This window comes from Nostoc sp. S13, assembly GCF_029379315.1.
GTDB lineage: Bacteria > Cyanobacteriota > Cyanobacteriia > Cyanobacteriales > Nostocaceae > Nostoc.
Map to the genome: position 1 here is coordinate 1 of NZ_JAQYWQ010000008.1, position 57,671 is coordinate 57,671.

46 protein-coding genes and 1 pseudogene (1 of these 47 running past the window's edge) are annotated in these 57,671 nt (G+C 43.5%); 15 read left to right on the top strand and 32 right to left on the bottom strand.

The window, feature by feature from the left end:
- Nucleotides 1-78: 78 nt before the first annotated feature.
- Both PUQ00_RS04365 and psaK read right to left on the bottom strand, forming a co-directional pair.
- A complete protein-coding gene (locus tag PUQ00_RS04365) occupies nucleotides 79-324 on the bottom strand; it encodes a hypothetical protein (protein ID WP_300413540.1) in 246 nt (81 codons plus the stop codon).
- 63 nt (nucleotides 325-387) lie between these two features.
- A complete protein-coding gene (gene psaK, locus PUQ00_RS04370) occupies nucleotides 388-642 on the bottom strand; it encodes a photosystem I reaction center subunit PsaK (RefSeq protein WP_300413542.1) in 255 nt (84 codons plus the stop codon).
- 122 nt (nucleotides 643-764) lie between these two features.
- Here psaK and PUQ00_RS04375 point away from each other — a divergent pair, with 122 nt between their 5' ends.
- Nucleotides 765-1,409, top strand: coding sequence for a phosphoribosylanthranilate isomerase (locus PUQ00_RS04375; RefSeq protein ID WP_300413544.1), 645 nt, complete (start codon nucleotides 765-767; stop codon nucleotides 1,407-1,409).
- Between the two features lie 74 nt (nucleotides 1,410-1,483).
- On the opposite strand, the gene folE is transcribed toward PUQ00_RS04375, so the two are convergent.
- The 5 genes from folE to PUQ00_RS04400 all read right to left on the bottom strand — a co-directional run bounded on the left by folE (nucleotide 1,484) and on the right by PUQ00_RS04400 (nucleotide 6,511).
- Nucleotides 1,484-2,191, bottom strand: a complete 708-nt coding sequence (gene folE, locus PUQ00_RS04380; protein WP_300413546.1) for a GTP cyclohydrolase I FolE — start codon at nucleotides 2,189-2,191, stop codon at nucleotides 1,484-1,486.
- A gap of 93 nt (nucleotides 2,192-2,284) precedes the next feature.
- The gene (locus tag PUQ00_RS04385; RefSeq protein WP_300413548.1) at nucleotides 2,285-3,010 is read right to left on the bottom strand and encodes an SDR family oxidoreductase; all 726 of its coding nucleotides are present in this window, start codon (nucleotides 3,008-3,010) and stop codon (nucleotides 2,285-2,287) included.
- 357 nt (nucleotides 3,011-3,367) lie between these two features.
- Complete coding sequence (locus PUQ00_RS04390) at nucleotides 3,368-4,348, bottom strand: acetyl-CoA carboxylase carboxyltransferase subunit alpha (RefSeq protein ID WP_185586002.1); 981 nt, start codon at nucleotides 4,346-4,348, stop codon at nucleotides 3,368-3,370.
- A 127-nt stretch (nucleotides 4,349-4,475) separates the two neighbouring features.
- Entirely contained in the window at nucleotides 4,476-5,495 is a 1,020-nt protein-coding gene (locus tag PUQ00_RS04395) for a long-chain acyl-[acyl-carrier-protein] reductase (RefSeq protein ID WP_300413552.1), read from the bottom strand.
- A gap of 317 nt (nucleotides 5,496-5,812) precedes the next feature.
- The gene (locus PUQ00_RS04400) at nucleotides 5,813-6,511 is read right to left on the bottom strand and encodes an aldehyde oxygenase (deformylating) (protein WP_300413554.1); all 699 of its coding nucleotides are present in this window, start codon (nucleotides 6,509-6,511) and stop codon (nucleotides 5,813-5,815) included.
- 175 nt (nucleotides 6,512-6,686) lie between these two features.
- On the opposite strand from PUQ00_RS04400, the gene PUQ00_RS04405 reads away from it, so the two are divergent.
- The 3 genes from PUQ00_RS04405 to PUQ00_RS04415 all read left to right on the top strand — a co-directional run bounded on the left by PUQ00_RS04405 (nucleotide 6,687) and on the right by PUQ00_RS04415 (nucleotide 11,446).
- Entirely contained in the window at nucleotides 6,687-7,514 is an 828-nt protein-coding gene (locus PUQ00_RS04405; RefSeq protein WP_300413555.1) for a carbohydrate ABC transporter permease, read from the top strand.
- Between the two features lie 221 nt (nucleotides 7,515-7,735).
- A complete protein-coding gene (locus tag PUQ00_RS04410; protein WP_300413556.1) occupies nucleotides 7,736-8,023 on the top strand; it encodes a hypothetical protein in 288 nt (95 codons plus the stop codon).
- Between the two features lie 981 nt (nucleotides 8,024-9,004).
- On the top strand, nucleotides 9,005-11,446 hold the full coding sequence (locus tag PUQ00_RS04415; RefSeq protein WP_300413557.1) for a filamentous hemagglutinin N-terminal domain-containing protein: 2,442 nt from the start codon (nucleotides 9,005-9,007) through the stop codon (nucleotides 11,444-11,446).
- Nucleotides 11,447-11,593: 147 nt separating this feature from the next.
- Here PUQ00_RS04415 and PUQ00_RS04420 read toward each other — a convergent pair whose 3' ends face one another.
- Nucleotides 11,594-12,625, bottom strand: coding sequence for a hypothetical protein (locus tag PUQ00_RS04420; protein ID WP_300413558.1), 1,032 nt, complete (start codon nucleotides 12,623-12,625; stop codon nucleotides 11,594-11,596).
- A 162-nt stretch (nucleotides 12,626-12,787) separates the two neighbouring features.
- Between PUQ00_RS04420 and moaA the strand changes: the two genes are divergently transcribed.
- On the top strand, nucleotides 12,788-13,774 hold the full coding sequence (moaA, locus tag PUQ00_RS04425; RefSeq protein WP_300413559.1) for a GTP 3',8-cyclase MoaA: 987 nt from the start codon (nucleotides 12,788-12,790) through the stop codon (nucleotides 13,772-13,774).
- 131 nt (nucleotides 13,775-13,905) lie between these two features.
- On the opposite strand, the gene rpsD is transcribed toward moaA, so the two are convergent.
- Nucleotides 13,906-14,514, bottom strand: coding sequence for a 30S ribosomal protein S4 (gene rpsD, locus PUQ00_RS04430; protein ID WP_300413560.1), 609 nt, complete (start codon nucleotides 14,512-14,514; stop codon nucleotides 13,906-13,908).
- 469 nt (nucleotides 14,515-14,983) lie between these two features.
- Here rpsD and PUQ00_RS04435 point away from each other — a divergent pair, with 469 nt between their 5' ends.
- The gene (locus PUQ00_RS04435; protein WP_300413561.1) at nucleotides 14,984-15,658 is read left to right on the top strand and encodes a hypothetical protein; all 675 of its coding nucleotides are present in this window, start codon (nucleotides 14,984-14,986) and stop codon (nucleotides 15,656-15,658) included.
- A gap of 358 nt (nucleotides 15,659-16,016) precedes the next feature.
- Here the strand turns inward: PUQ00_RS04435 and hetR are convergent, their stop codons facing one another.
- From hetR to PUQ00_RS04465, 6 genes are all read right to left on the bottom strand, one after another.
- A complete protein-coding gene (gene hetR, locus PUQ00_RS04440) occupies nucleotides 16,017-16,916 on the bottom strand; it encodes a heterocyst differentiation master regulator HetR (RefSeq protein ID WP_300413562.1) in 900 nt (299 codons plus the stop codon).
- A gap of 1,706 nt (nucleotides 16,917-18,622) precedes the next feature.
- Nucleotides 18,623-20,956 (bottom strand): DMT family transporter, encoded by a 2,334-nt coding sequence (locus PUQ00_RS04445; RefSeq protein ID WP_300413563.1) that lies wholly within the window; start codon nucleotides 20,954-20,956, stop codon nucleotides 18,623-18,625.
- Between the two features lie 741 nt (nucleotides 20,957-21,697).
- On the bottom strand, nucleotides 21,698-22,996 hold the full coding sequence (locus PUQ00_RS04450; RefSeq protein ID WP_300413564.1) for an inorganic phosphate transporter: 1,299 nt from the start codon (nucleotides 22,994-22,996) through the stop codon (nucleotides 21,698-21,700).
- A gap of 71 nt (nucleotides 22,997-23,067) precedes the next feature.
- Nucleotides 23,068-24,114: a zinc-dependent dehydrogenase gene (locus PUQ00_RS04455; protein ID WP_300413565.1), complete on the bottom strand. Its 1,047-nt coding sequence runs from the start codon at nucleotides 24,112-24,114 to the stop codon at nucleotides 23,068-23,070.
- A 58-nt stretch (nucleotides 24,115-24,172) separates the two neighbouring features.
- Complete coding sequence (locus PUQ00_RS04460) at nucleotides 24,173-25,012, bottom strand: PIN domain-containing protein (RefSeq protein WP_300413566.1); 840 nt, start codon at nucleotides 25,010-25,012, stop codon at nucleotides 24,173-24,175.
- 4 nt (nucleotides 25,013-25,016) lie between these two features.
- Complete coding sequence (locus PUQ00_RS04465; protein WP_334959715.1) at nucleotides 25,017-25,484, bottom strand: helix-turn-helix domain-containing protein; 468 nt, start codon at nucleotides 25,482-25,484, stop codon at nucleotides 25,017-25,019.
- A gap of 178 nt (nucleotides 25,485-25,662) precedes the next feature.
- On the opposite strand from PUQ00_RS04465, the pseudogene PUQ00_RS04470 reads away from it, so the two are divergent.
- Both PUQ00_RS04470 and PUQ00_RS04475 read left to right on the top strand, forming a co-directional pair.
- Nucleotides 25,663-25,770, top strand: a pseudogene (locus tag PUQ00_RS04470) (FAD-dependent oxidoreductase); the annotation flags it as partial.
- 197 nt (nucleotides 25,771-25,967) lie between these two features.
- Entirely contained in the window at nucleotides 25,968-26,471 is a 504-nt protein-coding gene (locus tag PUQ00_RS04475) for a GNAT family N-acetyltransferase (RefSeq protein ID WP_300413567.1), read from the top strand.
- A 190-nt stretch (nucleotides 26,472-26,661) separates the two neighbouring features.
- Here PUQ00_RS04475 and dacB read toward each other — a convergent pair whose 3' ends face one another.
- Nucleotides 26,662-28,125 carry a D-alanyl-D-alanine carboxypeptidase/D-alanyl-D-alanine-endopeptidase gene (gene dacB, locus PUQ00_RS04480; RefSeq protein WP_300413568.1) on the bottom strand — a complete coding sequence of 488 codons (1,464 nt, stop codon included), beginning with the start codon at nucleotides 28,123-28,125 and terminating at the stop codon, nucleotides 26,662-26,664.
- A 72-nt stretch (nucleotides 28,126-28,197) separates the two neighbouring features.
- Nucleotides 28,198-28,716, bottom strand: coding sequence for a tellurite resistance TerB family protein (locus tag PUQ00_RS04485; protein ID WP_300413569.1), 519 nt, complete (start codon nucleotides 28,714-28,716; stop codon nucleotides 28,198-28,200).
- A gap of 473 nt (nucleotides 28,717-29,189) precedes the next feature.
- Here PUQ00_RS04485 and PUQ00_RS04490 point away from each other — a divergent pair, with 473 nt between their 5' ends.
- On the top strand, nucleotides 29,190-30,368 hold the full coding sequence (locus tag PUQ00_RS04490) for an NAD(P)/FAD-dependent oxidoreductase (RefSeq protein WP_300413570.1): 1,179 nt from the start codon (nucleotides 29,190-29,192) through the stop codon (nucleotides 30,366-30,368).
- 408 nt (nucleotides 30,369-30,776) lie between these two features.
- Here the strand turns inward: PUQ00_RS04490 and PUQ00_RS04495 are convergent, their stop codons facing one another.
- From PUQ00_RS04495 to PUQ00_RS04510, 4 genes are all read right to left on the bottom strand, one after another.
- On the bottom strand, nucleotides 30,777-31,397 hold the full coding sequence (locus tag PUQ00_RS04495; RefSeq protein ID WP_300413571.1) for a hypothetical protein: 621 nt from the start codon (nucleotides 31,395-31,397) through the stop codon (nucleotides 30,777-30,779).
- Nucleotides 31,398-31,869: 472 nt separating this feature from the next.
- Entirely contained in the window at nucleotides 31,870-33,783 is a 1,914-nt protein-coding gene (gene ilvB / locus PUQ00_RS04500; RefSeq protein ID WP_300413572.1) for a biosynthetic-type acetolactate synthase large subunit, read from the bottom strand.
- A 132-nt stretch (nucleotides 33,784-33,915) separates the two neighbouring features.
- Nucleotides 33,916-35,178 (bottom strand): MFS transporter, encoded by a 1,263-nt coding sequence (locus PUQ00_RS04505; RefSeq protein WP_300413573.1) that lies wholly within the window; start codon nucleotides 35,176-35,178, stop codon nucleotides 33,916-33,918.
- Nucleotides 35,179-35,316: 138 nt separating this feature from the next.
- Nucleotides 35,317-35,889: a hypothetical protein gene (locus PUQ00_RS04510; protein WP_300413574.1), complete on the bottom strand. Its 573-nt coding sequence runs from the start codon at nucleotides 35,887-35,889 to the stop codon at nucleotides 35,317-35,319.
- A gap of 335 nt (nucleotides 35,890-36,224) precedes the next feature.
- Between PUQ00_RS04510 and PUQ00_RS04515 the strand changes: the two genes are divergently transcribed.
- Nucleotides 36,225-37,337, top strand: coding sequence for a ferrochelatase (locus PUQ00_RS04515; protein ID WP_300413575.1), 1,113 nt, complete (start codon nucleotides 36,225-36,227; stop codon nucleotides 37,335-37,337).
- Between the two features lie 209 nt (nucleotides 37,338-37,546).
- Here PUQ00_RS04515 and PUQ00_RS04520 read toward each other — a convergent pair whose 3' ends face one another.
- The 3 genes from PUQ00_RS04520 to PUQ00_RS04530 form a co-directional block, all read right to left on the bottom strand.
- Nucleotides 37,547-38,893 (bottom strand): glutamate-cysteine ligase family protein, encoded by a 1,347-nt coding sequence (locus tag PUQ00_RS04520; RefSeq protein WP_300413576.1) that lies wholly within the window; start codon nucleotides 38,891-38,893, stop codon nucleotides 37,547-37,549.
- 381 nt (nucleotides 38,894-39,274) lie between these two features.
- On the bottom strand, nucleotides 39,275-39,451 hold the full coding sequence (locus tag PUQ00_RS04525) for a hypothetical protein (protein ID WP_300413577.1): 177 nt from the start codon (nucleotides 39,449-39,451) through the stop codon (nucleotides 39,275-39,277).
- A 391-nt stretch (nucleotides 39,452-39,842) separates the two neighbouring features.
- Nucleotides 39,843-40,388, bottom strand: a complete 546-nt coding sequence (locus PUQ00_RS04530; RefSeq protein ID WP_300413578.1) for an NADPH-dependent FMN reductase — start codon at nucleotides 40,386-40,388, stop codon at nucleotides 39,843-39,845.
- Between the two features lie 509 nt (nucleotides 40,389-40,897).
- Between PUQ00_RS04530 and ftsH the strand changes: the two genes are divergently transcribed.
- Together ftsH and PUQ00_RS04545 are read left to right on the top strand one after the other, a co-directional pair.
- Entirely contained in the window at nucleotides 40,898-42,787 is a 1,890-nt protein-coding gene (gene ftsH, locus PUQ00_RS04535) for an ATP-dependent zinc metalloprotease FtsH (protein WP_300413579.1), read from the top strand.
- A gap of 687 nt (nucleotides 42,788-43,474) precedes the next feature.
- Nucleotides 43,475-44,188, top strand: coding sequence for a hypothetical protein (locus tag PUQ00_RS04545; RefSeq protein ID WP_300413581.1), 714 nt, complete (start codon nucleotides 43,475-43,477; stop codon nucleotides 44,186-44,188).
- Here PUQ00_RS04545 and PUQ00_RS04550 read toward each other — a convergent pair.
- On the bottom strand, nucleotides 44,178-44,369 hold the full coding sequence (locus PUQ00_RS04550; protein WP_300413582.1) for a hypothetical protein: 192 nt from the start codon (nucleotides 44,367-44,369) through the stop codon (nucleotides 44,178-44,180). The genes PUQ00_RS04545 and PUQ00_RS04550 overlap by 11 nt on opposite strands.
- A gap of 19 nt (nucleotides 44,370-44,388) precedes the next feature.
- On the opposite strand from PUQ00_RS04550, the gene topA reads away from it, so the two are divergent.
- Entirely contained in the window at nucleotides 44,389-46,578 is a 2,190-nt protein-coding gene (gene topA / locus PUQ00_RS04555; RefSeq protein ID WP_300413584.1) for a type I DNA topoisomerase, read from the top strand.
- A 116-nt stretch (nucleotides 46,579-46,694) separates the two neighbouring features.
- Here the strand turns inward: topA and PUQ00_RS04560 are convergent, their stop codons facing one another.
- The 6 genes from PUQ00_RS04560 to PUQ00_RS04585 form a co-directional block, all read right to left on the bottom strand.
- Nucleotides 46,695-47,069, bottom strand: a complete 375-nt coding sequence (locus PUQ00_RS04560) for a hypothetical protein (RefSeq protein WP_300413586.1) — start codon at nucleotides 47,067-47,069, stop codon at nucleotides 46,695-46,697.
- Between the two features lie 205 nt (nucleotides 47,070-47,274).
- On the bottom strand, nucleotides 47,275-47,640 hold the full coding sequence (locus tag PUQ00_RS04565) for a response regulator (RefSeq protein ID WP_300413588.1): 366 nt from the start codon (nucleotides 47,638-47,640) through the stop codon (nucleotides 47,275-47,277).
- A 6-nt stretch (nucleotides 47,641-47,646) separates the two neighbouring features.
- Nucleotides 47,647-47,958: a response regulator gene (locus PUQ00_RS04570; RefSeq protein ID WP_300413590.1), complete on the bottom strand. Its 312-nt coding sequence runs from the start codon at nucleotides 47,956-47,958 to the stop codon at nucleotides 47,647-47,649.
- A 60-nt stretch (nucleotides 47,959-48,018) separates the two neighbouring features.
- Nucleotides 48,019-50,130, bottom strand: a complete 2,112-nt coding sequence (locus PUQ00_RS04575) for an ATP-binding protein (RefSeq protein ID WP_300413593.1) — start codon at nucleotides 50,128-50,130, stop codon at nucleotides 48,019-48,021.
- A gap of 32 nt (nucleotides 50,131-50,162) precedes the next feature.
- Nucleotides 50,163-51,923 (bottom strand): ATP-binding protein, encoded by a 1,761-nt coding sequence (locus PUQ00_RS04580; protein WP_300413595.1) that lies wholly within the window; start codon nucleotides 51,921-51,923, stop codon nucleotides 50,163-50,165.
- A gap of 746 nt (nucleotides 51,924-52,669) precedes the next feature.
- Nucleotides 52,670-53,188, bottom strand: a complete 519-nt coding sequence (locus tag PUQ00_RS04585) for a phosphoribosyltransferase (protein WP_300413597.1) — start codon at nucleotides 53,186-53,188, stop codon at nucleotides 52,670-52,672.
- Between the two features lie 233 nt (nucleotides 53,189-53,421).
- Between PUQ00_RS04585 and PUQ00_RS04590 the strand changes: the two genes are divergently transcribed.
- Complete coding sequence (locus PUQ00_RS04590) at nucleotides 53,422-54,873, top strand: MFS transporter (RefSeq protein WP_300413599.1); 1,452 nt, start codon at nucleotides 53,422-53,424, stop codon at nucleotides 54,871-54,873.
- 108 nt (nucleotides 54,874-54,981) lie between these two features.
- On the opposite strand, the gene PUQ00_RS04595 is transcribed toward PUQ00_RS04590, so the two are convergent.
- Nucleotides 54,982-56,586 carry a peptide ligase PGM1-related protein gene (locus PUQ00_RS04595; protein ID WP_300413601.1) on the bottom strand — a complete coding sequence of 535 codons (1,605 nt, stop codon included), beginning with the start codon at nucleotides 56,584-56,586 and terminating at the stop codon, nucleotides 54,982-54,984.
- 631 nt (nucleotides 56,587-57,217) lie between these two features.
- Between PUQ00_RS04595 and PUQ00_RS04600 the strand changes: the two genes are divergently transcribed.
- On the top strand, nucleotides 57,218-57,671 hold the 5' portion of the coding sequence (locus PUQ00_RS04600) for an SDR family oxidoreductase (protein WP_300413603.1). The gene runs 419 nt beyond the window's last position; only the first 454 of its 873 coding nucleotides appear in the window; the start codon lies at nucleotides 57,218-57,220; its stop codon lies beyond the right edge, outside the window.

The window sequence follows — 57,671 nt, forward strand, 5'->3', positions numbered from 1 at the left end:
TTTGACTTTGCCACTCTTCAGATGTACGGAGCTTGTTCAAAACTCAAATAGGATTCCTATAGATATCGCCAGTAGTTTTTATACTGAGATACTACATATAGTCCTATACACATTTATATTGAGCATCAATTCGGTAGTGCCGAGTCTTATTTCTAAATAGACAATTAATGCCTCTAAACAAAACTCTGGAAAGGGGCATTGGGCATTGGGCACTTGTACTGAGCGTTCGCGTAGCGTCTCGTAGAGAAGCCGAAGTATTGGGCATTGGGCATTGGGCATTGGGCATGGGGCATAAGTTATTTCTTCCCTACTCCCCCTGCCCAAAATCGTTTTTAGGAGTTTTGGATTGATTGCGGCGTTACTTGTAACGCCTCTGTCATCGCAAAACTACAGACGACCGATGTTAGTCAATCCTAAAACGATGCCAACGCCGATAATATGACCAAAAGCCATCGCTGCAACGAATGTTGGAATACTAATCGGCAGGATCGGGAACTTGGGGCCAACTAGGGGTTTTTCAATCTTAGTACTTAGCAAAACCACTACTAAGCTGCTGACGCTGATGATGATCGCCACTGTGGGATTCCACACAGGTGTTGCGGGAACAGATGCAGCTGCTGCTAGAAAAATAGAGGAAATCAAGCTTTTGTCTCCTAAATGGAAAAGTTAATCTAGACCTACAAGATTATAAAATTACAAGGTCGCAAAAGTTTTTTAGATAGTTTAGACTTTTCAGATGATTATTTTAAATTTGCCAGATTTTCATGCGCGTTAAAATTTGCGGCATCACTCAACCACAGCAGTCTATAGCGATCGCCTCTCTGGGCGCAACTGCACTAGGATTTATTTGTGTGCCAACCTCACCTCGCTACGTGACTACATCCCAAATTCGGGCAGCAGTCGCAGAACTCCCGGCAAATATTGACACAATTGGTGTTTTTGCCAACGCGAGTATTCCCGAAATCAGTCAGATAGTTGTTGATTCTGGGTTGAATGGCATCCAGTTACACGGAGATGAATCACTAGATTTTTGCTCCCAATTACGTCAAACTTTACCCAAGGTCGAAATTATTAAAGCACTTAGAATTCGTAGTCTTGAGCATCTTGACACCGCGATTGATTACACAAAATACGTAGATACTTTACTACTTGATGCCTACCATCCGCAACAACTGGGTGGTACAGGCAAAACTTTAGATTGGACAATGCTAGAACAATTTAGCCCCGCTTGCCCTTGGTTTTTAGCAGGAGGATTAACAGCCGATAATATTGTGGAAGCCCTGAGTCAGATTAATCCTAGCGGCATTGATTTATCTAGTGGTGTGGAACGTTCACCTGGAGATAAGGATTTAGATAAAGTAGCACTCCTATTTCAGAGCCTAAAGAACATTGAGTTACTTAGAAGTTAGGAGTGATCAGTTGTGAATTAAATCCTAACTCCTAACTCAGCACAGGCTAAACCCTAGCTATCCGCTAGCAGCACTTAAAAAAATGCTGAATGGTGGCGAATCAAGTTAAAAAATTCTTCGCGGGTTTTATGATCCTCTTGGAACACACCAACCATTGCGCTAGTGACAGTCCAAGAACCTGGTTTCTGGACACCCCGCATCACCATGCACATATGGCTAGCTTCCATCACTACTGCAACCCCTTGAGGTTCCAGAATGGTCTGAATTGCTTCGGCAATTTGACGGGTTAACCTCTCCTGCACTTGCAAACGACGGGAATACATCTCAACAATGCGGGCCAGCTTACTCAGTCCCACAACTTTTTGGTTGGGGATATAAGCAACGTGTGCTCTACCCATAAATGGCAGCATATGGTGTTCGCACAGACTAAAGAAATTAATATCTCGGACTAGTACCATCTCGTTATGCCCTTCATCAAAGATGGCATCGTTAACCAGTTCTTCAAGGGATTGGTTGTAGCCACTGGTAAGAAACCGCATTGCCTCGGCCACTCGCTTGGGTGTTTTGAGGAGTCCTTCGCGTTCGGGGTCTTCGCCAACTCCCAATATTAGTGTCCGCACGGCATCCTTCATTTCCTCCATCTGTTCCTCTGTTGGCGGGAACACATCCACTTGTCGCCCGTTATGAGTATTGCGATCGGGTCTAGGAGTTATGGCTTCTGCCAAGTCGGGAATCAGAGGCGATTGAGAGCAATTGGAACCGTTTGAACTAGCGATAGTCATGATTCAGTCTTGGTTATGGTTTGAATTTAGTTATGAGTTATAAGTTAAAAATTCTAACTTCTAACTTTTAATTCCTAACTCCTAACTTCGCAATTAGAGTGCGCCAGCACTGGGCATTAGGGTCAATTCGTCAATAACTGCCTGTTGTGGTAACAGAACTGTGTAGAGAATTGACTGAGCCACAATTTCCGGAGTTAACATTTTGGAACGGTCTAAGTTGGCATGGACTGTTTCTGTGTCCCAAAGTTCGGTATTGACTGCGCCTGGACAGATAGCTGTGACACGAATACCGTGGGTGCGTTCTTCTTGTGCCAGGGTTTGAGAGAGGGCAATCAAACCAGCTTTGCTGACGCTGTATGCTCCCCAACCGGGAAACGGTTGCTTGGCGGCAATTGAGGCGACGTTAATAATTGTGCCTGTACCCCGATCGCGCATTGAAGGTAAAATCCCCACAATGCACTGAAATACGCCAGTCAGATTCAAGTCAATTACCTGCTGCCAGTTTTCTAGGGGAGTTTCGCTCAAAGTATCTGTATAGGCTATGCCAGCACTATTTACCAGAATGTCTATATCACCAAAGTCAAGGGCGATCGCTTGGATCTTTTCTTTTACTTCCCAGAGCCGCGCTAAATCTACAGCGTAAGCTTTCGCTTCCACCCCAGTATGCTCGACTGCTTCTCTTACCGCCTCCAACTTATCTAGAGAACGGCTGACTAAGGCGACATCTATTCCCACTTTCGCAAAGGCTAAAGCCGTTGCTTTCCCAATTCCGCTACTTGCCCCAGTAATCAGGGCGCGTCGTTTTTGCTCAACACTCATAGTGTCTCCCAATTTTTTGGCAGTTCCTAAAGCCTATTACCATCCAATTATTTACACTTCTCAGTTTGGATAGATTAAAGGAATCTAAAAATCTGATGATTTGCATTAAGCAACTGCTATAATTCAGTGCAATACTCGGCATATTGTGGGTTATTATCCAGTAAAGACAACAAATCATCGCCTGGAAAACCACGCCGCACACTCCAATTAGATTACTTAAAAATACAAAACCCACTCAATTAAATTGAGTAGATTTACTGAACATGCAAATGCCTATGGCTAGATTGTTAAAAATCTTTAAGCACATAGGCAATTATAGCATTGCTGCTTTGCTAATCAATAGATTATGCAGTGCCGTTAGTGGGCAACTTCTGTAAAAACACCAATTTTGCGGAATTTTTCATAACGCAGTTGGCGGCGTTCTGGAGCGGTTAAACGATTGAGCTCGTCCAAATTTTCTAGCAGAACTTGCTTGAGAGTGGTGGCGGCTTTTAATGGGTCGGAATGAGCGCCACCAGTGGGTTCAGGTAGTATTTGGTCGATAATTCCCAACTTTTTCAAGTCGTGGGAAATAATTTTCAGAGCCACGGCGGCTTGGGGAGCCTTGCCAGCATCTTTCCACAAAATAGCGGCACAGGCTTCTGGGGTGGCGACGGTATAAACGGAGTGTTCAAACATGAGTAGGCGATCGCCTACGCCAATACCGAGTGCGCCACCGGAACCACCTTCACCAATGACTGTGCAGATAATTGGCACATCTAAGCAGAACATTTCCCGCAAGTTGTAAGCGATCGCTTCTCCTTGACCTTGGTGTTCTGCTTCCACCCCAGACCAAGCTCCCGGCGTATCGATAAAAGTTAGTATCGGCATACTAAACTTGTTGGCATGTTCCATCAACCGCATCGCCTTACGGTAGCCGCCAGGGTAAGGCATTCCAAAGTTACGGGCAATATTGTCTTTAGTATCGCGACCTTTTTGATGACCCAACATCACCACAGGTTGCCCACTCAGACGACCGACACCACCAACTAAAGCCGGATCGTCACCACCACAGCGATCGCCATGCAATTCCATCCATTCATCACTAATAGCCTGAATGTAATCGAGAGTACTGGGACGACGTGGATGACGAGCGACTTGCAATCGCTGGGACGGGGATAGACTAGTGAAAATTTCCTCACGCAGTTGCATGGCGCGTGCTTCAAGTTGACGAATTTGACCAGAAACATCGACGCCATTTTCTTCTGCAAGTTGCCGAATTTGATCAATTCTGGTTGCAAGTTCTGCTAAGGGTTTTTCAAAATCTAACAGTAGCGGTTTACGCTCGGTAGTTGCCATCGTAGGGGTTATGAATTACGAGTTATAAGTTATCTATCCTTTGTCCTTTGTCTTTTGTCAGTTGTCCTTTGTCCTTTGCAAATAACAAATGACCAATGACCAATGACTAATGACCAATGACCAATGACTAAACCAGCAGTGGTCTAAATCCATGTTTTACTGATACCCGACCAATCTGCTCCATTTTGTCTACGGTAATCTGATTCCGTCCCCACGAAAAGTTCGTGTATAACTTCTCAAATTCCAGCAGCATTGATTCGGCAAAACAAGCAAACAACTGGCGGGCTGGCACGTCCATATTGACGATTTTCATAATTTTCCAGTCAATATCCAGGGAATGCTCTACAATTCCACCATTTAACACATGTACACCAGGATGCTGAATTTTTGTTGCTAAGTTTTTAGGATAGCCACCATCTATCAACAAACAGGGTTGTTTCAAAGTGGTAGCGTCAATTTCTATGCCTTTGGGCATACTGGCAACCCAAACTACAACATCAGCTAGGGGCAGTGCTTCTGTCAAACCGATGATTTTTCCTCGCCCCAGTTCGCCTTGCAACTCTTTGAGACGTTCTTGGTCACGGGCTATCAACAAAAGTTCTTTAACATCTGTTCTTGCATCTAGCCAGCGTGTAACTGCACTACCAATATCCCCTGTTGCTCCACATATAGCAACAGTTGCGTTTGACAGATCAATTCCCAGTTGTTTTGAGGCTTCTTCCACCTGCTTACAAATAATGTAGGCAGTATGCGTGTTTCCTGTGGTGAAGCGTTCAAACTCTAGTTTAATGTTGCGGACTTGGCTAAACTGCTCTAACTTAAAGTTTTCAAAAATAATCGAGGAAAATCCGCCTAAAGCTGTGATGTTAATGCCATGCTTCTGTGCATGGGCCATAGCGTTGAGGACTTTGCGCGTTGCGGCTTTGATGCGACGACTCGCTAGCATCTCCGGCAAAAAGCAAGATTCTACATACCGTCCTTCAATTTTTTGCCCAGTTATACTGGTGACAATAATGGTATCGACAATTTGCGGCGGGGCGCTGCACCAAAAGTCTAGCCCTTGATCGGCATATTCTGGGTATCCCAATTCTTGAGCTACCGCTTGAGCGTGTTCTAAACTAGCGAGATGTCCAATTAGACCAAACATGTAGTGATTATTAAGCTTATGCTGTCTTGAGCGCGTGGAATATTAAGTGGTTGAGCAGTCCTGAGTCCTAAGTCCTGAGTTCTGAGGTTCTGAATTTAAATTTGAACTCCTCAGTAACGCCAGTTGCTTGGCTGTCGGCACCGATGCCAGTCGCTGATGGGGGAAACCCCCCTGTTCCCGCGCTGGCTACGCCAGTCTCTTATGGGGGAAACCCCCAAGACCGCGCTGGCTACGCCAGTCTCTTATGGGGGAAACCCCCAAGACCGCGCTGGCTCCCCAAAGCACTGGCTTCTCAGCACTTATTACTCAGCACTTTTTTAAGCGGCTATGAGTCCATAGGCTGACAATCGCATAATATCGCGAGTTGTGAAACCTATATTACTTAATGCTTCACCGTACTGAATCATAAAGGCTTCTACCAAAGCATCTTTTTCCATTGCCATTGTGTGGGCATCTCTCTCTACTTGGTTGAGCATTCTCCAAACGATAGGTAGGTTTTGGCGGTTTGCTTCTTCTAGTTCAGCTTTGGATTCTGTAAAATGTTCTTTCAACCAAACTTCTCCAAAGTTGAGGTGGCTATATTCTTCTTTTACTACTCCCTCAGTGATTTTGCGGGCGAAATCGTCGGCGACGTTGATATAATTTTCGTATGCTGCGATCGCAAAACATTCAATAATTAAAGACTGAATCAACAAGCAAGTAACGACCTTGCCGGATGCCGCTGCTGTTTGGAAATTTTGGTGTAGTCCAGAGAAAAACTCCTTGGCAAATTGCAAATCTGGGGTTACTTGCAAATTGCGCCCACAAGCTTCAAATCCTTTTTTGTGGCGGCTTTCCATCTTAGAAAGGCGAAGCAATTCATCATGAGATTCCGGCAGCAGTTGGGCTAGTGTGATGTAATTCTCATGGGCTTCTTGTTCCCCTTCAATCACGATCGCATTAATCCGGCTATAAGCATCTTTGTATGTTTCGCTCTGGAAATCTAATTGTTTAAATTGGTCTGCAAGCTGCTGCATGGTATGTTTACTCCTGTAAACCTGAATTATTTTGACACCGGATTTAATTTACCCTATGAACTGAGGGTAATAATCACTGTGCTTTAATTTAACTTAACAAGTAACTATGTTTATAGATTAACTGTTGCTGGGGACGATGCTCTACTAGTGAAACAAATACTTTGCATCTCAAATAATGTCCAAACCGAACCCTAATCTGAAATCTGGTGATTTTTTGAGCCTGGTAGTCTTACTGCTAGGGGCATTGCTCGTTCTACTACCTCTGTTTGTGGTCTTTCTCACCTCCTTTGCATCAACCGCCGCCAGCCCAGAAAATTTGTCCAAAAATCACTGGTCTTTAGCTAATTACCGCGTTGCATGGCAACAGGGAAAATTTTTGCTGGCGTTTGCTAATTCTACCTTGGTAGCGATCGCTGTGACGGCGTTTCAGATTGTCACTTCCGCTTTAGCGGGTTACGCCCTCGCACGGCTGAAGTTTCGGGGACGCCAAGCACTGCTATTGGTTGTTTTAGCAACTTTGGTGATTCCCTTTCAGTTATTGGTGATTCCGATCTTTTTGGTTTTGAAGTGGGGACACTTGATAAATACCTATGGGGCGCTGATTTTACCCACTGCTGTCAACGGATTTGGGATTTTCTTATTACGTCAATATTTCCAGACAATTCCCGTGGAATTAGAGGAAGCCGCAGCCATAGACGGAGCGAACAGACTGCAAATTTTGTGGCGAGTGATGTTACCTTTAGCCCGTCCGGCCTTGCTGACGCTGTTTTTGTTCACTTTCATCGGCGAATGGAATGATTTGTTTAAGCCTCTGGTGTTTACGACACGACCAGAATTAAGGACGGTGCAGCTGGCGTTGGCAGAGTTTCAAGAACAATTTACGAATAATTGGCCCTTAATGATGGCAGCAGTGACAATCGCGACAGTTCCAGTGATGGTACTATTTCTCATCGGTCAGCGCCAGTTTATTCAGGGTATTGCCACCACGGGGATTAAGAATTAGCCGGGAGGCTGGCGGTGAGTCAAAGCCCCCCTGAGATTTCAATCTCAGCATTAGACATCTGGTGAAATTAAATATGCCTTATCTAGAACCCTTGTAGAGACGCGAAATTTCGCGTCTCTACATTCTTTTTCGGAGATGTCTATTGAATTTTGTGAAACTATGCGAAATTCTTCCTAGCCAAGCTGAATCCATAATTGTACACATTGGAAATGGAAACAGTTATGAACTCTGAAACATTACAACAGTTACAAGACGAGATTCAACATAAACTGCTTGAAAGCGTTAAGAATGCTGACTTATACGCAGTACTTGAGAAATACGGAGTATTAGAAGATCGAGCTCTAATAGTTCAGTGGCAGTGCAATCTTGACCTAAATAAAATCAAATCTGGTGATGCAGTTAATGAACAGCAAACCCCAAAAGACACAGAAGAGAGAATTGTGCTAATGCAAAGATCATGGTGTGTCCCTTGCCCTTCAAATCACAACCCTCTTGGCTGTAACTGCTAAATAATTTAGTCTTCGGACTGTATTTATAAACAAGAGGGCGAAAGGGTAACAGGACTTACGCAAAGATCAGGTTTCTCCCTGATTGCAAGCGAAGCAATCCCAGTCCCAACGAGATTGCTTCGCTACATTGCATTCCGCTTATAATCAATGACCAATCATCGCTGCGTAAGTCCTGTTAGAGGCTGTTTATAAAAAAATGTAAAGGGTATGAATGCGGTAATTGGCTCATAAGGAAATATGCTTCATGTGATTTTAAAACACCTCAGAACACCTCAACCAGACCTTCATAATAGTTTACAAATAGGTTCTTAAATTTTCATAAAGAACGAAACGTAGATTACTGATTCCAATATATATTACTGTGGTTTACTAAAGCTTTGGTACTAGGTAGCAATTGTTGTTTTATTACTGAAAGAGCTGCAATATTAAGTATGAATAATCTTTCGGATTGCGTTAAATATTTAGGAATTGCAATAGGTGGTGCAGTAGTTTTGTCTAGAAACTCTGCTATTGCTCAAATTGGCCAGAACGGGAATCTACCTAATAATTATAGCGTTACAGCACAAGACAATATCGAAATAATTCCAGCTAGCACCCAATATGAAACTAATCTGTCTCAAAGTTTAAATTCATTGTGTGTCCCTTGTCCTTCAAATCACAACCCTCTTGGCTGTAACTGCTAAAGAATTTAGTCTTGGGACTGTAAGAAACAATTTATAAAGTAAATCTAAAGAAACCAACTTGGGTGCGCTGGTTCACCAGTTTCTACAACTCTTTTGACTACAGCAACGCACTGGCTCCCCAAAAGTAATTTTATTTTTACTTTATTAATGACCTCTAAAGAGTTTATTCTAGTGAGTATAAAAATGCTGAACTTTGCATTTACTAGTTAGGCTACAGAGATAATCTCAAGTATCACTATACCTAACTAGCAAGGAGCAGTATTTAAATATACTTTTATTTTTTGGGTGCAAGTTAGTCATGTCTCAATACCGAAGCAGTTGGTGCTGGGAGTTAGGGATTGTGAGTACCTTAGCAATTGCTGGAGTGCTGACTTTCTTTGAGAGTTTTGCCTTAGCCCAAATACAAAAGGATGGCACACTTGGATCTGAAAGTTCAATCATTACACCAAAGCTAATCGATGGTCAGCCTACAGACCAGATTGATGGTGGGGCAGTTCGTGGTACAAATTTGTTCCACAGCTTTGAACAGTTTTCTGTCTCTGCGGGAAGGACAGCCTACTTTAACAATGCAATAGATATTCAAAACATCATCAGTCGAGTGACAGGCAATTCTATTTCCAATATAAATGGCATTCTGAAAGCTAACGGCGCAGCCAACCTGTTTCTGATTAATCCTAACGGCATTGTTTTTGGGTCAAATGCTTCTTTAAATATCGGCGGTTCATTTGTGGGCAGTACGGCGAGTAGCTTGAACTTTGCTGATGGTACAAAATTTAGTGCTACATCTGCTCAAAGTACACCCCTGCTGACAGTAAGTGTTCCCATTGGTTTACAATTCGGAACAACTGCGGCTCCCATCCGCAATCAATCCCAAGCACAACCAGATGGCGCAGTTAATATCTTTGGACAAGGCGTTGGTCTACAGGTGCAGCAAGGCAAAACCTTGGCACTCATCGGCGGTGATATCACGCTAGATGGAGGAAATATCACAGCAAAGGACGGAAGCGTTGAGTTAGGAAGCGTCGCTGGTAATAGTCTGGTCAGTTTGAGTCCAACGAACCTAGGTTGGGCATTTGGATATGAAGGTGTTCCAAATTTCCAGAACATCGAATTAATCAAATCGCAGGAAACCTCATCTACCATCGATACTCATGGAGACACTGGGGGCAATATCCAGATGCAAGGCAGGAATATACGGATAGCTGGGAGTTTCCTAATTCTAGTTTATCCCTTGCAAGAGCAGTCAGGGGGGAATGTGACACTGAACGCCTCAGAGTCTGTAGTAGTTGAGCAAGATGCACAACTGTTTACTCAGAATTTCTCCAGCGGAAACTCTGGGAACATAAATGTCACTACTAAAAAGTTGGTCGTTAGAGGTGGAGGACAATTGCAGGGGCAATTGACCATAAAGGCCTCTGATTCCGTGGAACTAATCGGCGGCACCTCCGTTCGTCAGCAAGATGGTAGTGATTTAATATCCAGTGGATTATTTAGTGCAACTTATGGCGAGAAAAACGCTGGCAACATCACAATTAACACTGGAAAGTTGCGTATCGAAGGAGGGGCAAAAATATCAACAACCTCTGAGAGCATATATGGTTATTTTTCTAACGAACTTATACCAGCTACAGGAAATGCCGGAAATTTAACTGTGAACGCCTCTGATTCCGTAGAACTAATTGGAACCTCACCAAATGGTTCTAACGTCAGTGGCTTGTTTTCTGGAACTCAAGGGCCTGGAAATGGCGGTAACTTAAACCTAACGACAGGGGAATTGATTATCAAGAATGGGGCTGCAATATCTGTGAGCAGCCAAGCTCGAAAAAATGTCATCTCTAACGGAGATCCAAATAATTTAGGGAAAGCAGGCGATTTAAATATAACCACTCGCTCCCTACTTCTGGATAAAGGAACACTCACATCTAATAGTGAGTCAGGTGGAGGGGGGGATATTATGCTACAGGTGCAGGACTTATTACTGATGACCCACGAAAGTCAGATAACCACTAACGCAGGTACGACAGGGCTTAGTGGAGATGGCGGTAATATTACCATCAAAGCACCTAATGGCTTCCTCGTCGCCGCTCCCTTAGAAAATAGCGATATCACCGCCAACGCCTTCTCTGGCTCTGGTGGTAAAATCACAATCACTACTAAGAACATCTTTGGGTTTGTGCCCCGCACTCGTACACAGGTAGAGAGACTTGATGCAAAGCAAATCAACCCAAATAACCTGCCAACAAATGACATTAGCGCATTTTCTCAACAAAACCCTTCATTAAGTGGCACTGTACAAATCAACTCACCAGATGTTGACCCCAGCAAAGGATTAGTGCAATTACCCGTAAATATTGTTGATGCCTCACAGCAAATTGTTGCTGGTTGTAATTCTGGTGGAAAAATAGCCAGAAGTTCATTTATTGCAACTGGGCGTGGAGGACTAGCGCCTGATCCCACAGAGCCATTGATCGCTGATAATGCGGTGCTGGCAGATTGGATTACACTGGAGCCAGATAGTAAGAATCGTGCTGGCGGTATTCAGAAAAGAGTGGTTGTTCCCAAGCAGCGAAACAGAGAAGAAAAATTACGGAAAGTTAATTCTGTCAATGAACCTACTCAAATTGTGGAAGCCCAAGGATGGGTAATGGATGCCAATGGTAACGTGGTTCTGGTTGCTCAAGTACCTACTGCGTCGCCCCATAACTCCTCACTCGTTGCTACATCTTGCGATGCTAATTAGAATTTGAGACATGGCGGTTTTAACATGGATGAGCAGTAGAGGCAATGGAATTCGCGGCTACATAAACAATTTTATCCGCAGTCAGGGGAAAGAGGAGAATAGGGGAAGCAGGGGGAGAATAATTCTTGACTCCGCACTCCCCACTCCCTAACTCGTCTCCTGAATTTGCAAACGAATAGTGTGTTCAGTCGCACCACTCAGTTGCAATTCCATGATTTCACCACCCAGAGGTTCCAAGCAAGTGAGGAGCGATCGCAAGTTGGGTGTACTTGCGCCAGTATCTACATATAATCGATCTGCTAAATTACCGATCCGTTTCCAAGTCATGTAAAGTTTAGCGATCGTTTGTTCAATTTGCGATGCTTGATTTACCAAATCAGCAGCAATGCTCAAACAGCCGACTCTTTGGGCTTCTTCTAAGGCTGTTTCAATATCAACATCTTCTTGGGTCAGCGCTTGCACTTGAGCCGCCCCTTTGAGATATTTCGCCAAGTTACGCGCTTCGGTAGTTACTTGTTTCAGGGTATCTACATCAGGATTAGCAGCAATTTCCTTTTGGATAAACTTTTGGTGCGATTCTGGCAGTTTTTCCATTTCCTTCACCAGTGGGGCGATGTAGCGTGGGGGAAGGGTGTTATCTGCGGCTTTTTCCTTAACTGCTTCGGGTAATAAATCTGAGGACATGGCTGTCCATTCATCGCTGAGTTGACGCACTTCGCGCCTAGTGATGCGATCGCCTTTTTGTGCGGCTTCACTCACCATCTGTTGCACTTCTGGGACTGCTTTGGAGGTTTCGATAAAAGCCCGTTTGCTGAAGTTGTTCACAGAACCTGGGTCAAGTTTCCCGTCTTCAATGAGAGTATCAGCACTATTCGCCAGTTGAATCCAGGCATAAGCTTGACTTTTGCTGATTTCCCGCTCTTTTAGCCATCGCAGAAAGCCAGTACCGCGTCCGTCACCACCAATTTTCTCTCTGTCGCGGATCGCCCGTAAAATTCGCCCCCGCCAGATTTCAGTTTGCAAATCAAAGCGATCGCATACCTGCCAAGCTATTTCTAGCTGCTGTTGAAAATCTGACTCTAGAATCTGTTCATCTTCTGGATCGGGCAGTTCAAAGGTAATATCTGCTGGCTGTTGCAAAGCAGCAGCAAGGTCGTTGATGGAGTCGGTATCTTGCACGATTGATGACTAATTAGTGGATGCGATCGGCTTATTATGCCACAATCTGTGAACTCTGACTTAAGGGGGAGTACGGTATTTTGGGTTACAACAAATATAGTAGGAAAGGGTAAACCACCTTTGTCAAGTCTTTTATTTATCAGAGACAATAAAAATAAAACGATGAATCAGGTAGACTACCTCCGCATTAGCTTAATTGATCGCTGCAATTTTCGTTGTCAGTACTGTATGCCAGAGGGAGTAGAACTGGACTATATTCTCAAGCAACAGCTGTTGACTGATCAGGAACTACTCACCTTAATTCAAGAGGTATTTATTCCAGTAGGGTTTAATCGGTTTCGCTTGACTGGGGGTGAACCCTTATTGCGTCCCCGTGTGGTGGATTTGGTAGGTGCGATCGCAACTCTCCCCCAAACTCAAGATATCTCAATGACCACCAACGGTTTTTTGCTGGCTCCGATGGCGCAAAACCTCTACAATGCTGGTCTGCGACGAATTAATATTAGTCTGGACTCTCTTGATTCCGACATTTTTGACCAAATTATCGGTAATCAGGGTCGTTCTCGTTGGCAACAAGTTTGGCAAGGGATTCAAGCTGCTCATCATGTCGGATTCAACCCACTGAAGCTGAATGTGGTGGTGATTCCTGGTGTCAACGACCACGAAGTTCTCGATTTAGCTGCCCTGACAATTGACAAACAGTGGCATGTTCGATTTATTGAATTTATGCCTATTGGTAATGTGCATTTGTTTGGCGATCGCGGTTGGGTATCTTCAGCCGAGTTACGAAAACGTATTTGCGATCGCTGGGGCTTGACAGAATCTCAAGTTCGTGGTGCTGGCCCGGCTGATGTCTTTCAAATTCCCGGTGCGAAGGGGACACTGGGATTTATTAGTCAGATGTCAGAATGTTTTTGCGATCGTTGTAATCGGATGCGCCTTAGTGCCGATGGCTGGCTGCGTCCTTGTTTATTGAATGAAACTGGTCAAATAGATTTAAAAACTGCTTTGCGTTCTGGTACTAGCACGACTCAATTACAAGAGCAAGTCAGGCATTTATTAGGAATCAAGCCAGAAATTAACTTTAAAGGGCGCGATTCGGGAATTTTAGGTACATATACTCGCACGATGTCGCAAATTGGCGGTTAGTCATTAGTTATTGGTCATTTGTCCTTTGCAAATGACTACGAGAGAAGTCTGAGCGGAGGCTTCCTCCGATCAGACTTCTCCTAAGGGAGACGCTGCGCGAACGGAGACAAATGACTAAGGACAAATGACTATTATGCTTGTCGTGAGTAGTATTCCACCACAAGTAGTTCATTAACTTGTAGTGCCACCCATTCCCGCTCAATAACGCTGTTAACTTTACCAACCAACTTAGTTTTGTCAAACTCCAAATGACTGGGAAGGTTAGCCAAACCGGGATATTGTAAGTTAGTTTCCACGATTTTCCGTGATTGTACCCGATCCCTGACCGCAATCACTTCACCAGGACGGCATTGGTAACTGGCAATATTCACCACACGACCATTAACAGTGATGTGACTGTGATTAACCAGTTGACGAGCTGCTGGAATAGTCGGGGCAATACCCAAGCGGAAAACGGTATTATCCAAGCGCATTTCTAGGAATTGCAGCAACACTTGTCCGGTAGAACCAGTAACACGTCTGGCTTTCCGCACATAGCGCAGCAATTGCTTTTCAGTCAAACCGTAGTTGAAGCGGAGCTTTTGTTTTTCCTCTAGACGGATAGCATACTCAGAGCGCTTCTTGCGGTTCTGACCATGCATCCCAGGCGGGTAAGCGCGTCTGGCGCTTTTGCGAGTCAATCCTGGTAAATCGCCTAAGCGGCGGACAATTCTGAGGCGTGGCCCTCTATATCGGGACATGAGTTTCCTTAATCTAATCCTGTTTAAACTTTACCCAAACATTCTATTTTGACATTCCCCTAATGACAAATCAGGGGATTCTTGATTTTTTGAGGCTGCTTGCCTTGGTATGACGTATCATACCAACGTAGAGGCATCCTCTTTACGCCAGTTGCTTTAAGTCGGTAGAGCCGACCCCTGGCTTCCAAGCCTGAATTCCGACGTGCCCCGTCGTACTCTTGCCAATAAGTTTTTTGTGTTTATTTAGTTTTCTAGGCTACTCAATCATCAGATTGGTTTACGCAGCATTCTTACTCTGAAATACTTTTTACGTTGCCTACTTATCTTTCAAACAGTTATATTAGCACAATTTTCGACATAATTAATTATGTCTAGACTTTACTCCTGCCGAAATTCTTTGATTGCAGAGGATTTTTAAAATAATATTTGAGTTAGCATAGCCTTGGGTGTTTGGAGAATGGCAATATCAATGAGCAAAAAAGTGGTTAGCAGAGCTAAGAACAAACAAGGCAGTTCCACCTCCAGGATTTTAATAGTACCAGTTTTGGCTATAGCTGGATGGTTGACAACGATCTTCCCTAATGTGGCTGTTGCTGCCTCCTACAGCAATGATTATAGTGTCTGTGCGGGTCGCCTTCTGAGCGTAGGTGTCACAGCAGAAGCAGCATCACAAGGTTGTGCAAAGGCACTGCATCCAAGAGATTTGGCTGCTTGCGTCACTAAAATTGAGAAGCAGACCCAAATTGCCGCGACAGATGCGCTTTCTTCTTGTGGGAAAGCTAGGCGTCCTGAGGAGTTATCTACCTGTGTAGTCGGTGTCAGTTCAAGTACTCAGGAGGCAGTTAATCCAGCAGCTTTAGATTACTGTGGTCGCAGTTTGCTACCCGTGCGCTTTGGTCAGTGTGTGGTGGGATTACGTAGTAGTAAAGTTGACCTTCAAGCTACTCAGATATTGGAAACTTGTATCGATGCTGGTGACAGCGTTATCGGGGCTTCATCTTCCTCTACACCGCAGAATATAATTCCTGCGGGATCAAGTCCAAGTCCCGAGATTACCCCAATTCCAACGCCGCAACCGCTTATTCCGGCGCAGCCGGTTGTTCCAACACAACCAATTGTTCCAACGCAACCTGGCACTAATTAAATTACGAGTCGTGATGCGTAAAGCCCTCGTCATTCATGCGGGGGAGTGCGTCAAAGTGCTTTGTAATTGGCTGAAAATACAGGTTAATTTTTTGTAGGGTGGGCATTACGATGCCTACCCTACTATGATTGGAACGACAATATTTATATAAAACCCGCCATAATTGTCCTCTGCTGGCAAATTATCCAAACTAAATACTTAACAAGACAAAAGTCACAAAATTGCTTGTGACTTTTGTACTACTAGTACAGTATTAAAATGTAAATACACCAACCACGCCCTTACTCTTAAGCAAGGGACAAAATCAGTAAAAGCTTACTTTATCAGCTTTTTGAATTTTGAATTTATGCTAATGGCGCTAGTCTTCTCTTTGGCCAAAAGCCGTCTGTAAAATCACTGCAATACCACCGTCTTGGTGATATTTATCTGCCCAGGCACGGATAACTTCATCCAATTCTTCCATAGCCTGCTCCATTTTTTCTGGGAGGATATCAAGTTCTTCCAGTAAGCGCATGGCATTTCGTCGCCGTTCTGCCCAATTTTTCATCATCCGAAAATACCGAGCGGTATCTTCTACCATGATGTAAGTGCGTTCTTGATCGTCTGCTGGGGCATAAAAAGGACGAGTAAGAGCGTAGAAGGGCATTCCCCAAGGAGAATCAACGCGTGTTACTGTGCCTGAGTAGAGTAGACGGCGCTTGATATGCTCACCCAAAGCTTCACTCAAAGGCATTTGGTGTTCGGGTGGCAACTCTTCTTGCGATCGCTTGTGCAAAAACTCAATCAAATCCAGAAACTCAAAAGAGCTAACTAACTGAGCGTCAGGTAGATTGGTTGGCAATTTCTGCTCAATTTGTCTTTTTTCTTCACTAGTCAGATTGCTACCAGGAACGCGCGATCGCCCCGGTTGCCAAGGATACTTTTCTAACCAAACATAAGGCAATTGAATCAGATAGCGCGGTTCCTGAGAACCCAGCATTTTTAACAGTTTGCCTTCTGTTAGCGCCTGTCTGACTTCTTCTACAATAATTTTTACGCGTTTCGGTTCCAGGTGGTGCAAATGCCCTGTCATCCGCAGGTTTTGTCCCTGCTCCAAATAAGTCATGTAAATTGCACACTTTGCTGCTGTTGCGGCTGCGTCTAAAAATGCCCCATGCCTGTGCCCACTCGTCCGCATGGCACTAAAAGCCAGATAAAGCATGATCTGATCCATCGCACTGGGGTCAAGACGTTTGATCAGATCTATGTCGTTACTCATATTACAGACAATTGAATAGCACGTTTACAGAGTTTTCTAATCGAGTGAGAATTGGTAATATACACCTGAAGGCAATGTATTTACTTCAAACTATATTAGTATGCGATAACTATGAGATCGACGGTAGCGCAAACTACCATTTTCGCATCTTTTCTGGTACATGAGCAGATTTAGTATTGTTACTATAACTGTCCCTACATCTAACCAGAAAATTACAGACATCACCAATTCTAGTTTGAAAGCGGTTTATGTCTCAAAAGTCAAGTATGTTGCAATTAATCTACAAAGTCTCTCAGTTCTTTGAGGTTTTTCTGATCTTTCAAGAGCAATAACGCCAAGCTGCTTACACCTAATTGTGGCATGATACCGACTCGGAGTAATAACAAGTTTGCGCGGTTTATCTAGAATATCTGTTACTCGGAAAAGATCGGTTTTTTCAGCTTTGGCAAATTATTTGTAGCACACAGGTGACTAGAAATAATTGGAAGTGGTCTAAAAAGAAATCGCTTACCAGGTGTAGTCACATTTAGAGGTTGTCTTTGTGAACTATCATCCGTTCAGAACTTCCAGTGATGTCTCGGCAGTTTCAGCCGTTGGCTTAAGGAAAGATAATAGACATCAAGCAGAGCAAATAATTCCAATTTCAAAATCCCTATTTTATTCAATTATTAGTTTTTATCATATCATTGTTTTTCGGATTTGGAATAAATTTATCTATGTTTAATTTTATCAATAATGTATCTTTAAATAATTTACATTTTGCTTAAATCAAGGTTTGATGATATTTGGATGCTTCCTTCTAAATCAAGTCTTATTTATTTTTTATGTTGATGATTTGACACAGAAAACTGCGATGAATTCAGAGTGAATTGCATAGCCATCAGGCTTTGTTGATCATGCTAATAACTGAAAAATGAGTTACTAACCATAAAGATAATAAAACATATTGGATTCCATCTGATGATTATTTAGAGATTATTCCTCAATAAATTTATATTTTTTTGATGAAATAATTTTGAAAGTCCCTGATTTCACTAATTTATTAGCTACTTCCAAGTATGTTTTTACCTCGCTGTTAGCGACAATAGTCTCCCACGCTGAAAAAAGCGGTTACTCTAAAGATTGTTCATCTCCTAGTTCCAAAATGTGCTGCAATGGTCTTAATTCCTTGCCAATTTTGTCTTTTAGCAAGTACTCATGCTCAACTGCTTGAGTCAGTAGTACTCATACTGCCAGGGCTATTTCATTCTTCGCATAACCCATCCGGAAATTTATTTCCTTTTCTTATAGTCCAAGTGCGTTAAAACGGACTCAAAAGCTTATTGATAGTCGATTAAAACCGACTTTAGCCATAAGATGGGGAATTTATTCCCTGGCGACTAGGGGAGAATGAAATAAACCTGATCATACTGCTTATATATACGTGTTTTCCCTACCTATATCAGGCTAAATTCCTAAAAATATATTACAAGTTAAGTAATTTTGATTACTCTCCGCTAATGTATTAGGTGTTATCTACACCTATACAGCAGTTCTAAATCATTCGTAAAAACTTAGATCCCCGGCTTCTTGGAGAAGTCAGGGATCTTGTATCTCACTGATAATTTAGAGAAGTTAGAAGTAGGCGTATTCGCGTCACGATTCATGCTGAGAGTGGTGGGAGGTAAAGTAGCTCCCACCACATCTAAACTGATTGAACTCGCCATTTAATTCGTGGGATTAGAAGGTTTAACCTGATTTCGTATTGTTTCCAAGCTGAAAGCAGCGGCACCAAAGGTTACTAACAATACTCCCAGAATTTGCACAAGATCCAAATTTTCTTGAATGATTAGCCCAGCGAAAATCACGGTTAAAACTGGAATGCTACCACCGATGATCGCCGATCGTGAGGCACCTAGTTTACTAATACCAACATTGTTGAGCAAATAGCCCGCCAGAGTCAGCACACCCAAAATAAATGCGCTTAAAACTAGTTCCAGTATCTTAGAAGGGTCAACTACCAAGTTCCAACTGCTTGGTAAAGGTAGCATCAAGCAGATAAAGCTCAACACCAACATGGTAGCGAAGTTTATTAAAGTAAAAGTCACCGGATGCAGTTTGCTAGCACAAACCCGTGTCAGAATTATGTAGGCTGCAAAAGCCACACCCGAAAGAATGGCGGCGCTGCTTCCCATTGAAGTATTACCCATACCTATGCTGGGAGAACCCCCTAAAACTAACAATTCACCGCAGCAAATCGCGGCGATCGCACTGATGCGGAATATGGTCGGGCGATCGCGAAACAGAAACCACGACAATAGACCACTAACCATTGGATAGACAAAGAACAGTGCGATCGCCATTCCAGTCGTGACTTGAGCGATCGCAATGTATATCAGCACCTGAGACAAAAACAAAAAGCCCCCACTCACAATCGACAACAGCAAAATCTGCTTGTTAGCTGCATTAGCACCTGTGGGCTTTCCTCGGACTGAAGCGCCCAAGTTTTCCAGGTCTTGCCACAATTGAGGATGCAGTATTGGAGATAACAGTAACATCAATGGAACTACTACCATAAACCGTAGGGTCAAAATTAACAGAGTATTGCCCAAAGTCGGCGGTAGCAAGCGCTCTACCTCTAATACTCCAAAAATCTGGGAACCTTCATGGAAAATCACCTTGATGGCTACGTTATAAAGCGACGATACCACTGCCGATAAGACAATCAACAAGAAGCCAATTTGGAGCGGCGATAAGCCAGAGGAATTAGGCGATCGTGATTGTGGGGGTTTTGCTTCCGGCTGCGGCTCTAGGGCAGTGGTCGATGAGGATTTAGCTTTGCTCTGTGATCCGTTCCTGCGGAGGACAGAAATTGGTTCAGCAGCGTTTCTCCTTCGTGAAGGTGGCATTGCTCCAGGCTGGGGTACAGATGCAGTCGGAGGCTCTGATGTCGTTTTGTTTTCCGGCAAGTCCTGATTGAGGACAGAAATCGGTTCGGTGGCATTGTCTTTTGGCGGCGGAACTACAGCCACCGGAGGCTCTGATGTCGTTTCCCTTTGGGATAAGTCCTTGCTGGGTAAAGAAATTGGGTTCGCGGCGTTTTCTCTAACAATGGTTGGCTCTGATGTCGTTTCCCTTTGGAACAAGTCCTTGCTGGGGACAGAAATTGGGTTCGCGGTGTTTTCTCTAACAATGGTTGGCTCTGATGTTGTTTCCCTTTGGGACAAGTCCTTGCTGGGTAAAGAAATTGGGTTCGCGGCGTTTTCCCTAACAATGGTTGCCTCTGATGTCGTTTCCCTTTGTGAAAATTTATTCGGGATCAGGGAAATTGGCTCAGGGGAATTTCTGGCTACTTCGCCAGACTGTGGCGGGGATGTCTCAAAAGAAGTGTTTTTCTCTGGCTCCCTAAACTGCAAAACAGTAGGTTTACCTGCTGTTTCTGGTTTACGCAAAGTTTCTTCTATAGTTTTTTCTAGTTCTCCATGCAGGCGATTAACAAACTCCGCCAAAATCGTTTCCCCTTGCTGCTGCTGGCTGTACATCCGTGACAACTGTTGGGAAAGATTACTTTGATAATTCTTCAGCTCCTGTTGCAGGGAGTTAAAAGTAACAGTAACGGTGTCATCCAGGCTGTCAAACATGTGTTCGACTTTTTCATTGATTTCACCTACTACATTGCTGCTCACTTCAGCGGACTTCAGCGCAGCTTGTTCGTAAGACTTGCCCTCGCTGCTTTGGTTAGCTAAAGTTGCTAGAGAGGATTGCAGTTGTGAAGATATATGCTTTGCCAGAACTTCTGCCAGTTGACGAATCAACACTTGCTGCTCAGTGATTTGGCGCACTTGCTGTAAATGCTCTTTTTCCTCTACCAAGCTTTGAATTTCATCAGATAACCGATTTTTTTCGGACTGAAGCCGCTTTACGTCTTCCTGCAACGCTCTGAGGACATTCTGCTGAAGATTTTCTAAGTCTTCAACTACAGCCCAAAGAGCATTTTCTGCTGCTCTGGATAGCTCGCCTCTGACTCGCGGGTTTTCTGGTTGCTTCTCGAATCGCCCCATTAGCTTCTAACCTCTAATACCTTGACGATAAAGCTGCTTCCCGTACGCTTGCTTGGCGTTCATAGTAATTTCCTGTATTTTGTCAGATAAATTAAAAATTTTAACAGCACTTCCGCATTTCAACGTAATTCTGTCATACTAGACACAGGTTGGCAAAGCATCAAATTTGCTCCACTCCTTACTACACGGTTTTCTCTTCAGCATTAACAAATATTTGACCATTCGATTTTGGACTTCGACTTCTCTCGGAGACGCTCTACGAACGCTTAGTCGAACGATTTTGGAATTATCGCCACGACTGGAAGTCGCTTGAACTGAGACTTTTTTGTTTTTGGTCAGTTTTAATTTCCATCAATTATTTGCCAATGAGATTTTTACTTTTAAATAAATCTCACTCCAAATAACTATTTATTGTTTTGCTACCAATAGTAATTGTCAAAGACTTGCAGATGGGTGCGCGTAGGCGCAAACTGACTTCTTGCCAGACATCGCCACAAAATTGTCTGACTTGCGAAACTAGCTGGAAATTCGTGTGGAATGTAACTTGTGTGACAGTTTACATCTCTAAATAGAGATTAAAGTATCTTTCTGTGGAAATTCCAAGTTACGCTATCCCCTGTACAACATTCTAAATGAATGAGTAGCAATTCTGCAAAAACACGCTTTTTTGCAGAATTGCAGTCTAGGTTTTACTTTGAGTAAATGCAGTAGAGAAAAAAGTTAGGAAAATATTAATAATTCTTAGAAGAATAAAATCCGGGCGATGCTAAAGATGGCAGCGCTAAGGATAGCACTCACGGGGATTGTAATTAGCCATGCGGCGGCAATGCCTTTTAGTGTTTGGAACTTAATCGACTTGATATTTTGCACTAGTCCAATACCCACTACACCACCGACGAGAGCGTGGGAGGTGGAGACTGGTAAACCTAGCCGAGAGGCGATGAGGATGGTAGTAGCAGTAGCCAGTTCGGCACAAAATCCACTACTAGGTTGCAAGGAAATAATGTTTTCGCCAATAGTGGCGATGACTTTTTTACCCCAGACAGCTAAACCACCAACAATACCAGCACCACCAAGGATTAAAATCCAAATGGGGATAGTGATACCATCTATAGGTACGCTACCAGTGCGATTGATGTAAACGATCGCAGCTAAAGGAGCGATCGCATTTCCCACATCATTAGAACCATGAGCAAAGGCTACAAAGCAAGCACTCAGCAGTTGGAATCGACCGAATAATCTTTCTACGGGATTGGGCATGGGGCATGGGGCATGGGGCATGGGGGATTGGGTAGACTCTTCTGTTTGCCCGGTTGTCCCCTTGTCTCCCAATTGTCGCCAACTAATGATTGTGAGTCCAACTGCTGCTACTGCACCGGTTAACAGTGGAATGTCGTAAGCAGGGATTGTAAAACCAAGCTCAATTACAAAATTGGTTAGCGGTTCAGTCAGCGATGGTAATACAATGACTCCGAATACACCTAGCAGTAGAGTACTCAACCAGGGAATCCATTCTTGTAACTGCACTACTTGATTGGGTTGATCCAAAATCCAGTGCTTGATTTGACTGTAGAATAAAGCAGCGATCGCACCACTAATTAATGGCGTTAAAATCCAGCCAATGGTGATTAAGCCAATTGATGACCAATCAATTGCATCTACTCCCAAAGCTACCCAACTAAATCCAGCGATCGCACCAACAACCGCATGAGAAGAGGATACAGGTAAACCGCGTGATGTGGCAATTTGCAACCACACACCACACGATATTAGTACCGTTACCATCCCAACAACGAATATTTGGGGTGTAGCGGCGAATAAGGCGGGATTAGCAATTTTCGTCGCTAGGGTTTCCGTTACCTGATGTCCAAATAATACAGCACCCGTAAACTCTAATACCCCAGCAATAATAAGTGCCTGTTTGAGGGTGACAGCTTTGGAACCTACAGAGGTTCCCATTGCGTTAGCAACATCGTTTGCTCCGAGATTCCAGGCGACGTAGAAAGCTAGTAGAGCGACTGCAACTTGAGTAATAAGCATTTTTTTAGGCTGATGGGGAAGCAGGGAAAGAAGGGGGAGAAAAATTGCTTCCTCATGCCCCTCATCTCTTTTTACGGATAAATTAAGATTTTATAAGTATCCGGTGTGGGTGCGATCGCAACTTCCACAGCTGCTGATAAATCTTTTAATGAATAGCGATCGCTAATTAACGCTTTTACATCAATCTGCTGATTAAATACAATATCAGTTGATAGATTCTGAAGCCGATAAGATGAGCTATAACTGCCGATCAAATCAATTTCCCGACGGTAGAGGATGTTAGGGTTGATGGGAATTTCTACCTCATCAGGGAATTCCGCGAAAAACAAGATTTTGCCACCTTTGCGGGTACAATCAAGTGCTTGAAAGAAGGCTTTCTCACTAGGAACAGCCAGCAAAGTAACATCAACGCCTAATCCACCAGTCAGAGTATGAATTTTGGCGGCTAAATCGGGATCACGAGCATCAAAAGCCGCCTCTGCACCCACACTCAAAGCTTTTTCAATTCTAGAGGGTAGTAAATCGGTAGCGATCGCTTTTGCTCCGAAATACTTCACCAACATGATAAACATTAACCCAATTGGCCCAGCACCAGTAACTAACACAGTTTGTCCTGGGGCAATTTGAGCTTTTTTTACCGCTTTCAAACAGCAGTTAGTCGGTTCTACAAAACTCGCTTCTTCAAAACTGATGTTATCAGGGATGGGAATTAGCCCACCATTTTCCACAATATGACCCGGAACTTTGACATAATCAGCAAAACCGCCGCCACTGGCGTTAAAGCCTGCGGTAGTGGAGATGTTTTTGTAGACATCGCACATGGAGAAATTATCATTTAGGCAGTAGGCGCAACGCATACAGGGGATGTGGTGCATTACCGCTACCCGTTGTCCAACTTGCCAACCTTTGACATTATTACCTACGGCTGCGATCGTGCCGGCAGTTTCATGTCCAAAAATGCGCGGCGGTTCATACAGTGGATAACGAATTTTTTTAATATCTGACTGACACAACCCCACAACCCGCACCTGTACCAGCACTTCATCTGGTTCTAGGGTTGGAACTGGGATATCTTCGTAAGACAGTTGATTGACGCCTCTAAATACTTGTGCTTTCACGTTAGTTTTTCACCGCTCAACGATACTAGATGTAACATTAGCAGTCAACGTTAGGCTATCAGATTTGAGATTTCTGTGTTTTAGTTTGTCCTAGTTCTTGTTCTAAGCTTTGTTCAAATATTTGGAATGCCTTAATGTCCTGTGATAAAAGACTTCCCTGAATTTTCCCATTCTCAACTCGCAGGATTTCCCCTCGGTTGTCTTTAGCCGTAATTGTTAAAATTCCCGCTTTTTGCCAAAGTCGATACTGTTCACCCTCAAGGTATCGACCACCCTTTGGTGCTATTCTTGCAAACTTACTCTTCAAGGTTGTTTTGGCAATTTGCACGATTACATTAGAATATTCATGGAAGCGAATGCTACCAGCAAATTTTGTAACATTATTCTTTTTTTCTAACTTATCCAGCAATTCAACAACGGTCAGCGGAGGATTCTTGAGATCCCCTGATTGCTGCCGAATTACTTCAATCATTTTTCCTGGAAATTGCTCATTAAGATAAACCAAAAAATCATCTGGATGCCAAGCCTCAATATCCCAAGGCTTTAAAGCCTCTGCTGGAAAGTCATCTAGGTCAGCAGTAACAATTACCTCTGCCTTGGCAACTACAGCAGCGGCGACAACATGGTGATCGCCTGGATGATTTGTCATTGATGCAACTAGCTGTTCTGGTACTTCCACTATTGCTTCAGGAAAATGCATCTTGAGCATTTCTTGAAAGCGTGCTGCCTTGGCATCTGTCATCTTTCCGTTCTTTACAAGGTTGCGAGTAGCACCTTCTAGAATTTCTTGTGAAAAATGAATTTGGTAAAGTTCTGCCTCAGCAGCACGGAATAAAGTATCACACAGAGGCATGGGGTAGATAACGCAGGAGTCCAGAACAACAGAGAAAGAAAGCATCTTATTAGTCTAATTTGCTACTCTCCTCATCATAGAACCCCTCATCTTGCAGAAATTGAGTCAATTCCTTCAAACCTTCTCGGCGCTTGGTGTCCCGCTGTTGTTTATATTTCATTAAATCATCAAAACGAACCCGGCGATGTGAACCCACCTTGATATAATCAATGTCGCCTTGTTTTAATAACTTGATCAAGTAAGGACGTGATACATTAAGGAGTTCAGCCGCTTGTTGTGTCGTCAGTTCCTGTTGTTGAGGAATTATAGATATAGCTTTACCTGATGCCATTGCATGGACAACTTGAAGCAACATCTGATAAATCGGCTCAGGAATGTTAATTTTTTCTCCGTTAGCTCCTACCAGTTTCGCCTGAAAATCTTTAACGCTCAGTATGCGATCCAGTTCTTTGATAGATTGAGCTTCTAACTGTGGAGATATTACAGAATCTAAAGACATGTTCTGTCTTAACATCATATTAGTCTCCTACTATGTTGCAGGCTTTGTCATTAGCAATGCAATTTACACTGACAATTTTATTCACTATCTTAATCATACACACTACATAAACGAAATATCCGAAAAAAAAATAAATTATCTTGTCTGAGTCCAAGCTATCTGGAGAAAATATGTCGAAAACTCAAGAGGTTAAGCAATGGTTGATCATACATATACATCTGATGTCTTAGCTGTCGGTGGAGGAACCGGAGGAACTGCGGCTGCTATCCAAGCGGCACAACGGGGAGCCAAAACTATTCTGGTGAGATAGTGTAGTAATGTGTCAAGTTTAATTTGATCGGTTCGTAGTTGGCGCTGTCTTCACTAAAGCGCAAACTACGAACAATCCGCACCCCTCAATTATTTATTGACAGACTACTAGGGTGTGTTACGGCTTTCGGAACGCTGTTAACGCTGTATTATTTTTGAATATTTTCTCAGATTTTCTCCAAGACGCCAGCAATGACTATTCGCCATGCGACTGAAACTGACTTGCCTGCAATTGTGGTAATTTATAATGCTGCAATTCCTAGCTGCATGGCAACTGCTGATTTAGAGCCAGTATCTGTGGAAAGTCGCCTTTCTTGGTTTAAGGAGCGATCGCCTTCACAACGCCCAATTTGGGTAATCGAAGTAGAGGGAGTAATTGCTGGATGGCTGAGTTTTCAATCCTTTTATGGGCGGCCCGCCTATAGTACGACTGCCGAAATTAGTATTTACATAGCCCCTAGCTTTCATCGGTGTGGTTTGGGACGACAATTATTAGCACAAGCAATTAGCGAAAGTCCTAGTTTGGGTTTAAAGACCCTAGTTTGCTTCATTTTTGGCCACAATCAACCCAGTTTAAAACTTTTTGAAACATTTGGTTTTCAACATTGGGGACATTTACCTAAAGTTGCCGAAATTGACAGCGTTGAACGGGACTTAGTAATCATGGGACTCCGAATTAATAAACCTGTTGTTTAAGCTGCTCTACTTAGTCAGAATACAAACCTAAAAAGGGACAGAGCAACTAAATTTAATTTATGGGGTATTCTGAATTCTGAATTCTGACCGAAAACGAAAAGGGTACAAGCCCCTAAATTGATTTATGGGGATTATTAATTTTTAATTTTTAATTTTTAATTCCCCGAAGGGGTTGACTCCTGAATTCTTCTTAACAATGCTGCAACTGTGTTAACAACACAACAATTTCATCAATTGCCTGCCGTACAACTGTTGTCGGTTGTTCCGATTGATTCACGATAATACTAAAAACCAACGGCTCATATTTAGGCGCATTCAGATATCCAGATAGAGAAACTACACCTGTTAATGTACCTGTTTTTGCTTGGACAATGCCCTCAGCAGATGTATTTTGAAAGCGGCCTTTCAAGGTTCCACTTTTACCCGCTACAGGTAAAGATGCGCGATATATATATGCTGTTGGTGTTCTTGCTATTCCTCGCAAAGTTTGTACAAAAGCTTCTGGTGTCACTAAGTCACGACGTGATAAACCCGAACCATCCACTAAAACATAATTGGCTGGATTAACTCCCAATTGAGTTAAACTCGCTTTCACAACTTCCAAACCTACATCAGCGCTAGTTTGATTTTTGACTCTGAGTTTTTTCACAGCTAATGCTCTCAAGATTGCTTCAGCATAAAGATTATTACTATTCTGAAGAGTTTCCATTAATAATTCAGATAAAGGTGGCGACTCTACAAATGCTATTTCCTTTTGATTAAGACCACCACTTACTACTAATGTTTGCCCCAAGGTAATTTTTTGTGTTGCCAAAGCACTACGGAAGCGCCGTAAGAAGTAATAATTAGGGTCAACTACAGGTAAATCTATTAAAGACGGTTCAGAATTTGTTGTCAGTTGTCCTTGAATTCGTAATACTGTTCCTGATAATTCGTGGGTAACGTTGACGTAGATTGGTTGATTTTGGGCAACGGTTACTGACTGATTAATTATCCGCCATTGTTTCGCCTCGCCAGCATCAATCCATAGCACTTGTAAAGATTTACCTACAGCCTGCGGTACAAGTTTTAAGCTAAAAATATTTTGATTCAGAATAAAGCTGCTGACTGGTGCGCCATAGTCTGACTGCACATCTTCCCATTGCCAGGTGGGGTTAACAATATCCCCTTGAATATAACTATCATCAGCTATCAATCGCTGAATTTGAGTAATACCTTTCTGTTTTAATTGCTGTGCTAATATTTGCAGTTGAGTATCACTTAAACTGGGATCTCCCCTACCCACAACACGTAAAACACCATTGCCATTCTGATAAATTGAGGTGCGAATCCGAAAATTAGCACCCAACTGCTGCAATGCAGCTGCTGTTGTCAGCAACTTCAGGTTAGACGCGGGAGTAAAATATTTCTGAGCATCCCGACTGTAAAGAGTTTGCCCGGTTGACAGGGGTTGCACCAAAATTCCCCAGCGCCCCCGACTGAATAAGGGACGATTGATTACAGCATCTATAGCTGTTCCCAGTTGGGTAGAGCAAATTGATTTTGTGGTAGTTGTTGGTGCAACTGGGGTTTGTGCTTTAGCTGCTGGCTGGGTAAGACCAATTTGAGTACCCAGAAACAGCAGCATCAAGCTAAAAGAAATTTTTTTGGTCATCACATAGTTATTAAAACTACTTGATAATACCTTGGTGTGGCATTTTTTTAACGTCAGTTCGACAGGAGGAAATTAACGCTTTGCTTTTCCTTTTCCTTTTTCTTCTTCCTCTTCTTCTTCCTCTTCCTCCTCTTCTTCGTCGTCTTCCTCGTCTGCCCCGAATACTTCGTCTATAAGTTCTTGTGCTCGCTTATCTGAAATTTTCAAGGCTTCCTGAAGCTCAGAGATATAATCCTGTTCTGCTTCCGGTACTTCCTCATCAATCCCGACCACTAAGATAGCGGTGATGTATGCAGCTTCTCGATAATCTTTATTCGGTAAGGATTCGATCGCCTGCTTGATTAGAACTTCAGCTTCTTCTTCTTCTAGTAAGCTGAGGACTTTCTCGGTCAATTCTTCATAGTCTTCATCAGAGAAATCTTCAAATTGGGAAACGGCACCCAGCATTTCACTCAAACCGTATTGTTCTTCTATGGTTATACCTTCACCATCAGCAGCTGCGGAAAAAATTCCAATAACTGCGATCGCAACTTCTGGTTCTAGAGCAACTGAATTAGCGCTACGGCCTTTGGGCAACTTGCGTTTAGACATAATTATCCTTTAAAGGTTACGTGATATTTCAGGAAGTAATGCGTTGTGATCTATAATGCTTCCTCGATTTATGATTCCCAAAAGAATGGGGAAAAATACATTGAGATAAATATTTATTTTCATGAAAAATACGCAGAGAATATATTATCTGCGTATAAAAAGAGTTAAGTTGCCTTGAGCGATCGAGATTTTTAGTACTTGTATACGCCACCGCAACCTAAAGGGAGAGGTAGGGAAGGCTGTATTGGACTCAATGTACAGTGACTTTTTATTTGTCGCTTTACCAAATTAGTGTCATCGAGGGTGTGGAGCTTGAATTGTGTAGCGTTAAGCTTAGAACCAGCAGAGAGAACTTACAAATTGTATCAATACAAATTGTTACAAGCCTAACGTGGTAAGGCTTAACTTGATGACACGAATTTGTTTCAACGCCATTTAATTTGTCACTGTACAAAATGAGATTTATAGAACTTATGGATGAAGTCGTAGCTAAGTTGATACAAAATAAACAAATCGCTATAGTTGGTGGCGGTCCCGGTGGACTAACCTTAGCACGACTTTTACAACTGAAAGGTGCAAACGTAAAAGTGTATGAACGAGATTTTAATAAACATGCTCGGATGGTAGGCTCGCCGCTTGATATGCATGAAGGGTCGGGAATGGCAGCTTTACGCAAAGCAAATTTATTAAGCGAGTTTAAAAAGAATTTTCGTCCCGGTGCCGATAAAATGGTTATCGTGAATGAACGTGCAGAAATATTTTTTAGCGACCACGAAACCAAACCTGATGAAGATTTTGACAGTGAACATTTTCGTCCTGAAATAGACCGTGGTCCATTACGAAATATGTTGCTGGAATCTTTACAACTGAAAACAGTTGTGTGGGACAGCCATTTTATTTCAATGGAAAAACAAAATGTGGGCTGGTTGTTGCATTTCAAAAGCGGTTCATCTGCTTACGCAGATATTGTCATTGCTGCTGATGGCGCCAATTCTAAAATCCGTCCATACATCACAGACATCAAAGCTTTTTATTCAGGCATTACAATGCTTGAAGGCAATATTTCTGATGCAGAAAAAGCAACGCCTCATATTTATACATTGCTGAATGGCGGAAAAATAATGGCTTTCGGAAATACAAAGAATTTATTGATGGGTCTGAAAGGCAATGGTGACCTAACTTTTTACGCAAGTTTCAAAACAGATGAAAACTGGGCAGCAAATAGTGGCTTAGATTATTATGATAAAACACAAATGCTGGCATGGTTCAAAGAAGAATATTCCGAATGGAGCAGTATCTGGTACGAACTGTTTGAAGATGCAGTCACACCTTTTATTCCGCGACCCATTTATTGTATGCCTTTGAATCAAAACTGGGAAGCCCTGCCCAACTTAACCATGCTCGGCGATGCCGCACATGTAATGCCGCCCTTTGCAGGAGAAGGCGCAAACATGGCTATGCTTGATGCTTTAGAATTGAGCCAGTGTTTGTGCAAGGAAAATTTTAGTGAGATACAAACTGCTATTGCTTCTTACGAAAACCAAATGAGAAAAAGAGCGGCAGAGGCAGCGCAGGAGTCTTTAGAAAATGGAGATCGGATGCACAGCGCAGGCGCGCTCGAAAAAATGCTGGCGTTTTTTGGCGCGAAGTAATTTCTAATCCTGATGTAAAGTGACTTTTTATTTGTCGCTTCACCAAATTAGTGTTATCAAGGGTGTGAAGCTTGAATTGTCTAGCGTTAAGTTTAGAACCAGCAGAGAGAACTTACAAATTGTATCAATACAAATTGTTACAAGCCTAACGTGGTAAGCCTTAACTTGATGACACGAATTTGTCTCAACGCCATTTAATTTGTCACTGTACAAAAATCTCTGGCCAGGCAAGGAAAAATGAAGCTTTTGCGCTTGTAATCGATAAAACCTGCATTATCTTACTTATTCGGGATCACAGCGTCACCAGTCATGAAAGTCGCCGGGAACGGATAAGCCAAAATACAGCCCTCAGAAAATCTGGTTTCTTAGAAGAGGGTTAACGGAGCGCACCTTCTTTGAAGCCTTCAGTTAGTAAATGCTTCGCCAAGCTTTCACCGTCTGTGTTCCAATTTTGCTATCAACAGTTTGACCTTCTTCCAAGACTAGCCTGATGTCTAAGTTCTCATCTGGAGCATTTTTCAAAGCAGTAGCTAACTCTTTACTGACAGCAAACTTATTGTTTGAACCGTCTAATTGAAAAACTTGTTCCCTAACTTTGAGCAAAAGTTTATCTACTTTTTTGGTGGTGACAAACTTTAAATAATCAGGTCTGGGATACACACGACCTGCGACGTAGAAAAAAGATCCTGCCTGATCCGTATTCAATGTCGCCAGTACTCGAATGCTTTGGGGAGTCCACAAGCTGATAACTTGCTTTGAACCCTCACGGTACAAATACCCTCCCAAGGAGTTACGATCAAAGACACCGAGAAATTCTCCTTCAAAAGGGTCAATGATTCTCACGATTTTCGACCAAGGCACATTCATATCGGGGGAAAGTCCTGCTGATTTGACCACTGGCAAATCACTTGATGATTGGGCTTGGGTAGCTACCTGTTGAACGGTAATGGCAGCACACATTTGAGACGAAACTATAGCCAAACTAGCCCCCAAAACAAGAACTGGAATCATCTTTTGTAAGTTGTTCATCAGTCAGGAGTTCAATTTTCAAAAATGATAATTGGATAACTTTTATTAGTCATCCCCCGTAAGACGCTAACCTTTGAGTGCAGTAACTCCTGATCTGCGTTGCATACGAACACTGACTGTACAGCAGTTCTCTGCAACATCAAATTTTTGCAATGCTATCGCCTGACTTGCACGAAGGAAAGCGACCGCACATAGTCAACCAAGTTTGAGAGAGCGCATTTTCACTATCCCTTAGGGACTTCCAGAGAATAAAATACACAGTTAATTCAAATGATAATTCCTTTACCTCGATAATTATCGATACAAGTAATCCCACTGGCTACGGCTGGCTTTGCCTACGCAAGAGGAAAGGGGGGAGAACCGCATAAATCAAATTTATTTGCTCTTAAACCCTTGATTGCTGGCGAATTCCAGCATCTTTCTCCCCTTTTCCCTGCTTCCCTGCCTCTCTAGTCAGAATTATCAAAAAGCGTTACAACTTTGTCCCACACTCAGCGCAAAAGTTGTGGGTGGGAGCATTTTTTGCACTACAGTGGCTACAATACACTGGCTCTGCTGCTACTTTCGGCGGTTGCTTCTGCAAGCCAACCATTTGAGCGTTGCTTTTGCCAGGGATTACCATTGGATAGCAGTTTTCATCTCTGGTGACGTGGACATTCACGATCACGGGGCCGTTGTGTGCCAGCATTTCGGCGATCGCATCTTTCAATTCACTGCGATCGCGGATTACCATACCTTTAATCCCATAGGCTTTTGCTAACAACTCTACGTCTGGCATTCCTACTTCCATGTTCGAGCAGGAATAACGCTCACCATAGAAAGCTTGCTGCCACTGGCGCACCATCCCTTGCCAGCCGTTATTGATAATTAGTGTCTTGACATTTATCCCATACTGTGCAAGTGTACCAAGTTCCTGCAAACACATTTGGAAACTGGCATCACCGCTAATACAGATGACTTCTTCATCAGGAAACGCCACTTTAGCGCCCATTGCCGCAGGTAAACCAAAACCCATCGTTCCCAAACCAGCACTAGAAATCCAGCGTCTTGGGCCATTCTTCAGGAATTGTGCTGCCCACATTTGATGTTGTCCGACATCTGTGGTGTAGAAAGCGTGGGGTGCTTGGCGACTGACTTCTACGATCACTTCTTGGGGTGAAATGCTGTCGGGATGATGCGGCACTATTAGAGGATACTCTTCGCGCCAACGGTTAACTAAATTTAACCACTCTTGGTTTTGATTCGGTGTAGCCTTGACCCCTATTTCTTTGCATCGACGCAACAAGTCTATTAACACGTTCCGCACATCGCCGACGATGGGCACTTCGGGAACACGGTTTTTGCCGACTTCTGCCGGATCGATGTCGATGTGAATTACTTTGGCGCGGGAGGCGAATTCGTCTAACTTGCCTGTAACGCGATCGTCAAATCTAGCACCAACGCAAATCAGCAAGTCACAATCACTAACGGCAAAGTTAGCGTAAGCAGTGCCGTGCATCCCCAACATTCCCAAAGCTAGGGGATGATGTTCGTCAAATGCACCGATCCCCATTAATGTTGTGGTGACAGGGATATCGAATAATTCAGCTAGTTCTTTGACTTCTTCATGGGCACTAGCTGCGATCGCACCACCACCGACATACAATAGCGGACGGCGACTTTCAGTAATCAACTGGATCGCGGCATTAATTTGCCGAGGATTTCCCTTGACTGTGGGACGATAACCGCGTAACTTCACTGAACCTGGTTTCACAGGTACATAGTCAAATTCTTCTAAAGCTACATCTTTGGGGACATCAATCAAAACTGGCCCCGGACGCCCAGTGCTAGCGATGTGGAAGGCTTCGGCGACAATTCGCGCCATATCTTTGGGGTCACGCACTACATAGGAGTGCTTGACGATTGGTAGGGTAATCCCGTAAATATCGGTTTCCTGAAACGCATCAGTACCAATCGACGGACGTGCTACCTGTCCTGTAACCACAATCATCGGGATCGAATCCATGTAAGCTGTGGCGATACCTGTCACCAAGTTAGTTGCTCCTGGGCCAGAAGTGCCAAAGCATACTCCTACTTTCCCTGTGGCACGGGCGTACCCATCAGCTGCGTGGGCTGCACCTTGCTCGTGTCTCACGAGAATGTGCTTCATAGCACCAGTTGCTTGCACCTTATACAGGTCGTCGTAAATTGGGAGAATTGCTCCACCAGGATAACCAAAAATATAATCAACGCCGTGGCGATGAAGACTGTCAAGGAGAGCAAAACCGCCAGATACACGTTTGGGCACGACTGGCGGGCTAGAAGTACGAGACTGTTTGTGAATCTCGATTTGTGGGAGAGTAAATTGGTTAGGCGATTCTCCTGCGGAGACACTTTGTGAACGCACGGTCAAACCTCAGACTATAGCTAAACTTAATGCCGAATTCTGTAGTTAATATTTCATTTTAATTGAAAAGTTCAATCAAAATCTGATAAATTTTTATATTAAATATAAAGCTAGATTATTAGCCTACATTAATTAAATTATGTCTTGCAAGACTTTGCGGGTATTTTTCCAAGCCCAAACACCCACAACTACGACAACAATACTCATTCCTACAAGCACAAATCGCAAGCCCAGAGCATCAGTTAATGGCCCAGTAATCGCCAGAGGTAACGCCAGAGCGATGTTGACGGCATGATTTTGAAAGCCAAATACTTTACCGTGCATGGTAGGTGGTGTTTGCTGTTGAATTAAAGTTTGCATGGGTACACCAATTAAGGCAGCACCTATACCCAAAAATGCACATAATCCTAGCGCCAGCAACAAGTTGTGCGTAAAAGTGAAGACTCCTAAAACTAGTGCAATCATCAAAAATCCAACTAGAGGTAGGGGCTTGTGATGAAATTTCTCACCCCAGTGACCTAAAATCGCCGCACCAAATACCATACCCACCCCTGCTGCTGCCAAGAAAAAGCCAAACTGTTTTTCTTTAAGACCAAACTCCTCGGCTAATCGAATCGTCAGCACTGTTAAGGCTGCAAACACACAATATAAAGTTGTCAGTTGCAGCATGGCGTTCAAGATCAAAGGGTTTTTCTTGAGATAGCGCAGGCTGTCGGTGAATTCAGCCCAAGGGTTATTTGATGCCCGATTTTCCTTCGGTCGTTTGGGTTCTTTAAACTTAATCGGCTGGATGATCGCAGCCGATAATATGTATAATCCACCAACCACAAGCTCTTGACCGTATTCTTCTCCCATCAAGCTTTTCGCCAAACTCAAAATCGGCTCTCCGATCGCAAAGCCAACAATTAAAGCTCCCATCATCGTACTGGTAAACAGCGCATTGGCTGCCAACAAATTCTCTCGCTTCACCAATAAGGGAATCGCTGCTTGTTCAGCTGGTGCAAAAAACTGCGTCACCGTGGAAATAGCAAAAGTCAGGATTAACAGAATCACGAACTCTCGTGGTAATAAAGGAAGACACAGCGTTAATATGCCCCGCACGACATCTGAGCCGACCATAATCAGCTTTTTTGGCAAGCGGTCAACAAAGATACCACCGGCAGAACCGAACAAAATTGCTGGTATTGTAAACGACAGCATCAAAGTTGAATACATCGAGTTTTGTGCCAACCCAGGAAGCGGTGGGTAGTTTTCCAACAGAGCAATCAGCAAAACGAAGAAAACCTTATCTGCTAACTGGGACAGCAGTTGCCCAATCCACAGGAGCATAAAACCACGGTTTTTTAGCAGTGCGCCAAACCCGTTATTAACGGCAGCAGGTTCAGTTGGAAACATTAGATACTTTCTTTAGGTAGATGGGCATTGGGCATGGGGCATTGGGCATGGGGCATGGGGCATGGGGCAGAGGGAAGAATAACTCCTCACTCCTGTTTACTTACTCCTCACTCCTGTTTACTTACTCCATTGTCCGGATTAATTTGCTTCATAGCGCTTTAACAGCATAAGCAAAAACTCAGCTGCTGTCAGACGACCTTTGGGTGGAGAAATTCCTATGGATGAATCTACCCAGCATCCTTGTACAATTTGGGGGGATTTCCAAATTGACAAATGATCAACTGCTGGCTCTGCATAAAAGTTATTTTGCCCACTACCTAGCAAACAGGAACTCCAATGAGTGAAATAATCATGACTCATCCGATGAATAGGGAAATTACCTTGTAGTGGTACTCCCCATCCATCTATAGCAATAAACGCTTTGACATGACCACCTAAGAGTTGCCACAAACACGCCGCTCCTATTGCCCCAACTACGCCAGCACTATAGCTAATGAATATAATTGGTGATTTTAGCTGATCGACTAAGCGAGCGTGCAAAAACTGCAAGATGTGAAATGCTGATAAAACCAACAAATCTTCACCTGCATAAATAAGTATATTTGCGGCGTTAGGAGCGATCGCGCTATGAGAAACTAAATCTAACAATCCGACTCTAAAGCTTTCAGTTAATTCTGGCTCATGGATTCCAGGGCAAATAATTATACTCATCTGTCTATCGTGTTAGCAGCTTTCACAATTATTAATAACTTAAACTTAGTACAGGGATTTATGAATTGGTAGCGAATTAAATTTGGCAAGACTCTGCGTACCTGGAGCGTTTAAAAACGCTACGATTTCACCGAAAGTGGTACTTAGTAGAACGGTCTATTAGCTGTTCACCGTATATGCAGTAATAACCGCACTATGTCTTTTGATGTATTCTTTTGATTTTTGCACCTATCCTATCCCCCTGGATGGGATAATATGTTACTAGTAGGGGAAATGTGCAAGCTATTCCCTAACTTCATATCTCTCTGCACTTTGGTTATATTGAGGAACTCATTGTGGTTGCCACGCCGGAAAAAGTACAACACACTCACGAGCAATTATCAGGTAAAGACCGTGTAGCCGTACTGCTCATGGGCTACGGCGAAGTCGAAAGCTACGAAGATTTCGCCAACTATAACGAACAGGCTTTAAATCTACTGACAGCAAAATTCGCACCGGTGCCAACCTGGATTTATCCCCCCCTAGCAAAGCTTTTGGCACTATTTGACCGCCATGAGTGGGGACACACACACCACGATTTTATTTCTCCACACAATGCCATCTTTGAACAGCAGCGTGCTGGGATTGAGAAGCATTTACAAGAAAAATGGGGTGATAATGTTCAAGTTTTCAAGGCTTTCAACTTCTGCGCCCCTTTCTTACCTAATCAAGTCTTGGCAGAAATCAAAAACCAAGGCTTTGATAAACTGCTAATCTACCCACTGCTGGTTGTTGATTCTATCTTTACCAGTGGGATTGCGATCGAGCAAGTTAACAATGCTCTGGTTGAGTTAACTGATGGTGAAGAACACTGGGTTAAAGGACAGCGCTACATTCCTTCTTTTTTCAACGAACCAGCCTACATCGATTTAATGGCTCATCTGGTTGAGGAGAAAATTGCTGAGTTAGCAGCAGCTTATCTACCTTCTCAAATCGGCATTGTGTTAATGAATCACGGCTGTCCCCATAAAGCTAAAGGGTTTACTTCTGGGATTGCCGAAAGTGAAGCGATGTATGATTTGGTTCGAGATAAGTTGATTAATCGTTATCCCTTAATCTCAGTGGGTTGGCTAAATCACGATACACCTTTAATTGATTGGACACAGCCAAATGCCGAGCAAGCTGCGAATAACCTGATTCAATTAGGTGCGAAAGTAGTGATATTTATGCCAATTGGCTTTGCTACAGAAAACCACGAAACTTTATTGGATGTACACCATATCATCCATACTTTGGAAAAACAGCATCCTGGTACGAACTACGTGCAAATGGCTTGCGTCAACGACCATCCAGAATTTTTGGCAATGGCGGCCCAATGGGCTGATGCTCATATTGCACAACTGTTGTCAGACCAAACTTTGGCAGTTAATCCCCAACTAGCTGGGCATCATCATCACCACCATCATTAAGTTCTGTAGGGTGGGCAAAGGTTTACCCACCCTACATTTATGGTGTACTCAGTTGACACTCCCACGCTTTGAAACGTGGGATTTTTGATTTAAAACTGTGCTTTCTCTTTGCCTTGCTTACGTCTTACATCTTCATATGGCACCGTTGCGACGCCTCCTGAAGCTGAAATTTCCGTCTGTCCTCCGGTACTGACATATAATTATTTTTTTTAATACTGCTGTAGTAACAATCGTTCATCAGTATCCAACGCTGCTAGGGGATTTTCTGTGTCTATCCATGAAACCTGTTCTTCTAGCTTGTCACAACAAGAGCGCACTAAATGCAAACCGGCATCTAATGGAAGTTGAGCAGTTGTCTGTGTAAACTCTTGCAATATCCCAGCTTCTATCGTCTGATAGTGATCAAGGTGTTTGCTCAGTTTTGCTAGAAAATTTGCTCCTTCACCACCCTCTGCGCTGGCAAACTGCAAAATTGAATTGACGTAAGCCTTAACTTTGGGATTTTTAACTCCCTCTGTAGCTGAAGTATAGAGCAGTTCACCATTTAGATATTCAAAATCTGGTACATACAGGTTAGAGCCAACTAGTTCAAATATCTGCGTTTCTTTAGCTGGTCTAACCGTTAACTTCTCCCGCCTGACTCGATTAGCCGCCTTCTCAAGCAATGTAATTACAGCTAAAGTTATTGATGGATAGTTACTATCTATACATCTAATTTCAACAGTGCCGAGTTTGTTGAGTCTAACTGGATTCCAAGCTGACTTGAGTAAGCTGACTTCTGCTTCTAATATCAGGTTAGGTTCAATTCCGGCTTTTTCCATCGCTTGCAACCAAGCATAGTAACGAGCAAAGTGCTGTTCAACTAAACCCTCCACACTTAATGCATAAGGCATGAGTCCGCCGACAGGCTGTAAATGAGTGTAAACTCCTTCCCAGCCAAAGGTTTCACTACCTCGATAACGAATTGTATGCGCGGCTAGCCCGATCGCCTGTCCTTCATAATAGGGACACGCCCGCGTCAGGGAAATGAGTGCTGAGTCGCAAGCTGTAGCTAAATTATAGATATTTAGTAGTTCTTCTCGCTCTGCTGATGTCGAGTTGTAGGAGACTGCAACACTAGGGTCAATTACCCCAGGCGGGACTTCTAAATGCAGGTGTGTACCTGTACATTTGGCGGCGTGCAAGAATTTCTCATAGCCGACAGTCCGCGCTTGGATATGGTAATTAGGGTGATCCCGCATAACTGGTGTAATATGCAAAGGGTAGCTAGACAGAGGGTAAAGGCGTAAACCCATCTGTTGCGCCACACGAAGCGCCAATTTGAGATTTTTGAGATAAACTTTTGCTAGTTCTGTACCAGTGTCCGCAGGAGGTGTGTTAATTTCTACCATGCTTTTGACGAACTCTGGCACAAAGTACTTTGGGTCTAAACCTTGTGTTTGGGCCATTAAGTGACAATCTTTCAAAAACTCATCGGCGCGATCGCTTAAGTTACCAGCCTCATCTACCAGAAAAAATTCTTGCTCAAGACCGATACGACGCTTTACTACATTCATCTAAACCTCCGCAAGGGTAATCCCGCCACTATCCCTACACATACAACCAATTAGGACTTACGCATTGACAGACACATAACCAAATGTGCATTACCTCTCGTTACAAGGCAGAGCCTTGTAATGCTCTTGTGGAGGGCTGCTGCCTCCTGTCAAACTGGGAGGCAGCAGCCCTCCCAGTGATCACATTCCCAGGCAGCAGCCCAGGAACGAGGCAGGGCAAGACTTTTATCTTAATCAGCTTGATATGCACATGATACTCAATTTGTAAAGTGCGTAAGTCCGACAAATTTAGACTCGCCCACAAACTGAATAGAAACCATCTAGTTACCTAGATATCCGTTGCATACTGGCTCTGTTTGAGGCAAGCCGATTGCATTACCGTCAATAAGAAGCTATCAGGCGTAGACCTTGCAGCAACAAAACCGCCTCAATCCTTTCTCGGTTTGGGGGATTGACTGTGGTGGTGTGTCCAGAATTTCTTGTAATTAAATCTATATTAGTAGTGGAGACACAATCAAATTGTGTTTCCTGCGGATTTAACCAAGAAGAGAAAATCATATCACGTCCCTCCTCAGGTTCACAAACTGATAAACCGGCTCTCGGTTTTTCTTTGTTTCAAATCTACCAATGTGAGTAATTTAGATGAGTTGCGTCAAATTTACCAATTAGCACTACCTGAGACACAGCCATTCATGTAGATCCACTTACACGATCTCAGAGAGCCATATTAAAGGTTTGCGCTTTACATAGCTTACCTTCAGGACTGAAAACACCTCAAGCTTGCTTGTCCGATCGCAATTTGTTCTGGAATCACCTAACTATGTACCCAACAAATAATTAGTCGTAGCTCATTTAAAGCATTACTATTAGACTATTAATCCCCAACTAGCTGGGGATCACCACCACAATTAAGTTGAGTCGGGTGGGCAAAGCTTTGCCCACCCGACAACTAATTTACGCCCCGCAGCTTACGAGTGTTATCAACTAAACTCTGAGCAAATTGATCAAATCTTTGAGAGAGTTTCTCATCTAGCAGCTTGCCTTCAGGACTGAAAGCACCCCAAGCTTGTCCGATCGCAATTTGTTCGGGAATCACCCAACCATGCACCCATCGGATAATTAGCCGTAGCTCATTTAAAGCATTACTATTAGACTGACCCCCCAATACGCTGATTAATCCTGTCACTTTATCTGACAGTTGCTCAAAGCTCATCAAATCTAAAGCATTTTTCAGGACACCACTAACCCCACCATGATACTCAGGTGTCGCTAAAATTAACCCATCGGCGCGACTGACTGTATCTTGCAACCTCTGAACATCTGGATACTCTGAATACTCCTTTGCACCAGTGCAAAACGGTAGCTGCAACTGCCGTAAATCGAGAATTTCTACCTCTGCACCCACAGCTTCAACCCTTTGCACTGCTACTTCTAAAGCAAGCTGGGTATAGGAGTTGGGTCTTAAACTACCACCAATGCCAACAATTCTTACCATAATTAACTCACAAAGTATTAACTAGCTACTATCATCAGATTTATTTAAAAAGCGGAATCGTTATGACTATGTTTATCTTAGCGATTTGTGTCGGAATGTGTCAAATTAAAATTTACCTACTGGAAAATTAAAAAAAGCCAGGAGTTAGAATAATTATCCAGGTTGCTCAACTTTATCAAACAGAATAAAAGTGCCAGTCGCCAGAATTCACTTGGGTATTTTGTGCGACTGGTGGATGAATAAACGGGTTTAAGACCCCCACAAAACAAGAAAATTTGGTGGTCAACAATAAAGTGGCGGGTCTGAATCCCTCACTGATTGCATTCTGACTCCTGAATTCTGACTTCTGAATTCTTCTTCAAGTAATAGCCGGAAGAAACTTGGGAATGGTTTTGTGTGGAAGTTAGACTAGATAAGAAAAGTGTAATTTCCAGTTATGACAATTTTTGCTAGAAAAATAGGCATAAAAGCATAGCTCAACTTGTGGCAGCAGACAAAGGGTAGTTATTATGACAAATTTGGTCAAAAAAGCATTGATAAAAAGGCAGTCGTCAAAGCGTGTTGCTTGGGTTGGTGCGCTCGCTGCTAGTTTGATTATGTTGCCAGCAACTTTCGGGAGTACTCCCGTTTTGGCACAAAAAGCAGAGAGTACCGCTCTAAATTATGGCGACTTGCTCAAGAAAGCAAAGGCGGGAGAAATCCAAAAACTAGAGCTGGACGAAACCGAACAGTTAGCAAAGGTTTATCTCAAGGGGCAAAAAGATGATACACCACCGCAACAGGTGAGACTTCTGGCACAAAACACAGAGTTGATTAACATACTCAAAGATAAGAATGTTGATTTTGGCGAAGTTTCCTCTGCTAACAGTCGAGCTGCTGTTGGGCTGTTGATCAATCTCATGTGGATTTTGCCCCTATTGGCTTTAATGCTATTGTTCCTCCGTCGCTCTACTAATGCTTCTAGCCAAGCGATGAATTTCGGCAAATCCAGAGCTCGCTTCCAAATGGAGGCAAAAACGGGAGTGAAATTTGAAGATGTTGCTGGGGTTGAAGAAGCTAAAGAAGAACTCGAAGAAGTTGTTACTTTCCTCAAACAGCCTGAAAGATTTACTGCTGTAGGCGCACGTATTCCGAAAGGAGTGCTGTTAATTGGCCCTCCTGGTACTGGTAAAACTCTACTAGCAAAAGCGATCGCCGGGGAAGCAGGTGTACCATTCTTCAGTATTTCTGGTTCAGAATTCGTGGAAATGTTCGTTGGTGTGGGTGCATCTCGTGTGCGCGATCTCTTCAAAAAAGCTAAAGATAATGCTCCTTGCCTAATATTTATCGATGAAATTGACGCAGTAGGTAGACAACGGGGCGCTGGTATCGGTGGCGGTAACGACGAGCGCGAACAAACCCTCAACCAACTGCTCACCGAAATGGATGGTTTTGAAGGTAACACAGGCATCATTATTATTGCTGCCACTAACCGCCCAGATGTCTTAGATTCAGCGTTGCTCAGACCGGGACGCTTTGACAGACAAGTGATGGTCGATCCACCTGATCTGAAAGGGCGATTGGAAATCTTGCAAGTCCACGCGCGGAATAAAAAAATTGATCCTAGCGTATCATTAGAAGCGATCGCTCGCCGCACTCCTGGTTTTACTGGCGCAGACTTAGCCAACTTACTCAACGAAGCCGCCATTCTCACTGCTAGGAGGCGCAAAGATGCTGTCACCATTTTAGAAGTTGATGCTGCTATAGATCGAGTTGTCGCAGGTATGGAAGGTACTGCCTTAGTAGACAGCAAGAGCAAGCGCTTGATTGCCTATCATGAAGTTGGACATGCTTTAGTGGGCACATTACTCAAAGAGCATGACCCTGTGCAGAAAGTTACACTCATCCCACGCGGACAAGCGCTAGGATTAACTTGGTTTACTCCCAACGAAGAACAGGGGTTAATTTCCCGTTCCCAACTCAAAGCCCGGATTACCGCAACTTTGGGTGGTCGCGCCGCCGAGGAAATCGTTTTTGGTAAGCCAGAAGTGACTACAGGTGCAGGCAATGACTTGCAACATGTGACAGGGATGGCGCGGCAGATGGTGACACGTTTCGGGATGTCAGAATTAGGCCCATTATCCTTGGAAAATCAGAGTTCAGAGGTCTTTTTGGGACGTGACTGGATGAATAAATCAGACTATTCGGAAGAAATTGCTGCCAAGATTGATGCACAAGTACGCGAAATTGTCAACAGTTGTTATATCAAGTCCAAAGAACTGTTAGAACTCAACCGGATAGTTTTGGAGCGTTTAGTAGATTTGCTAGCAGAACAGGAGACTATTGAAGGCGATTTATTCCGCAAAATTGTTGCTGACAATGCTCAGGTAGCCGATGCAAAATTGGCTGTACCTCATTAGACATCTCCGAAAAAGAATGTAGAGACGCGAAATTTCGCGTCTCTACAAGGGTTCTAGATAAGGCATATTTAATTTCTGGAGATGTCTATTAGAGAATAGGTAAAAGTCAATAGTCTATCAAGTATGAATGCACAACTAACTCTAGACGAAATTAAATCAGCACGCGAATTACTCAAGGAATATTAACCAGCAAACAAAGCCATTGATGCTGTAGAACGTCACAACGGTAATCTCGATATCTCCTTTGAAGAACTGTGGAGCGAGAAAAACGGAAACCCGACGATGGGAGTAAAAAAAATCTGACAAACTACATTAGATGTGTTGCGGGATGAACTTTGCCCAAATGAAGGTTTTCGGGCGGCTTTGAGCGATTATACCAAAAGTCCAGAAAATGCTGTGTTACTTACAGCAGCGATTACATCCCTCATGGCTTTAACTGCAATTCCTCTCGATCCATCGATCCATCGTAGGCGTAGCCCGTCGTAGACATCGCTACTATTGTTATTCTCTACATCCTCAAAATCGGCTTGAATGTCTATTGCAAGTATACCGATGTCGGTGACGGGGGAACTTTACCACCAGCGAAATAAAATACAGATGCAATAACTTTTTTGTCTGCGCGATCGCACAATAATTACTGAAACCATTTTAGATTAATATAATCATAAGATTAGGTCTGTTAATATTGTGAGTTTTGATAATGTTTGTAAGCTGCTGGCAGAAAAATATCCAGCAGATTTTGTTCGGTGGTTAATTGCTGAGGAATCGGTAAATATAAAGGTGCTAAAAACTGAATTAAGCTTGGAACCAATTCGTGCAGATTCTGTGACTTTTATTCAAACTAAAAACAGGATTCTGCATATTGAGTTTCAGACTTTAACACAGTCTAACCCGACAATTCCCTTCCGAATGCTAGATTACTCCGTGAGATTAAAGCGTCAGTATAAGTGTCCAGTTGTGCAGATAGTCATCTTTTTGCAAGAAACAAACGATGAAATTGCTTTTACCCAAGAATATGTGGATGATACGACTATACACCGCTATCAAGTAATACGGATGTGGGAGCAAGATTCGAGTTTATTCTTAAATAATGTAAATTTATTACCTCTGGCTACTCTGAGTCGTACTGATTCCCCACAAGGTTTATTATCCCAGGTTGCCGAAAAAGTGGCTACAATTTCAGATAGGGAGACAAAACAAAATATTGCCGGGTATACAGAAATTTTAGCTGGTTTGCGATTCGACAAAACTTTGATTCGTCAATTGTTAAGTGAGGATATTATGCAAGAATCAGTGATTTATCAAGATATTTTGCAAAAAGGAAAACAACAAGAAGCTTTTTCTTTATCTATTGGTTTAACGCTCACTGTGGAGACTCATCAAGTAGAGGTTACAGCATAATCATGGCATCTGCCCTTCCGGTTCTCAGTGGAGCATTGGGATGATTTACCTCTAAACTGAGTTGAGCAATTTTCAAAGCTTTTTGGTACAGTATTCTAGAAAATCCACATGACGAGAATAGGCGATCGCCTTTGGCGTTGGCGCAGCCATCGCTGATTGCAATTGCCAGTTTATTGTTCAAAATCGAGAATGCAGTTGCTATGATCAAACGCCTGCTTGTGGTGGAATCTCCCGGAAAAGTCAAAAAACTCAGTCAAATTCTGGGTGCAGATTGGAAAGTTCTCGCCAGTTGTGGTCACATCCGAGAACTCAGCAATGAAGGAGACGATTCCTTGGGCTTCGTCATGGATGGCAGTAATGTGCGGTGCAATTACGTCCCGCGTGACCAACGAGCGAAAGAAACAATCCAGAAGCTCAAGTCTGCGGTGAGGCAGGTTGATGAAGTTGTCTTAGCAACTGACCCAGACCGGGAAGGCGAAACCATCGCTTGGCATCTCAAAGAAACGCTGGGTCTAAGGGAACCGAAACGAGTAATTTATACTGAGATTACAGCATCGGCGGTGCAGAGTGCGATCGCTAATCCCAGAAAACTAGACCAAAACTTGATTGGTGCTGGGCTGTGTCGAGATTGCCTAGATAAGTTGGTGGGTTATAAAGGTAGCCCTTTAGTTTGGGCATTAAATAACGGCGCTAAGAGTGTTGGCAGAGTCCAGAGTGCCACGTTGCACCTGATTTGTCAGCGAGAAAACGAAATTCTGGCTTTTGTGCCCCAAGATTATTGGAGTGTCTGGGTAGATTATGCTGAAGGATTTCGGGCTTTTTACAAAGGGACGGTCAATTCTACAACAGATGCAGCAGACCAAGAAACTGAAACTCACGATGACGCAAAGGTAGGTAATAGTACAGAAACACCGGAGTCTAAGCGTGTTCTTTCAGAAGCAGAGGCTACACGTTTAGTTGAAGAAGCACGGCGACATCCTCATCAGGTGACTCATTTTGAAGGAAAAGTTGTTAACCGCCAGCCACCTCCACCATTTACAACTTCCAGTCTTCAGCAAGCAGCCGGTTCAAAGCTGAGGTTTGCTCCTGACAAAACCATGATTGTTGCTCAAAAGCTTTATGAGGCAGGGCTAATAACATATATGCGAACAGACTCAGTGATGCTGAGTCCAGAATTTTGTGCCAGCGCCCGCCAATGGTTGGAGCAAAATGATCCGCAAAATGTACCGCAGCAAGTCGCCAAGCATCGTAGTAGCAAATCGGCTCAAGAAGCACATGAAGCGATTCGTCCAACGGATGTGTTCCGTCCCTCAGTTCAATTGCGCTCTGAACTTCCTGATGATGAGTTTAATTTGTATGTGATGATCTGGAAACGGTCAATTGCCTCTCAGTGTCGTGCTGCCCAATTGCGTAAAACTCTAGTGATTACTCAGTCTGGTTCTCTACTGTGGTCAGCTAGAGGGCAAGTGATTGAATTTTACGGTTATGCCCGGTACTGGAACAATCTCAGCAAGGATAGTATTTTACCTTCATTACAACAGGGACAGGCATTGAAGTTAGAAAATGCTGGACATGAGCAGAAGCAGACTCAGCCACCACCACGTTATAGTGAACCAAAATTGGTGCAACTGATGGAACGTAAAGGTATTGGTCGCCCAAGTACTTATGCTCCTACTGTTGCTACCTTAAAAAAACGAAATTATGTTGAGTTGAAAAAAGACCATCTGCAACCGACAGCGTTAGGGTTAGAAGTTGATGCGTTTTTGCTCAAAGCACTGCCGGATTTACTAGAGGCGGAATTCACCGCGAAAATGGAGGATGCTCTTGATGCAATTTCCGAAGGAAAAAACTCTTGGCAGCATTATTTAACTAGTTGGAATCAGAATTACTTTTTACCAGCGCTCTCCAAAGCTAAAACTGTAGTTGCAAGTTCCTCAACAGGTAAAGCTAATGTGATAAGCGATGTCTACGACGGGCTACGCCAACGCAAATATGAAACTTCCAAGACTCGATGCCCTGAATGCAAAAATTTTCTCGCCAAAATTCCGAGTACTAAGGTCAAAAAGAAATATTTCCTCAAATGCACAAAAAGCTGTGAAAATGTCGTGCTATTTTGGAGCGACTTTAACAAAGCTTGGCAGCCACCACAAACTAAAACAGTTCAGGCTGAGAATCACCAAAAACCTCCCGTGAAGATTACGGCATATACCTGCCCGGTATGCAAGAAAGCTTTAGAGGAGTACAGTTACATCAAAGAGGGAGAGAGTAAGAAAATGTTACGATGTTCTGACCCACAAGCGCGTAAGGATACTAAACATAAAGATGTGGCTTATTTCAGTACGCAAAAAGGGTGGTGGAGTCCTAAGTTTGGGGAGATATCAAAAACTTAACTAAAGCTATCCTATTCATTTCACCCCTAGACAAAGAATTTGAGTTTTACCTGATAACGCCTTTAACAAATTCTGGGGGTTTAAGTCCCCTATGCAAAACTTAATTACGAATTATTTTAAGTACCAAATTTAATACCCTGTTGCTTGAGTAGATTTATCAACAAGTTTTTAAATATGCCACTCAAAATACCAATAAGAGGAGTAGGCACTGTTAGAAGATATCGGCGGAAAGTTTTGACATCGAGGGGCCAAACGGGCAACTCATCAGTCATCGTGTATAAAGTGCGTAGCTGCTGAATTTTTTCAGATTTTTTCTTGAAAGCTTCTGTGTCTTCAGCCAGACTAGTATAAATCTCCGAATACTCTGCTCGGAACTGTAGAGCAATTTTATGTAAAGACTTTTCTAATGAGTCAGGTAAATAACACCATACATATTTAAGGATGAATGTGCCAATCTTTGGCAAAATATAGTAATAAATCTGGTGAGCCAAAAAAGCTTACTCCATAACCTTTTTGAATTCTTAATTTTGAATTCTGCGTAGCTGTACTAAGTATTTATCAACACGGATTCACCTGAGTGGCAATTTTTGCGGGCTTCATCTCTTTAGCTCAATTTCGGGCAAGCGAAAGTCCGAAAATCCTAAGTACTTTTTCCTAACTGGCCTCAGTTTTACCTGGTGTGAGCAGTTGCTTCATTTAGTGAGCCAATAATTCTAGTCCTGCATCCTTGGCAAAAAATCCGTCTGCCTCTGGACACATTTGTTTGCCATGCACCTCTAACTCATTCATGCTCATGTAAGCCGTGACGAGGATGACTACAAGAGAACGAGGCAAGCTGTGCTTGAGAGTGGTAACGATTTCCATGCCATCTGTATTTAGCTCATGCCGAGCCGTAGGCAGCACAAAATCGACCAGAAAGATATCGTACTGGTTTAGTTCCTCTAACTCCCATAAGAAAGTAGACACGGACTTGTAGCTTACTACAGCATATTCTTGCTTCAGAAAGCGTTGGACGATCCGACACCAGTGTTCGTCATCATCCAAAATCGCCAGCTTGTACATGGGGATTCAATTCCTCCTTTGACCGAGTAGAGTAATCATATCCAAAAAGGCATCGTAGTCAGTGATCGGTTTGGTATAGCAACTGTCAGCCCCAGATTGGGACAACAACAGATGTTGCTCGGCGGGCATGGTGTAAGCCGTCACCAAGATAATTGGTATCTGTTTCCACTGTGTCTTTAGATGACACGACAGCATGGAACCATCGACTTTTTGTCCTTCCCATCTAGCTCCCGGCAAATTGATATCCATAATCACCAGTTCTACTGCCCCCGCTTCGCATAGGTGGAATATCTCTTTTGGTTCGGCAGTAATAAACACCTGATGACCCCCAAGCGTTCGATTAGTTTGGCGGTTCCCTTAGCCAGGAGTTCGTTATCTTCAACCAGTAGGATCTTCAAGATTGTCACCTTTGATCTGACTTGGTACGTTTAGGGGCAGGGTAAATGTTACCGTGCTTCCCTGCCCTAGTCCAGGGCTTTCAAGCCAGATATTACCACCCATCAGTTCCACCAATCGCTTGCAGATAGTCAGCCCTAAGCCGGTGCCCCCGTAGGAGCGCTGGGCAGAACCATCAGCTTGCACAAATGGGGAAAACAGTTGCTCTGAGTTTTCCATCTCAATACCGATACCCGTGTCGCGCACCGAGATTTGAGCCATTGTCCCAGTACTATCGACGACAGCCCGAACATCTATTTGGCCCTCATCTGTGAATTTGAAGGCATTATCCAGCAGGTTTGTCATCACCTGGCGGACTTTGATCTTGTCGGCGAAAACAGTCTCAATTTCACAGTGGAGTGTTAAAGGAATTGCCTTGTAGCGGCTTTCGGCACCTGAGAGAAAACATTGCTCTTGTAAAAGCTTTTCCAGATAAACTGTCTCCAACTCTAAGGCTATGCGTCCGTCTTCAATCTTGGCAATGTCCAGCACATCGTTAATGATAGTAACGAGATTTTGCGTCGATTGGTAAGCGCCGTCGATATATTGGCGTAACTCCTCTTCGTCTTCATAAAGGCGCTCTTTGAGCAACTTTAAGTAGTTTAAGGTCGAGGCCAGAGGGGTTCGCAGTTCGTGGCTGGTAGAAGCCAAGAAATTGCTCTTGAGGCGACTCACCTCTTCGGCGGCAGCTCGGGCATGAGAGAGAGCTTCGTTGTGCATCTCAACTACCAGGCGTTGCTGCCGTTCACGCTGATAGAGGCGGTTTTGGAGCACGGCCAGCGATAGGTGAATGTTCAAAGACTGGATGAGTTCCATCTCTTCGATGCTCCAGGGGTGAGCTTTATCTTGTTTGAGCGCCTGCCATTGCGCCATTGACTGGCGGGGTCGCTGTTGGCGCTCATCAACGTCCTCATAACCCGGCCAAAGATTTTGTGTGCCGATTTGGTCACGAAAGAAGGTGAGATAGCCCAAGAATTCTTTACCATAATACAACGGTTGAACAATCAAACCCTGAATCGGTGTGGTCTGGAAAGATTCAATCAGTTGGTGCAGACGCGGTTCTTGCTGAAGATTAATTACGACTCGCAGGGCAGGTTTATCCTCTTGGGTTAAGGCAGTGTCGATAGGAGCAGGAGTTATGCCTACCTCTTGCCAAAGGGGATGATTTTCTAGTAAGTGTGGTTGCTCAAGCTCTGATGGGGCCGGCTGATTTCCGTAAGTATAAAGATGGGCTGGTAAAGCCTCATCTGGGGAAGTGAGGTACAACCTTCCTCCAGAACTGCCAGAAGCTTTTACTGCTTGCTCCAGAACGTTATGCAAAATCTGCTCAGGCGCTAGAGGTGCGTGCAGCAGAGTGGCAATTTGATTAATAATCGCTTCGCGCTGATGCTGCTCCTGTACCTGACTCAGCAGACTTGCCTGGGTAATTGCCAGTGAAACCTGGTCAGCAAGCAATTGGATGACCTGCAAATTCTCAGATGTAATCTCTCTGGGTTCGGCATGATGAGAGATCAACAGTCCCCAGAGTTCCTGTTGATAAATTATTGGTACCACCAGAGAAGATTGCACACCCATCTGGGTGAGATAGTCCACATGGCAAGGGTCTACTGGACGGCTTAAGATATCTTCAAGGGGTTGCTCTTGCACTTCTTCAACGGTCAAGTCCCCGGTTGCTGTAGTTTTGGGGGTCGGCAGCGAGTTAAGGATAATGCGCTGCTCGCTGACATTGACAATGGAGCGGGTACGTGCTTTAACAAACAAGGCCCGCGCTTGGGGGGGAATGTCATCAGCTGGATAGTGTAATCCCAGCAAAGAAGGCAGACGATTGGGAGCACTCGCTTCGGCAACGACATGCCCATGCCCGTCGCGATCAAAGCGGTAGACCTTAGTCCGGTCGGTTTGCAAAAATGCCCGCAGTTCGATCACAGTTGCATCTAAAATCTCTTGGAGGTTCAGGGATTGCCGGATGCGGTTCGCCATGCGAGCGAGCAGAGCTTCTTTACGTTCAGGAAGTAACTGATCTTTTAGGATTCTAAAATCGGAATTTGTAGCCAACTGGTACTCCAATTTTTGAGAATAATTATTTATTATTTAACTAGGCTAGCAATTGCGATCGCTAATTTGACTGGTTCTATTGGCTTAGTCAAATGTTTTTGGAATCCGGCTTCGAGAATTTGTTGCTGGTTAATCTCTCCAGCATAGGCTGTCAGTGCGATCGCTCGAATATCTCCCCCTTGCTCAGGCGGTAGCGATCGAATTTGCTGAATCAGCATATAGCCATCCATTTCTGGCATCCCAATATCACTTAAGAGAATATCTGGTTTCTCAAGTGCAAAGGCTTCTAGTGCTTGCGAAGCTGAGGCGAAGGCACGCACAGAGGCACCATACTCTTCGAGGATGAAAACTATTAGGTCGCGGGTGTCAACTTCATCGTCCACGACTAGCACATTTACCCCCTGAAGATTAGGGGAACTATCAGGCAAAACCTTGTCTTCACTTATTTGAGGCTCGACACTCCTGATAGGTAACAACACAGTAAAGGTGGCACCTTTTTCATCTCCCTCACTTTCTGCGTGGACTGTTCCACCGTGCAGTTCAACGATTTGACGAACGATCGCCAGACCAAGCCCCAAGCCGCCAAAGGTTCTTGTTGTGGTATTGTCAGCTTGCCGGAAGTAATCAAACACGTGAGGCAAAAATTCTGGGTTGATGCCCTTACCCGTGTCACTCACCTGGATTTGCGCTTGTGTACCCACGGACTCAAGTGCTATTTCCACCTGACCCCCAGATGGTGTGAACTTAAGGGCGTTAGATAGCAAATTCCAGACGACTTGCTGCAAACGACTGGGATCGCCCAAAACTTGGCCGACATTCCGTTCAAATTTCGTCTTGAGTTGAACTGACTTGGCTTGAGCCGCTAGACTCACAGTATCAAGGGCTACTTCAATGACAGCAGATAGGTCAACACAGGAGATATTTAAGCTGAGTTTGCTTTGAAGAATGCGGGAAACATCCAGTAAATCTTCCATTAGCTGAGACTGCAACTTGGCATTGCGCTCAATAGTTGCTAGGGCATAAGCCGTCTTTGCTTCATCAAATTTGCGGGTTTGCAGGAGTTTTACCCAGCCCAAGATCGGGTTGAGGGGGGAACGCAGTTCGTGAGATAGAACAGCGAGGAACTCATCTTTGAGACGATTGGCTTGTTCAGCTGCATTTTGTGCCGCTTCGCTAACGGCACGAGCGGCTTGCTCACGCCGTGCAGATTCTTCGGCTGCTTGACGGGCATTGCTACTGTAAAGAGCGGCGGCGGTAAAATTTGCGAGGCTTTTCATTAATCGCAAGTCTTCTGCATCAAACTGCCGATGCTGATCATGGGATACAATCCAAATCGTGCCAAGTGGTTGATTAGCAATCAATAAAGGAACCACTAGGATCTCGACGATTGTTGGCTTAAACTCTTGCAAGTAGGTGAAATAGCGTTCTGGATAGGAATAAAGCAGAGGGGTTTGACGTTCTAGGCAGATGCCGCAGAAACTAGAGGTGTAAAGAGTGGGAGTTTGTTCATACGCTTCTAACATCCCGGCTAGTGCGAACCAGCGACACGTATCTTCCCCGCTCGGAGTCACCTCAAGTAAGCTGACACCTGCTGATTCTGCCCGACACAGTTGAGTAGTGATTGTTACAAGCTTTTTGAGTAGAATTTGAGGCTGCTCAACTAGTTGCCGTACTAGGGTATGAAGTGCATCGTTCTCTTCTTTGAGGTCAGTGGTTCTGGGTACTCGACGGGACAACTCTTCAGTGATCAGAATATCATCTAAACATATTTGCTCCACTTCCTCGTTCGTCATTACACTACTCCGCTTCTAAGAAATATTGCCTCAGCAGTTCCTGTCCAGATTGACCCAAGTTTCGTAACATTTCTTCAATTTTTTTTAAAAAAATTTATAATGAATTTTGAATTCTGAATAAAAAGGTCTTATACACCCGCCTAATAAGGGCAGTCTACAATTTGGTGGTAGTATAAAACCCATTTATTCATTTTCAGTTCTGGATTTTGACCAAGCCCTCCGGGCAAGGCAGGAAACAGGAGAAAAGAAAAAGTTTCTGAGAAAGCCTTTTGCCAAAAACTGGTTGGATTCAGGCCACCATACCTCCGGTATGGTGGCCTGAAATTTTATTACGGGACTCGCTACCCTACGCTATCAGTTATGGTTATAAGCCCCGATAGATTGTTGCCTGTAGCATAAATGCCCCCTGCGTTCTTTTTTGGCTTCGTTTTATTCGCATAAAAAAAAGACTACGACAAAATTATTTGCCGTTGGTACTTCCTGAGGGAAGATTTTGAAAGTTACTTCCAATACCAGCACGGCTTTTTCGGATGAGCGCTAGTACAGCACGGCGGAAATAAGCCATCCATTTAGAATATATAAAACCCTTACGTAAGACTAATTACCAATTACGTTAGCGAGTCCGTTTCGCGTCATTACGAATTACACAAAGCGGTACTAGTTGCATTTACCATCTTGGGGAAATTGTCCGTTAATGAATTTGGTGAACATCAGGGAGTATGAAATTAATTTTGTATAGGTATTAATCACCACAGTTGACTTACCTTAGCCGCAAGTTCTGCCGGGTTCATCTGCTCGTAGTGTTCAAAAGGTTGATGAATCCAGGGGTTGTCAGGCAGATAATCAACATAATAATTGGGTGCTATAACTGAACAGGCTTTATACCAAAGAACGGCGGTGCAAATTTCCTCAATGGGAAAATCAGTATTTTGCTTGAGCCAAGGTATACTCTGCTGGAGTGTGATCCCAGAGTCTACCAAATCATCCACTAGGAGAATACGCGAACCTAACTTTTCGGTAGTCATTGTTAAGTGGCGCGAGAAAATTAAATTACCTCTTTCTTGCTTTCCAGTGTCACTGTAAGATGAGGTTGCTAAAATTGCCAGGGGCTGCTGATATATACGGGAGAGAATATCTCCAACTCGCAGTCCTCCTCTAGCAAGACAGATAATCTGGTTAAATTCCCAACCGGATTCATAAATCTGAATAGCCAGTTGTTCAATTTTTTGGTGATAATCTGACCAAGAAACATAAATATCTGGCATAACTCTAACGGGAGTGGTAGATAGCTAGTATTGAAGGCGATGTCTAGGATGGTGGTCACTGAGCTTGCCGTTGACGCAGCCTCTCGTAGAGAAGTGCGGACTGTGACGCTCGTTCGCGTAACGTCTCCCCGAATCCCAAAGGGAGAGGAGAGGCTACAGCAAGGGAGAAGATTCGCTCTCCGTGGCGCTATGGGTGACGCAAACTTTTTATTTGAGTATGAGTGCAAGTTATTATGAACGATTCTGCTGCTGATGGCGATGCCCAACGAGATATTCTCAGTGAAAAACTCGACTTTAAAACAAAACTGGCTTACGGTGCAGGAGATTTAGGCCCAGCAATTACTGCAAATATCTCTGTCTTTTATCTGCTGTTTTTCTTTACCAATATCGCTGGTATTCCTGCGGGTTTAGCTGGCGCTATTTTGATGATTGGCAAAATCTGGGATGGCATAAATGATCCGGTTATCGGGTTCCTGAGTGATAAAACAAAATCTCTGCGCTGGGGCCGTCGTCTTCCTTGGATGTTTTATGGAGCAATTCCCTTTGGAATTTTCTTTTTCTTGCAGTGGATTGTACCGCAATTTAGGGCAAATCAGAGTGATAATATTTGGCCGATGTTCTGGTATTACGTAGTGATTGGGGTACTATCTCAGTCCTTTTTCACGGTTGTGAATTTGCCTTATACGGCAATGACTCCAGAACTAACTCAAGATTACGACGAACGCACCAGCCTTAACAGCTTTCGATTTACATTTTCCATTGGTGGTAGCATTCTGTCGTTGATTTTAGCGCAAATTGTTTTTTCCCAAATTGCCGATCGCCAACAACGATATCTCGTTTTAGCAGCAATTTGTACGGTAATTTCGATTTTGGCATTATATTGGTGCGTTTTTGGAGTCCGCGATCGCATCCTGGCTTTTGAGACTAAACGCATCCAGTCCGAGGAACCTGCATCTCTCTCCTTCTTGGAACAGCTAAAAATTGTCTTTAGCAACCGACCTTTTTTATTTGTTATTGGTATATATCTTTTTTCTTGGCTAGGTGTGCAGATTACAGCCAGCATCATTCCCTATTTTGTAGTCTATTGTATGGGTCTTAAAGAATCAGATGTGCCCACACTGTTGATTGCAGTTCAAGGAACCGCCCTGCTGATGCTATTTGTCTGGGGGGCGCTGAGTAAAAAAATCGGGAAAAAAGTTGTTTATTTTCTGGGAATGAGTTTATGGATAATAGCAGCCACCGGACTATTTTTCTTACAACCTGGTCAAATAGTTTTGATGTATTTGATGGCTGTGATGGCAGGTGTTGGTGTATCTACAGCTTATCTAATTCCCTGGTCGATGATTCCAGATGTGATTGAATTAGATGAACTCCAAACCGGACAACGCAGAGAAGGCATTTTTTATGGGTTCATGGTTTTGCTACAAAAATTTGGTTTAGCTTTCGGGCTGTTTTTGGTAGGAAATGCTTTGCAAGTATCGGGTTTCAAAGCATCTGTAGCCGGAAGTATAATCCCTACCCAACCGGAATCGGCACTGTTTGCGATTCGCGTTGCTGTTGGCCCCATACCTACAGTTTGTGTGATTCTTGGCTTAGTTTTAACGTATTTTTACCCGATTACCCGCGAGATGCACGCAGAAATTATGCTGAAACTCAAAGAACGGCAAGAGAAGAAGGGGAGTTAAAGAAGTTTTTTAACTAATTCCGTGGGTTTAAGTCCCCCGCTTCTATAACCGGCAAGTTTTCTGTTGACTTAAATCCTATTACAAAACTTTACTTCCGACTTCCGACTTCTATGAACTAGATTCATCCCAAACCACAGGAAAGGAATAATCTGAAAACGCCGATAAATCTTGATTTTTACTGCGGGTTTCTTCATCCAGAACTTTGACAACTTTGTTATAAATATCTTGTGCTTGTTGCGGGGAATCACCGATGCTGGTTAATCCCAACTTGCCAAACTGCGAAAGGCAACCCATAAGATGAAACACTGTGCCCGTTTCAGTCCCGCTATCGAAGTGTAGTCTCTGGTCAGCGATGATATCCATCAAATCATTCGGCAATAATCCCTGATAGCGCTCTTTTTGAAGATTATCAGTAGCAATGTAGTATTTTGGACGACCTTGCTGACTATAAAATAAGCCCGTCGAAAGGTCATAGCGACCGTTTGTTAATAGTTTCAGGGTCATGAATGGATGAGTTGTGCCGCCTTTACGTAGGTTAATTTCGATCGCCTGAATATCCCACTCTTTATTACCCTTGTCAACGGCGATAAAATCTAATCCAAATCGCTCTAAAGTGCCTTTTTCTGCTAGCTTTTTGCCAACTTGTAGTCCCAATTGCTGTAATTGCAACCGATAGCTTTCATCAGCCGGAAAGCGACAACCAAGATAAATCTGACCGTCTGGGCCTCCGAGAATTTGGTCGTGCGTTGAAAGGATTTCGACTTCGCCATTAGGTGTAATCCGTCCTTGGACACTGGGCGAACGCTTAATTTTTCCTTCCACAAAAGCTTCGGCGATTCCCCCTAATTCCGGAAGTCTTCCAGAAAAATTGTCCCAAGTCTCTTGTTTTGCTTGAAAGCGCATTATTGAAAAGCGATCGCTAATTGCTGCTACCCTTTCGGCATGAGTACCTTTACCGGGTGCTAAATTCTCAATCGGTCTCAGATCGAGCAAGGCATTCCCCTCTCCAGAAATACCTTCGTTGAGTTTTATCACTACCCGTTGTAATGTTGGTTGTCGTTCCCACAAATCACTAGTAGCTTCTGCCAAATCTGTGTGGTTCCAAATTTTTTCGCTGCCATCTGGATATGGTACTCCGCTTTCCTTGAAGATTTGCCGACTACCACTTTTTGTTCCCCAAATCTGTAAATCTGGTGCAGCAGCATACAGGGGTACACCTAATTTTAAAGACAATTCGCCTTCCCAGTGCGAAGAGTTGTAACAAATCATAAATGATTTGTCTAGCCTCAAAGCTTGATGAATCCGCTCTAGCAGGCGGGGACGTTCTAAAATCTTTTGGCTTAGAGGCTTAAGGGAGGAATCGTAAGTAGAAAGTAGCAGCAAGCGATTGCGAGCATGAGAAAAGGGAATTCCTGGCAATAGTTGCAGATAATAATCAATGATACTAGGATGCAACGGTACTGATGTTACATAAACCAGCCGAGTCCGGGGATTTTGCAACCGAATTAAGGAAAATAGTAATCTTTCTTCATAATGTTCGCAGCCTTCGATCTTTTGGAGTTCGCGCTGGTCGATACTCAGGGAGGGAATAATTAAAATATCCGCTTCACTATTATCAAATAGCTCGGTCGTTTTCCAGCGATCGCGCAGGGTTAATTGTAAGTGTCGAAACTTTTCAACCTGCTCTAACTCGGAAATATTTAGTGTTGCCATAACCCTTGCTCTCTAATGATCCAAATGTAGCGTACCACGCGGCTTTTAGACAATTAGTGTGGAGGTATAGCCGCAGCGTCAAGATTCAGGATTGCTATATGTGTTTTGTAATGTTAAATATTGACATTTCCTCCTAGTAAACGGCTTTAACGCTCCAAAGCTAGAGCCGCTTACTACAAACCTTTAATTATTTAAGCAATAACAGATGATTATAAACCTAATTTAGTAACTCTTATCTCCTTAATTTATTTTCCCTCTTAAGGGTGAGCAAATTCCAGGTTAGTTTACCTCTAGGGAGCGATAAAGTACAACAACATAATAGTTAACTTAAAAGTAGATGAAAAGGAGAAATTTTTGATCACATGAGAGTTGTGCACTTGTTTTTGCTGATCAAATGAATAGCGTGTGTCAGATGCGAGGAAAAATAATCTAAGTCGCATACAGTTACCCGCAAGAAGTAAGTTTGGCAAGCATCTGGGGTATAAACACCTAAAATTGCAAATGGCGAGTGAGAGCCAAAGCAAAAAAGAAACCTTGGGTTAAGTTTTCGATCCAAGGTTTGGTTTTGGAACGGGGAGCAAGGCGAAATAACCAATGTCCAATTCAATATATAATTACCAAGACAAAACCTATGGCTAAATCAAAAGAGCAGAAAGAAAAAAAATTACAACCGCCACAGCAACAAGAAGCACCAGGTGTTGAATCAGAAATGACACCAAAACCGAAAGCAGATGATGCCGAGTATCGGGGTAGTGGCAAGTTACAAGATAAAGTAGCATTAATTACGGGTGCCGATAGTGGTATTGGTCGTGCTGTAGCGATCGCATTTGCTAAAGAAGGTGCAGATGTAGCGATCCTTTACCTCAATGAACACGACGATGCCAAAGAAACAAAACATTTGGTAGAAAAACAAGGGCGTCGGGCAGTAACCATTGCAGGCGATATTGGCGATGAAACTTTTTGTCAGCAAGCTATACAACAAACAGTTGGTGAGTTTGGCAAACTCGATATTCTGATCAATAACGCTGCCGAACAACATCCAAAAGAAAGTATCGAGGAAATCACCAAAGAACAATTAGAGCGCA

What these genes read in the sequence shown, in the direction of transcription:
- PUQ00_RS04375 (WP_300413544.1), top strand. Translation starts at nt 765, where the DNA reads ATGCGCGTTAAAATTTGCGGCATCACTCAACCACAGCAGTCTATAGCG.
- folE (WP_300413546.1), bottom strand. Translation starts at nt 2,191, where the DNA reads ATGACTATCGCTAGTTCAAACGGTTCCAATTGCTCTCAATCGCCTCTG.
- PUQ00_RS04385 (WP_300413548.1), bottom strand. Translation starts at nt 3,010, where the DNA reads ATGAGTGTTGAGCAAAAACGACGCGCCCTGATTACTGGGGCAAGTAGC.
- PUQ00_RS04390 (WP_185586002.1), bottom strand. Translation starts at nt 4,348, where the DNA reads ATGGCAACTACCGAGCGTAAACCGCTACTGTTAGATTTTGAAAAACCC.
- PUQ00_RS04395 (WP_300413552.1), bottom strand. Translation starts at nt 5,495, where the DNA reads ATGTTTGGTCTAATTGGACATCTCGCTAGTTTAGAACACGCTCAAGCG.
- PUQ00_RS04400 (WP_300413554.1), bottom strand. Translation starts at nt 6,511, where the DNA reads ATGCAGCAGCTTGCAGACCAATTTAAACAATTAGATTTCCAGAGCGAA.
- PUQ00_RS04405 (WP_300413555.1), top strand. Translation starts at nt 6,687, where the DNA reads ATGTCCAAACCGAACCCTAATCTGAAATCTGGTGATTTTTTGAGCCTG.
- PUQ00_RS04410 (WP_300413556.1), top strand. Translation starts at nt 7,736, where the DNA reads ATGAACTCTGAAACATTACAACAGTTACAAGACGAGATTCAACATAAA.
- PUQ00_RS04415 (WP_300413557.1), top strand. Translation starts at nt 9,005, where the DNA reads ATGTCTCAATACCGAAGCAGTTGGTGCTGGGAGTTAGGGATTGTGAGT.
- moaA (WP_300413559.1), top strand. Translation starts at nt 12,788, where the DNA reads ATGAATCAGGTAGACTACCTCCGCATTAGCTTAATTGATCGCTGCAAT.
- rpsD (WP_300413560.1), bottom strand. Translation starts at nt 14,514, where the DNA reads ATGTCCCGATATAGAGGGCCACGCCTCAGAATTGTCCGCCGCTTAGGC.
- PUQ00_RS04435 (WP_300413561.1), top strand. Translation starts at nt 14,984, where the DNA reads ATGAGCAAAAAAGTGGTTAGCAGAGCTAAGAACAAACAAGGCAGTTCC.
- hetR (WP_300413562.1), bottom strand. Translation starts at nt 16,916, where the DNA reads ATGAGTAACGACATAGATCTGATCAAACGTCTTGACCCCAGTGCGATG.
- PUQ00_RS04445 (WP_300413563.1), bottom strand. Translation starts at nt 20,956, where the DNA reads ATGGGGCGATTCGAGAAGCAACCAGAAAACCCGCGAGTCAGAGGCGAG.
- PUQ00_RS04450 (WP_300413564.1), bottom strand. Translation starts at nt 22,996, where the DNA reads ATGCTTATTACTCAAGTTGCAGTCGCTCTACTAGCTTTCTACGTCGCC.
- PUQ00_RS04460 (WP_300413566.1), bottom strand. Translation starts at nt 25,012, where the DNA reads ATGCTTTCTTTCTCTGTTGTTCTGGACTCCTGCGTTATCTACCCCATG.
- PUQ00_RS04465 (WP_334959715.1), bottom strand. Translation starts at nt 25,484, where the DNA reads ATGATGTTAAGACAGAACATGTCTTTAGATTCTGTAATATCTCCACAG.
- PUQ00_RS04475 (WP_300413567.1), top strand. Translation starts at nt 25,968, where the DNA reads ATGACTATTCGCCATGCGACTGAAACTGACTTGCCTGCAATTGTGGTA.
- dacB (WP_300413568.1), bottom strand. Translation starts at nt 28,125, where the DNA reads ATGACCAAAAAAATTTCTTTTAGCTTGATGCTGCTGTTTCTGGGTACT.
- PUQ00_RS04485 (WP_300413569.1), bottom strand. Translation starts at nt 28,716, where the DNA reads ATGTCTAAACGCAAGTTGCCCAAAGGCCGTAGCGCTAATTCAGTTGCT.
- PUQ00_RS04490 (WP_300413570.1), top strand. Translation starts at nt 29,190, where the DNA reads ATGGATGAAGTCGTAGCTAAGTTGATACAAAATAAACAAATCGCTATA.
- PUQ00_RS04495 (WP_300413571.1), bottom strand. Translation starts at nt 31,397, where the DNA reads ATGAACAACTTACAAAAGATGATTCCAGTTCTTGTTTTGGGGGCTAGT.
- PUQ00_RS04505 (WP_300413573.1), bottom strand. Translation starts at nt 35,178, where the DNA reads ATGTTTCCAACTGAACCTGCTGCCGTTAATAACGGGTTTGGCGCACTG.
- PUQ00_RS04510 (WP_300413574.1), bottom strand. Translation starts at nt 35,889, where the DNA reads ATGAGTATAATTATTTGCCCTGGAATCCATGAGCCAGAATTAACTGAA.
- PUQ00_RS04520 (WP_300413576.1), bottom strand. Translation starts at nt 38,893, where the DNA reads ATGAATGTAGTAAAGCGTCGTATCGGTCTTGAGCAAGAATTTTTTCTG.
- PUQ00_RS04525 (WP_300413577.1), bottom strand. Translation starts at nt 39,451, where the DNA reads ATGATTTTCTCTTCTTGGTTAAATCCGCAGGAAACACAATTTGATTGT.
- PUQ00_RS04530 (WP_300413578.1), bottom strand. Translation starts at nt 40,388, where the DNA reads ATGGTAAGAATTGTTGGCATTGGTGGTAGTTTAAGACCCAACTCCTAT.
- ftsH (WP_300413579.1), top strand. Translation starts at nt 40,898, where the DNA reads ATGACAAATTTGGTCAAAAAAGCATTGATAAAAAGGCAGTCGTCAAAG.
- topA (WP_300413584.1), top strand. Translation starts at nt 44,389, where the DNA reads ATGATCAAACGCCTGCTTGTGGTGGAATCTCCCGGAAAAGTCAAAAAA.
- PUQ00_RS04565 (WP_300413588.1), bottom strand. Translation starts at nt 47,640, where the DNA reads ATGTACAAGCTGGCGATTTTGGATGATGACGAACACTGGTGTCGGATC.
- PUQ00_RS04580 (WP_300413595.1), bottom strand. Translation starts at nt 51,923, where the DNA reads ATGACGAACGAGGAAGTGGAGCAAATATGTTTAGATGATATTCTGATC.
- PUQ00_RS04585 (WP_300413597.1), bottom strand. Translation starts at nt 53,188, where the DNA reads ATGCCAGATATTTATGTTTCTTGGTCAGATTATCACCAAAAAATTGAA.
- PUQ00_RS04590 (WP_300413599.1), top strand. Translation starts at nt 53,422, where the DNA reads ATGAACGATTCTGCTGCTGATGGCGATGCCCAACGAGATATTCTCAGT.
- PUQ00_RS04595 (WP_300413601.1), bottom strand. Translation starts at nt 56,586, where the DNA reads ATGGCAACACTAAATATTTCCGAGTTAGAGCAGGTTGAAAAGTTTCGA.